Source organism: Colwellia sp. MB3u-4 (assembly GCF_014077065.1).
GTDB lineage: Bacteria > Pseudomonadota > Gammaproteobacteria > Enterobacterales > Alteromonadaceae > Cognaticolwellia.
In genome coordinates this window covers 288,358-346,028 of the sequence record NZ_JACGVE010000089.1, presented here as the reverse complement: position 1 = coordinate 346,028, position 57,671 = coordinate 288,358, and the positions used below count along the sequence as shown (strand labels likewise).

At 40.3% G+C, this 57,671-nt stretch carries 54 protein-coding genes and 1 pseudogene (2 of these 55 only partly in view); 28 read left to right on the top strand and 27 right to left on the bottom strand.

Annotation, left to right across the window (positions count from 1 at the left end; translation table 11 throughout):
• From spoT to H4J61_RS17155, 8 genes are all read left to right on the top strand, one after another.
• On the top strand, window positions 1–1,155 hold the 3' portion of the coding sequence (gene spoT / locus H4J61_RS17190; protein WP_182137135.1) for a bifunctional GTP diphosphokinase/guanosine-3',5'-bis pyrophosphate 3'-pyrophosphohydrolase. 951 nt of this gene lie to the left of the window's left edge; 1,155 of the gene's 2,106 nt are visible here — the last part of the coding sequence; its start codon lies beyond the left edge, outside the window; the stop codon is at window positions 1,153–1,155.
• Between the two features lie 17 nt (window positions 1,156–1,172).
• Window positions 1,173–1,562, top strand: a complete 390-nt coding sequence (locus tag H4J61_RS17185; RefSeq protein ID WP_182137136.1) for a RidA family protein — start codon at window positions 1,173–1,175, stop codon at window positions 1,560–1,562.
• 80 nt (window positions 1,563–1,642) lie between these two features.
• A complete protein-coding gene (trmH, locus tag H4J61_RS17180; RefSeq protein WP_182186490.1) occupies window positions 1,643–2,353 on the top strand; it encodes a tRNA (guanosine(18)-2'-O)-methyltransferase TrmH in 711 nt (236 codons plus the stop codon).
• Between the two features lie 41 nt (window positions 2,354–2,394).
• Window positions 2,395–4,482, top strand: coding sequence for an ATP-dependent DNA helicase RecG (recG, locus tag H4J61_RS17175; RefSeq protein WP_182186606.1), 2,088 nt, complete (start codon window positions 2,395–2,397; stop codon window positions 4,480–4,482).
• Between the two features lie 361 nt (window positions 4,483–4,843).
• On the top strand, window positions 4,844–5,632 hold the full coding sequence (ubiE, locus tag H4J61_RS17170) for a bifunctional demethylmenaquinone methyltransferase/2-methoxy-6-polyprenyl-1,4-benzoquinol methylase UbiE (protein WP_182186603.1): 789 nt from the start codon (window positions 4,844–4,846) through the stop codon (window positions 5,630–5,632).
• A 4-nt stretch (window positions 5,633–5,636) separates the two neighbouring features.
• Window positions 5,637–6,278, top strand: coding sequence for an SCP2 domain-containing protein (locus H4J61_RS17165; protein ID WP_182186488.1), 642 nt, complete (start codon window positions 5,637–5,639; stop codon window positions 6,276–6,278).
• A gap of 9 nt (window positions 6,279–6,287) precedes the next feature.
• A complete protein-coding gene (gene ubiB, locus H4J61_RS17160; protein ID WP_182186485.1) occupies window positions 6,288–7,853 on the top strand; it encodes a ubiquinone biosynthesis regulatory protein kinase UbiB in 1,566 nt (521 codons plus the stop codon).
• A 101-nt stretch (window positions 7,854–7,954) separates the two neighbouring features.
• Window positions 7,955–8,434 carry a DUF1456 family protein gene (locus tag H4J61_RS17155; protein WP_182137140.1) on the top strand — a complete coding sequence of 160 codons (480 nt, stop codon included), beginning with the start codon at window positions 7,955–7,957 and terminating at the stop codon, window positions 8,432–8,434.
• A gap of 35 nt (window positions 8,435–8,469) precedes the next feature.
• On the opposite strand, the gene H4J61_RS17150 is transcribed toward H4J61_RS17155, so the two are convergent.
• Together H4J61_RS17150 and rep are read right to left on the bottom strand one after the other, a co-directional pair.
• Window positions 8,470–9,456, bottom strand: coding sequence for a GGDEF domain-containing protein (locus tag H4J61_RS17150; protein ID WP_182186483.1), 987 nt, complete (start codon window positions 9,454–9,456; stop codon window positions 8,470–8,472).
• A 133-nt stretch (window positions 9,457–9,589) separates the two neighbouring features.
• On the bottom strand, window positions 9,590–11,608 hold the full coding sequence (gene rep / locus H4J61_RS17145) for a DNA helicase Rep (RefSeq protein ID WP_182137142.1): 2,019 nt from the start codon (window positions 11,606–11,608) through the stop codon (window positions 9,590–9,592).
• A 176-nt stretch (window positions 11,609–11,784) separates the two neighbouring features.
• Between rep and H4J61_RS17140 the strand changes: the two genes are divergently transcribed.
• Window positions 11,785–12,036: a ubiquinone biosynthesis accessory factor UbiK gene (locus tag H4J61_RS17140; RefSeq protein ID WP_182137143.1), complete on the top strand. Its 252-nt coding sequence runs from the start codon at window positions 11,785–11,787 to the stop codon at window positions 12,034–12,036.
• A 53-nt stretch (window positions 12,037–12,089) separates the two neighbouring features.
• Here the strand turns inward: H4J61_RS17140 and H4J61_RS18010 are convergent, their stop codons facing one another.
• The 6 genes and pseudogenes from H4J61_RS18010 to ilvG form a co-directional block, all read right to left on the bottom strand.
• Window positions 12,090–13,691: a DUF418 domain-containing protein gene (locus H4J61_RS18010; protein WP_259363423.1), complete on the bottom strand. Its 1,602-nt coding sequence runs from the start codon at window positions 13,689–13,691 to the stop codon at window positions 12,090–12,092.
• A 115-nt stretch (window positions 13,692–13,806) separates the two neighbouring features.
• The gene (gene ilvA, locus H4J61_RS17130) at window positions 13,807–15,387 is read right to left on the bottom strand and encodes a threonine ammonia-lyase, biosynthetic (protein WP_220460878.1); all 1,581 of its coding nucleotides are present in this window, start codon (window positions 15,385–15,387) and stop codon (window positions 13,807–13,809) included.
• Between the two features lie 37 nt (window positions 15,388–15,424).
• Window positions 15,425–15,793, bottom strand: a pseudogene (locus tag H4J61_RS17125) (dihydroxy-acid dehydratase); the annotation flags it as partial.
• A gap of 277 nt (window positions 15,794–16,070) precedes the next feature.
• Window positions 16,071–16,997 carry a branched-chain amino acid transaminase gene (locus H4J61_RS17120; protein ID WP_182137144.1) on the bottom strand — a complete coding sequence of 309 codons (927 nt, stop codon included), beginning with the start codon at window positions 16,995–16,997 and terminating at the stop codon, window positions 16,071–16,073.
• Between the two features lie 112 nt (window positions 16,998–17,109).
• Window positions 17,110–17,352, bottom strand: a complete 243-nt coding sequence (ilvM, locus tag H4J61_RS17115; RefSeq protein WP_182137145.1) for an acetolactate synthase 2 small subunit — start codon at window positions 17,350–17,352, stop codon at window positions 17,110–17,112.
• Window positions 17,353–19,017, bottom strand: a complete 1,665-nt coding sequence (ilvG, locus tag H4J61_RS17110; RefSeq protein ID WP_182137146.1) for an acetolactate synthase 2 catalytic subunit — start codon at window positions 19,015–19,017, stop codon at window positions 17,353–17,355. It lies immediately after the preceding gene.
• Window positions 19,018–19,546: 529 nt separating this feature from the next.
• Here ilvG and H4J61_RS17105 point away from each other — a divergent pair.
• On the top strand, window positions 19,547–21,070 hold the full coding sequence (locus tag H4J61_RS17105) for a YifB family Mg chelatase-like AAA ATPase (RefSeq protein WP_182186481.1): 1,524 nt from the start codon (window positions 19,547–19,549) through the stop codon (window positions 21,068–21,070).
• A 16-nt stretch (window positions 21,071–21,086) separates the two neighbouring features.
• On the opposite strand, the gene H4J61_RS17100 is transcribed toward H4J61_RS17105, so the two are convergent.
• Complete coding sequence (locus tag H4J61_RS17100) at window positions 21,087–21,989, bottom strand: aspartyl protease family protein (protein ID WP_182186478.1); 903 nt, start codon at window positions 21,987–21,989, stop codon at window positions 21,087–21,089.
• A gap of 82 nt (window positions 21,990–22,071) precedes the next feature.
• The gene (gene ilvY / locus H4J61_RS17095) at window positions 22,072–22,947 is read right to left on the bottom strand and encodes an HTH-type transcriptional activator IlvY (protein WP_182186476.1); all 876 of its coding nucleotides are present in this window, start codon (window positions 22,945–22,947) and stop codon (window positions 22,072–22,074) included.
• A 172-nt stretch (window positions 22,948–23,119) separates the two neighbouring features.
• On the opposite strand from ilvY, the gene ilvC reads away from it, so the two are divergent.
• Together ilvC and H4J61_RS17085 are read left to right on the top strand one after the other, a co-directional pair.
• Window positions 23,120–24,604 carry a ketol-acid reductoisomerase gene (ilvC, locus tag H4J61_RS17090; RefSeq protein ID WP_182137149.1) on the top strand — a complete coding sequence of 495 codons (1,485 nt, stop codon included), beginning with the start codon at window positions 23,120–23,122 and terminating at the stop codon, window positions 24,602–24,604.
• A 102-nt stretch (window positions 24,605–24,706) separates the two neighbouring features.
• Window positions 24,707–25,024 (top strand): pyrimidine/purine nucleoside phosphorylase, encoded by a 318-nt coding sequence (locus H4J61_RS17085; RefSeq protein WP_182137150.1) that lies wholly within the window; start codon window positions 24,707–24,709, stop codon window positions 25,022–25,024.
• Between the two features lie 76 nt (window positions 25,025–25,100).
• Here the strand turns inward: H4J61_RS17085 and proB are convergent, their stop codons facing one another.
• Window positions 25,101–26,210 carry a glutamate 5-kinase gene (gene proB / locus H4J61_RS17080; protein WP_182186474.1) on the bottom strand — a complete coding sequence of 370 codons (1,110 nt, stop codon included), beginning with the start codon at window positions 26,208–26,210 and terminating at the stop codon, window positions 25,101–25,103.
• A 434-nt stretch (window positions 26,211–26,644) separates the two neighbouring features.
• On the opposite strand from proB, the gene H4J61_RS17075 reads away from it, so the two are divergent.
• Both H4J61_RS17075 and H4J61_RS17070 read left to right on the top strand, forming a co-directional pair.
• Window positions 26,645–27,550 (top strand): acyltransferase, encoded by a 906-nt coding sequence (locus H4J61_RS17075; protein WP_182186472.1) that lies wholly within the window; start codon window positions 26,645–26,647, stop codon window positions 27,548–27,550.
• The gene (locus H4J61_RS17070; protein ID WP_182186470.1) at window positions 27,550–28,803 is read left to right on the top strand and encodes a mechanosensitive ion channel family protein; all 1,254 of its coding nucleotides are present in this window, start codon (window positions 27,550–27,552) and stop codon (window positions 28,801–28,803) included. The genes H4J61_RS17075 and H4J61_RS17070 overlap by 1 nt, the downstream gene beginning before the upstream one ends.
• 15 nt (window positions 28,804–28,818) lie before the next feature.
• Here the strand turns inward: H4J61_RS17070 and tesB are convergent, their stop codons facing one another.
• A complete protein-coding gene (tesB, locus tag H4J61_RS17065; RefSeq protein WP_182137154.1) occupies window positions 28,819–29,676 on the bottom strand; it encodes an acyl-CoA thioesterase II in 858 nt (285 codons plus the stop codon).
• Between the two features lie 283 nt (window positions 29,677–29,959).
• Between tesB and H4J61_RS17060 the strand changes: the two genes are divergently transcribed.
• A complete protein-coding gene (locus H4J61_RS17060) occupies window positions 29,960–30,247 on the top strand; it encodes a hypothetical protein (protein WP_220460879.1) in 288 nt (95 codons plus the stop codon).
• Window positions 30,248–30,385: 138 nt separating this feature from the next.
• Here H4J61_RS17060 and H4J61_RS17055 read toward each other — a convergent pair whose 3' ends face one another.
• Window positions 30,386–32,221: a tetratricopeptide repeat protein gene (locus H4J61_RS17055; protein ID WP_182186468.1), complete on the bottom strand. Its 1,836-nt coding sequence runs from the start codon at window positions 32,219–32,221 to the stop codon at window positions 30,386–30,388.
• Between the two features lie 400 nt (window positions 32,222–32,621).
• Complete coding sequence (locus H4J61_RS17050) at window positions 32,622–34,403, bottom strand: DUF885 family protein (RefSeq protein WP_182186465.1); 1,782 nt, start codon at window positions 34,401–34,403, stop codon at window positions 32,622–32,624.
• 479 nt (window positions 34,404–34,882) lie between these two features.
• On the opposite strand from H4J61_RS17050, the gene H4J61_RS17045 reads away from it, so the two are divergent.
• Window positions 34,883–35,896: a GGDEF domain-containing protein gene (locus H4J61_RS17045; RefSeq protein WP_182186463.1), complete on the top strand. Its 1,014-nt coding sequence runs from the start codon at window positions 34,883–34,885 to the stop codon at window positions 35,894–35,896.
• On the opposite strand, the gene H4J61_RS17040 is transcribed toward H4J61_RS17045, so the two are convergent.
• Entirely contained in the window at window positions 35,893–36,360 is a 468-nt protein-coding gene (locus H4J61_RS17040; protein ID WP_182186461.1) for a DUF523 domain-containing protein, read from the bottom strand. The two genes, H4J61_RS17045 and H4J61_RS17040, sit on opposite strands and share 4 nt — an antisense overlap.
• Before the next feature lie 67 nt (window positions 36,361–36,427).
• Window positions 36,428–36,742, bottom strand: coding sequence for a DUF3630 family protein (locus H4J61_RS17035; RefSeq protein WP_182137158.1), 315 nt, complete (start codon window positions 36,740–36,742; stop codon window positions 36,428–36,430).
• Window positions 36,743–36,936: 194 nt separating this feature from the next.
• Between H4J61_RS17035 and H4J61_RS17030 the strand changes: the two genes are divergently transcribed.
• Entirely contained in the window at window positions 36,937–37,236 is a 300-nt protein-coding gene (locus H4J61_RS17030) for a cytochrome c (protein ID WP_182186459.1), read from the top strand.
• A gap of 82 nt (window positions 37,237–37,318) precedes the next feature.
• Here the strand turns inward: H4J61_RS17030 and recQ are convergent, their stop codons facing one another.
• Complete coding sequence (gene recQ / locus H4J61_RS17025) at window positions 37,319–39,121, bottom strand: DNA helicase RecQ (RefSeq protein WP_404852074.1); 1,803 nt, start codon at window positions 39,119–39,121, stop codon at window positions 37,319–37,321.
• A 124-nt stretch (window positions 39,122–39,245) separates the two neighbouring features.
• Here recQ and H4J61_RS17020 point away from each other — a divergent pair, with 124 nt between their 5' ends.
• On the top strand, window positions 39,246–39,701 hold the full coding sequence (locus H4J61_RS17020) for a thioesterase family protein (protein WP_182137161.1): 456 nt from the start codon (window positions 39,246–39,248) through the stop codon (window positions 39,699–39,701).
• Window positions 39,702–39,792: 91 nt separating this feature from the next.
• Entirely contained in the window at window positions 39,793–40,704 is a 912-nt protein-coding gene (gene rarD / locus H4J61_RS17015; RefSeq protein WP_182186454.1) for an EamA family transporter RarD, read from the top strand.
• A 149-nt stretch (window positions 40,705–40,853) separates the two neighbouring features.
• Here rarD and uvrD read toward each other — a convergent pair whose 3' ends face one another.
• From uvrD to H4J61_RS16985, 6 genes are all read right to left on the bottom strand, one after another.
• Window positions 40,854–43,028 (bottom strand): DNA helicase II, encoded by a 2,175-nt coding sequence (gene uvrD / locus H4J61_RS17010; protein WP_182137163.1) that lies wholly within the window; start codon window positions 43,026–43,028, stop codon window positions 40,854–40,856.
• 182 nt (window positions 43,029–43,210) lie between these two features.
• Window positions 43,211–43,936, bottom strand: a complete 726-nt coding sequence (locus H4J61_RS17005; RefSeq protein ID WP_182186451.1) for an HAD-IA family hydrolase — start codon at window positions 43,934–43,936, stop codon at window positions 43,211–43,213.
• An 11-nt stretch (window positions 43,937–43,947) separates the two neighbouring features.
• The gene (locus H4J61_RS17000; RefSeq protein WP_259363422.1) at window positions 43,948–44,658 is read right to left on the bottom strand and encodes a DUF484 family protein; all 711 of its coding nucleotides are present in this window, start codon (window positions 44,656–44,658) and stop codon (window positions 43,948–43,950) included.
• Window positions 44,655–45,485: a diaminopimelate epimerase gene (dapF, locus tag H4J61_RS16995; RefSeq protein WP_182137165.1), complete on the bottom strand. Its 831-nt coding sequence runs from the start codon at window positions 45,483–45,485 to the stop codon at window positions 44,655–44,657. Before dapF ends, H4J61_RS17000 begins: the two co-directional genes overlap by 4 nt.
• Before the next feature lie 17 nt (window positions 45,486–45,502).
• A complete protein-coding gene (lysA, locus tag H4J61_RS16990; protein ID WP_182186449.1) occupies window positions 45,503–46,753 on the bottom strand; it encodes a diaminopimelate decarboxylase in 1,251 nt (416 codons plus the stop codon).
• 11 nt (window positions 46,754–46,764) lie between these two features.
• A complete protein-coding gene (locus tag H4J61_RS16985; RefSeq protein ID WP_182137167.1) occupies window positions 46,765–46,935 on the bottom strand; it encodes an LPS translocon maturation chaperone LptM in 171 nt (56 codons plus the stop codon).
• Window positions 46,936–47,045: 110 nt separating this feature from the next.
• Between H4J61_RS16985 and cyaY the strand changes: the two genes are divergently transcribed.
• From cyaY to H4J61_RS16960, 5 genes are all read left to right on the top strand, one after another.
• The gene (gene cyaY, locus H4J61_RS16980; protein ID WP_182137168.1) at window positions 47,046–47,366 is read left to right on the top strand and encodes an iron donor protein CyaY; all 321 of its coding nucleotides are present in this window, start codon (window positions 47,046–47,048) and stop codon (window positions 47,364–47,366) included.
• A 21-nt stretch (window positions 47,367–47,387) separates the two neighbouring features.
• On the top strand, window positions 47,388–48,320 hold the full coding sequence (hemC, locus tag H4J61_RS16975) for a hydroxymethylbilane synthase (RefSeq protein ID WP_182137169.1): 933 nt from the start codon (window positions 47,388–47,390) through the stop codon (window positions 48,318–48,320).
• Window positions 48,307–49,065 (top strand): uroporphyrinogen-III synthase, encoded by a 759-nt coding sequence (locus H4J61_RS16970; RefSeq protein ID WP_182186446.1) that lies wholly within the window; start codon window positions 48,307–48,309, stop codon window positions 49,063–49,065. Before hemC ends, H4J61_RS16970 begins: the two co-directional genes overlap by 14 nt.
• A gap of 67 nt (window positions 49,066–49,132) precedes the next feature.
• The gene (locus H4J61_RS16965; RefSeq protein ID WP_182186444.1) at window positions 49,133–50,617 is read left to right on the top strand and encodes a uroporphyrinogen-III C-methyltransferase; all 1,485 of its coding nucleotides are present in this window, start codon (window positions 49,133–49,135) and stop codon (window positions 50,615–50,617) included.
• Window positions 50,617–51,807 carry a heme biosynthesis HemY N-terminal domain-containing protein gene (locus tag H4J61_RS16960; RefSeq protein WP_182186442.1) on the top strand — a complete coding sequence of 397 codons (1,191 nt, stop codon included), beginning with the start codon at window positions 50,617–50,619 and terminating at the stop codon, window positions 51,805–51,807. The genes H4J61_RS16965 and H4J61_RS16960 overlap by 1 nt, the downstream gene beginning before the upstream one ends.
• A gap of 85 nt (window positions 51,808–51,892) precedes the next feature.
• Here the strand turns inward: H4J61_RS16960 and arfA are convergent, their stop codons facing one another.
• A complete protein-coding gene (gene arfA / locus H4J61_RS16955; protein ID WP_182137173.1) occupies window positions 51,893–52,096 on the bottom strand; it encodes an alternative ribosome rescue factor ArfA in 204 nt (67 codons plus the stop codon).
• A gap of 142 nt (window positions 52,097–52,238) precedes the next feature.
• On the opposite strand from arfA, the gene H4J61_RS16950 reads away from it, so the two are divergent.
• The 4 genes from H4J61_RS16950 (at window position 52,239) to H4J61_RS16935 (ending at window position 54,386) form a co-directional block, all read left to right on the top strand.
• Window positions 52,239–52,916, top strand: coding sequence for a DUF2982 domain-containing protein (locus H4J61_RS16950; RefSeq protein ID WP_182186439.1), 678 nt, complete (start codon window positions 52,239–52,241; stop codon window positions 52,914–52,916).
• Between the two features lie 138 nt (window positions 52,917–53,054).
• Window positions 53,055–53,279 carry a PEP-CTERM sorting domain-containing protein gene (locus tag H4J61_RS16945; protein WP_182186437.1) on the top strand — a complete coding sequence of 75 codons (225 nt, stop codon included), beginning with the start codon at window positions 53,055–53,057 and terminating at the stop codon, window positions 53,277–53,279.
• Between the two features lie 44 nt (window positions 53,280–53,323).
• Window positions 53,324–54,091, top strand: a complete 768-nt coding sequence (locus tag H4J61_RS16940; RefSeq protein WP_182186429.1) for a hypothetical protein — start codon at window positions 53,324–53,326, stop codon at window positions 54,089–54,091.
• A gap of 91 nt (window positions 54,092–54,182) precedes the next feature.
• Window positions 54,183–54,386: a hypothetical protein gene (locus H4J61_RS16935; RefSeq protein WP_182186426.1), complete on the top strand. Its 204-nt coding sequence runs from the start codon at window positions 54,183–54,185 to the stop codon at window positions 54,384–54,386.
• Between the two features lie 236 nt (window positions 54,387–54,622).
• Here the strand turns inward: H4J61_RS16935 and fre are convergent, their stop codons facing one another.
• From fre to trxA, 3 genes are all read right to left on the bottom strand, one after another.
• Complete coding sequence (gene fre, locus H4J61_RS16930; RefSeq protein WP_182137175.1) at window positions 54,623–55,318, bottom strand: NAD(P)H-flavin reductase; 696 nt, start codon at window positions 55,316–55,318, stop codon at window positions 54,623–54,625.
• A 626-nt stretch (window positions 55,319–55,944) separates the two neighbouring features.
• On the bottom strand, window positions 55,945–57,204 hold the full coding sequence (rho, locus tag H4J61_RS16925) for a transcription termination factor Rho (RefSeq protein WP_182137176.1): 1,260 nt from the start codon (window positions 57,202–57,204) through the stop codon (window positions 55,945–55,947).
• Between the two features lie 187 nt (window positions 57,205–57,391).
• Window positions 57,392–57,671, bottom strand: partial view of a thioredoxin TrxA gene (gene trxA, locus H4J61_RS16920; RefSeq protein ID WP_182186423.1) — the 3' portion only. Its footprint extends 47 nt past the window's final position; 280 of the gene's 327 nt are visible here — the last part of the coding sequence; its start codon lies off the right edge, out of view; it ends in the stop codon at window positions 57,392–57,394.

Below are 57,671 nucleotides of genomic sequence, written 5' to 3'. Positions count from 1 at the left end.
CCTGTTGAAATTCAAATTCGTACCCACGATATGGATCAAATGGCCGATAAAGGTGTTGCCGCTCACTGGTTATATAAACAAGACGGCAAAGACACCGGCACTACAGCGCAAATGAAAGCCCGTCGCTGGATGCAAAGTTTATTAGAATTACAACAAAGTGCGGGTAGCTCATTTGAGTTTATCGAAAATGTAAAATCAGATCTTTTTCCAGAAGAAATTTACGTTTTTACTCCCGACGGCCGTATTATCGAATTGCCTATGGGGGCAACAGCGGTCGATTTTGCTTATGCAGTGCATACCGACGTTGGTAACTCATGCGTGGGCGTAAAAGTTGAACGTAAACCTTATCCATTAAGCCAACCCTTAGATTCAGGCCAGACTATCGAAGTGGTGACCTCTTCTGCTGCCCGACCTAACGCGACTTGGCTTAACTTTGTCGTTACCGCAAAAGCGCGTTTGCAAATTCGTACCTACTTGCGCTCACAAGAAAAAACTGAGTCTCTTGCCTTAGGTCGACGCTTACTAAGCCACGCGCTTGGGACCACAAAACTCGCAGACATTGCCGCAGAAAAACTGTGCCAAGTGGTTAAAGACACCGGCAATAAAACTACTGAAGAATTACTGATCAATATAGGTCTTGGTAACGCATTAAGCATAGGTATCGCTAAACGTTTAAAAGACGAATTTACTGACGAGTCTGATATACAACCAAAGACTAAAAATAAAATGCCGATTAAGGGCACCGAAGGTATGATGGTCAGTTATGGTAAATGCTGTAGACCTATTCCTGGTGATTCTATTCTGGCTTATTTAAGTCCTGGTAAAGGCTTAATGGTACACCAACATGGCTGTAGAAATAATAAAGGTCATGAACAAGGTAGTTTGTTCCCGGTTCGATGGGATACAGATATTGACCGCGATTTTATTGCCAAATTACGTATCGATATTCTCAATCATAAAGGTGCTCTTGCCGCCTTAACCAGTGTGGTTGCCCGTTGTGGCTCAAATGTTCACACACTAAATTCTGGTGAGAAAGAGTCCGGACTGTACCTGATTGATATAGAAATTACCTGTCGGAACAGGGTTCACCTTGCCAAAATCATCCGAAAAATTAAAGTCATGGGCGACGTTCAACGCGTTGTGCGTAACAAATAGGAAAGCTTAGGAATACTATGAAAACAATTATTAATACAGAAAACGCGCCCAGTGCAATCGGTACCTATAGCCAAGCGGTAAAAGTCAATAATACCGTTTATCTATCAGGCCAAATTCCCTTAGTACCTGAAACTATGGAAATTATTTCTGAAGATTTTGCTGAGCAAACACAACAGGTATTTAAAAATATTGTCGCCGTATGCGAAGCGGCCGGCGGCAATATCAATGACATGGTAAAAGTGAATATATTTTTACAAGATTTAGCCAACTTCGCTACGGTTAACGAAATTATGAGCCAATATTTTCAACAACCTTACCCAGCAAGAGCCGCGGTACAGGTAGCACGTTTGCCAAAAGACGTTGCCATCGAAATTGACGGTATTATGGAATTACCCAATTACAGTTAACATTAAGCCATAACACTACTTGCCGGCAAGCAACACTGATAAAAGCTTGCCAATATTTTACTCAACGTTAGAACCAGTATATGACTCCGGATAGACTACAAAGAATTAAAAGCATGTTAGATCAACGCCAACCTGATTTAACCGTATGTATGGAAGGTGTGCACAAAACTCATAACCTAGCTGCTGTAGTTCGCACAGCAGATGCGGTTGGTGTTAGCGATGTACATGCTGTATGGAAAAATGAAACCATGCGTATCTCTGGCGGCAGTGCGGCAGGTAGTCAAAACTGGATAGAAGTGCATAATTATAACCGCACCGAAGACGCAATTACCGAGTTAAAAAAGCAAGGTATGCAGGTGCTGGTAACTAACTTGTCAGCTACAGCTGTCGACTTTCGTGAGATTGACTATACCAAGCCAACCGCTATTATTCTTGGACAAGAAAAGTTTGGCGCCTCGGCTAAAGCACTTGAAATGGCTGACCAAGACATTGTGATTCCTATGGTAGGCATGGTGCAGTCATTAAATGTTTCTGTTGCTTGTTCAGTGGTGTTATATGAAGCCCAACGCCAGCGTCAAGCGGCGGGGTTATATCAACAACCCAGAATAAGCCAACAACGCCGACAACGGATATTATTTGAAGGTGGCCATCCTATTTTTGCTACCGCCTGCCAACGTAAAGGCTTAGCCTATCCAGAGATCGATGAAGCTGGACAAATTGTGGCATCAGAGCAATGGTGGCAGCAAATGCAAATGACCCAAGCTGCTTGGCAAGATATTGATAACGAATAAATTTCAAACTGATATCAAAGGAGTCAGCGGTGCCTCGCGCAATGGAAGCCTTAACTAATTTAGCCCAAATCCCTGTCACTACCTTAAAAGGTGTCGGACCCGGTATGGCGACTAAGTTGGAAAAAATTGGTCTAGTGTCACTACAAGACTTACTTTTTCATTTACCGTTGCGTTATGAAGACCGCACACGTGTTACCGCGGTGCGTGATCTTATGCCCGGTCTCTTCACCAATATTATTGGCGAAGTTACCCAAAATGAGATAATACAAGGCAAGCGTAGAATGATGTTAGTCACCATCAATGATGGCACTGGCAGTATTAATCTACGTTTTTTTCACTTTTCAGCTAGTCAAAAAAATAGCCTAGCTGTCGGGCTCAATATCCGCTGCTATGGTGAAATTAATCGTGGCATGCGTGGCTTTGAAATAGTACACCCAGAATATAAAGCCCTAGATCAAGATCAAGCATTAACTGTCGCGGAAGAAACCCTAACACCGGTTTATTCTACCACCGACGGTTTACGACAAATTTCTTTACGCAATCTAACCGAACAAGCATTAAAGCACTTGCAGAGCGGCAAAGTAGAAGAATTATTGCCGGTTGAAATTAGTCATCAACAATATAGCTTAGCTGAAGCACTCGCCTTAATTCACCGGCCACCCCCAGAGACCTCAGTGGTTTTAATGGAAGATGGCAAACACCCAGCACAGCTTAGGCTGATCAAAGAAGAATTATTAGCCCATAACCTCAGCATGTTAAAATTACGTGCCGCCAATGATCATCACCCCGCCGTTGTTCTGGCTATAGACACTCAACTAGAGAAAAACTTTTTAGCGTCACTGCCTTTTACACCGACAGGCGCACAAGCAAAAGTGACGGCAGAAATACGTACTGACCTGTTAAAACCTATGCCCATGATGCGTTTAGTACAAGGTGACGTAGGTTCAGGCAAAACACTCGTTGCCGCATTAGCTGCATTAACCGCGATTGGCCAAGGTTTTCAGGTGGCCTTAATGGCGCCAACAGAAATATTGGCAGAGCAACATGCGATTAATTTTGAAAAATGGTTTGGGCCACTGAGTATTTCAGTTGGCTGGCTGGTAGGTAAAACCAAAGCCAAAGCAAGACGCCATGCTTTAGAGCAGATCGAAAATGGTAATATGCAAATGGTTATTGGCACGCATGCTTTGTTTCAAGAGCAAGTGATATTTAACAAACTAGCCCTGGTTATTATTGACGAACAACATAAGTTTGGCGTCCACCAGCGTTTATCTTTACGTGAAAAAGGCGCATGGCAAGGCCATTACCCCCATCAGTTAATCATGACAGCTACGCCTATTCCGCGTACTTTAGCCATGACAGCTTATGCAGATTTAGACACTTCAGTGATTGACGAATTGCCGCCGGGACGAACCCCTATTACCACAGTCGCCTTGCCGGACAGTCGCCGAGATGATGTTGTTGAACGCATTCGTCAAGGTTGCACCAAGGATAACCGTCAAGTCTATTGGGTGTGTACGCTCATTGAAGAGTCCGAGGTATTACAATGCCAAGCCGCGGAAGATACGGCGGTGTATTTGCAAGCACAATTATCCGCCTTAAAAATTGGTTTAGTGCATGGCCGAATGAAGGCGGATGAAAAACAAGCCGTGATGGAGCGTTTTAAGCTTGGCGAACTGGACGTCTTAGTAGCAACAACCGTTATTGAGGTGGGTGTGGATGTGCCAAATGCGAGCTTAATGGTGATTGAAAATCCCGAACGTTTAGGCTTAGCACAACTACATCAATTACGCGGCCGTGTTGGTCGTGGCTTAGTGGCTTCTCATTGTGTATTAATGTACAAAGCACCTTTGACTAAAACCGCCACCAAGCGCTTAAAAGTACTCAGAGAAAGTAACGATGGCTTTGTTATCGCACAAAAAGATCTCGAAATTCGCGGGCCGGGTGAATTACTTGGCACCAAACAAACCGGTTTGGCGGATCTAAAAATTGCTGACCTGCAACGCGATGCCCACTTAATACCAGAAGTACAACAAGATGCTCACCTGATATGGCAAAAATACCCAGACCAAGCCAACGCGCTCATTAATCGCTGGTTAGCCAACCGTGAAAAATATTCTAATGCCTAGACTGAGATCCGAACACTTGGGTAAATGACACTATTTACTCATGACCTTTGAACAGCAAAAAATAGCGGTAAAAATCACTTGTTGATAAGCTTCTTTGAGTCTGATTTTATCTTCTATTCATTCGGTTAACTCAGTGTTCTCTTTTTCCTGCAAAAAAAGGGCTAAATTTAAGCCATACAATTCAATCAGTCGTCATGTGACGTATCAAGTTTATAACGCTGTATTTTTTGATTTTAACCGTTAAAAATGAACAGCTAATTAATCAACTTGCTATTAATAACCGCCACCGTGATCTCAAGTGTTAATTAATCTAAAAAAATGCGGTAAACTAAGTCTAATTATAGTTAACAGCGAAATCATGATGTCTTCACACGATCAAAATCATCCGATTAATAATGACACTAGTGACGAAAACACGACCCATTTTGGCTTTCAAACGGTCGAAAAAAATGAAAAAGAGTCGAAAGTTGCCAGCGTGTTTCATTCTGTTGCTCAGCAATATGACGTGATGAATGATTTAATGTCATTTGGCATTCATCGCTTATGGAAACGTTTTACTATCGATGCCAGTGGCGTACGCCCGGGTAATAAAGTACTAGACTTAGCCGGTGGTACCGGCGATTTAACGGCAAAATTTTCTCAACTTGTTGGCCGTGAAGGTAAAGTTATCTTAGCCGATATCAATAGCTCAATGCTCAATGTTGGGCGCGATAAGTTGCGTGACCTGGGTTTAGTGCAAAATATTGAATACGTGCAAGCCAACGCGCAATATTTACCGTTTGAAGATAATACCTTTGATATTATCACGATAGCTTTTGGTTTACGCAATGTGACCGATAAAGACATGGCATTGCGCTCTATGTATCGTGTGCTCAAACCAGGTGGCCGTTTATTAGTTTTAGAGTTTTCAAAACCAGAACATGAGTTAGTTAATAAGGCCTACGATTTCTATTCTTTTAACATCTTACCTAAAATAGGTGAGTTAGTGGCAAAAGACGGTGATAGTTACCAATATTTAGCCGAGTCTATTCGCATGCACCCTGATCAAGAAACCCTGAAAACCATGATGGATACCGCTGGCTTTGAACAAACCAGTTTCAAAAATTTAACCGGTGGGGTAGTGGCACTGCATAAAGGTTATAAGTTTTAGCCTTATGCCTCAAACTATTAGTCAGCAACTCATGTTTGCTCAAGCCCTAAGTGCGATACTTGAAACCGTTATCAATCAGTTTCTGGGCTATAATTTGCACGGTATTCGGGCTTTAAAGCCTTTGTCTGAGAAAACACTCACCATTAAATTGGCAGAATTACCGTTTCCTTTAAGCTTTACCGTTAGTGATGAAAAAATTCATGTTAGCAGTAATGATGCACATAACGACTGCTGTTTAATCACCAGTATCAGCAGCTTAATTGAGTTAAAAAAAGAGCAACAACTGACGGATTTAATTAAAAAAGATAAACTCGATATTCAAGGTGATTTAAAAGTAGCTCAGCGCTTTGCTGACATTGCTCAAACACTTGATATTGATTGGCAAAGTGAGTTAGCCAAACGTATTGGTGATATTCCTGCTTACAAATTAGGCCAACTGGGTCACAAGCTATTAAAGACCTTAAACTTTGCTGGGACAAAAATTCAAGCAGATGCCAGCGAGTGGCTAATACATCAGAAGCGACTAATCATAACAGCCACTGAAATGTCTTATTTTAATCAGGATGTTGAAGATGTAGAACAACAAGTTAGTGCTTTAAGCCAACGACTTGAACAATTAACTAAACACATAAGCAAATTATCATAAGGGTCTGTGGTGAGTAGTAAACGTTTATACAAAATAGTAAAAACCTTTCTTCAGTTTGGGCTTGATGAGCTTCTACCTGAAAAGTACCTGCCATGGTATATAAAAATATTGCGCAGCTCATTGTTTTGGCTGAAAAACAAACACCAAGACAAAACTCAGGCACAGCGCTTTCGAATGGCGATAGAGTCATTGGGCCCAGTATTTGTTAAGTTTGGCCAAATGCTCTCCACCCGCCGAGATTTATTGTCAGACGACTTCGCCAATGAATTAACTTTATTGCAAGATAAAGTGGCTGCGTTTGCTGGTGAAGATGCCGAAAAAATTATTATCGCGGCCATTGGCGCAGACATTTTTGCACAACAATTTAAAGATTTTGATCTAACGCCTTTAGCATCAGCCTCTATTGCCCAAGTGCACACGGCTACCTTGTTACAACCAGAGGGCGAGCAAGAGGTGGTGTTAAAAGTATTACGACCTAATATTACAGCAACCATCATCGCTGACCTGAACGTGATGTCACTTTTTGCCAACATTGTTGCTCGTTGGTTACCCGATGGCAAACGTTTACATCCTCTAGAAGTTGTCGCTGAATATAAAAAAACCATGTTAGAAGAATTAGATTTAAACCGTGAAGCGGCTAATGCTATGCAATTAAAGCGCAATTTTAGCCAAGGACGAGATAGCGACAAGGTGCTTTATGTGCCTGAAGTCTACAGCGAATATTGTTCAAAAAATGTCATGGTAATGGAACGTATTTATGGCGTAGGTGTTGGTGACGTTGAGACCTTACTAGCAAAAAACGTTAACATGAAATTACTCGCTGAACGGGGCGTTGAAGTATTTTTCACTCAAGTATTTCGAGACAGTTTTTTTCATGCTGATATGCACCCAGGTAACGTATTTGTTGACGCAACAACCCCAGACGATCCCACTTGGATTGCCATTGATTACGGTATCGTTGGTACCTTAAACCGCGAAGATAAACGCTATTTAGCGGAAAATTTTGTGGCTTTTTTTAACCGTGACTACCGTAAAGTGGCACAATTACATGTTGATTCAGGCTGGGTACCCAGTGACACTAGTGTTGATGAATTTGAGTTTGCCATACGAACCGTATGTGAGCCTATCTTCAACAAACCTTTGTCTGAAATTTCTTTTGGTCAGGTATTAGTCAATCTTTTTAATACCGCACGTCGCTTTAATATGGAATTACAACCCCAGCTAGTTTTACTGCAAAAAACCCTACTTTATATCGAGGGCTTAGGCCGACAGCTTTACCCGGCTTTAGATCTTTGGCAAACCGCCAAGCCATTTTTAGAAAAATGGGTCAAAGAACAAATGGGCATCAAAGCGGTTATTAAGAAAGTAAAAGACAACTTACCCTTTTGGAACGAAAAACTGCCCGAGATACCTGACTTAGTCTACGATTACTTAAAAACTAATCGAACAGCACAACGTCAGCAATTAATAACATTGAAACAAATACAGTTGCAACAACAGCAACATAGCAAGCAAATAACCAAACTGGTCGTTATAGCCACGCTAGTTATTTGCTTGACCATTAGCTTTACTTAATAACCATTTGAGAGTGACTAGGTACAGGGCTAGAACCCAGTACTTTAGGTTAAGTCTTAAGTCTAAGTAATAAAAAACAAATTAATTCAACAGGATCAAACATGACTAACAACGAAGTTTTACATCACATTCGTTATATCTTTAGCTTAAACAATGAAAAAATATCCGCTATTTTTCAATTGGCCTCATGCCCACAAAGCGATGAAGAAATTAATAATTTTTTCCGCAAAAATGGTGAACAAGCCTTTGCTCGTATTGCTGATAATATCTTAGCGAGTTTTCTTGATGGCTTAATAATAGAATGTCGAGGAGCAAAAGAGGGTGCGCAAGCGCAGTTGGATCAGCCAATAAATAACAATATTGTCTTTAACAAAGTAAAAATCGCTCTGGCGTTAAAAGCTGAAGATATTATTGCCTTGCTTGACTCTGCTGAATTAACCTTAAGTAAACATGAACTCAGTGCTTTTTTCCGTAAACCTGAGCACAAACACTTCCGCGGTTGTAACGATGACACCTTATTGAAATTTTTTAATGGCTTACACTTAAAAAATCATCAAGCTATTGTAGAAATAAAAGAGTAATAGGACTTAATAACACTAGCTAGGCTATCTATGGTCTAGCTAGCCTTCTCTGCCACTATTTTCTCTACCACCACACAATTACGGCCATTATCTTTTGCTAGATATAACGCCGCATCTGCTCGACTGATCCAAGCTTCAGCGGTTTCACCCTGTCGATATTGTGCGATACCAATAGACACAGTCACGGGTATGTCATCAGAAAAAGTAGTTTTTTCGACTAAAGCCCGTAACTTTTCTGCCACTTGTTTAGCCTCGGTAACGTCAACTTTTAAGGGTAAAATAATAAACTCTTCACCACCATAACGATATAAAGCATCCATTGATCTACTATGTTTTTGAATCAAGGCGACCAACTCAACCAATACTATATCGCCATTAGCATGACCATAATCATCATTAATTTTCTTAAAATGATCTAAATCTAATAACAATAATGAGACGTTAGAAGCCGCTCTCTTTTGATCAGCAATAATATTTTCCAGTGTTTGGTCTAAGGCCCGGCGATTACCCGACGAGGTTAAGGGGTCAATACTGGCTAATAAGGCCAACTTACTATTGGTTTTATCGTAGTTATCAAATATTATATAAGAAAACACTGCGGTTAAAGATAAGGTAAGGCTGATGGTTAAAAACTCTAAGGTACCGGTAATCGGTAATAATGTAATAGCAATGACCATAATAGCGATAAAACATATTATGCTAGCTGGCCGCACGGGCAATATATAGTAAAATGAGATTATAGCGGGGTACAACCAAAATAAATGTGATTGTCCACGTATAACCACGATAGTCACAATAGCAAGAGAAAGGAAGATGGTGAATGCCAGTTTTGCAGTATTGACCTTACGGGTAAAATAAACAAATACAAAGAAAACAGCGGTCACAACCACAAGTGCGGCATCTATAGAGGCCATGACCATATCACCATCAAGCCAGCGCAAATAAACAAATGGCGAAATGGCAATAGCCGCCAACGCACTGAATGTTAGTAGCATTTTTTCTGCTGCTGAACGTTTTGTCATTTAACTTCCCTTTATTCCACTGGTTATTTTCTTGAAGATATTAACTTAGCCATGAACTTTTAAGATAAAAAAGTGATATAAATAATTCATATAGATGATGCAAATTGCTAAATAAGAGTCATAGCAGTGTATATTATTTTTTATTTTTTAACATCTCTCGTAAACCCGCTACGCCCATTTGTGCCGTAGCTTGCTTTTTTTCTATACTTTGCTTAGTTTGCGTTAACTCCCAGCTTAAATCATCTTGTGGTAATTCATGTAAAAACCGACTGGCTTCTGTACGAGAAACTTCGCCATACTGTCGCCGTTCTCGGGCATAAGTAAATATTAACTCTCGCTTGGCCCGTGTAATGCCAACATAGGCTAAACGACGTTCTTCTTCTACATTACCCTCATCCATACTGGTTTGATGAGGCAATAAACCTTCTTCCATGCCAATGAGAAAAACATAAGGAAATTCTAGGCCTTTTGAACCATGCAAGGTCATTAACTGAACTTGGTCAGTATCTTCTTCATCCTCATTGCGCTCCATCATGTCACGCAAGGTTAAGCGTGTAACTACTTGCGCTAAGGTCATGGGTTCTTCATCTTCTACACCTTCGAGCATTTGCGTTACCCAACTAAACAACTGGGTCACGTTTTTCATACGCATTTCAGCCGCTTTTGCGCTCGGTGAGCTATCGTATAACCAATCTTCATAGTTAATTTCACGCACCATTGAGCGCAACACCACAGAGGTATCGCCACGCTCGGCATGATCGGCGGTTTCGACTAACCAACGGGTAAATTTTTGCACACTGATCAGACCGCGACCACCCAGATGTTGCTCTAAGCCTAATTCGAAACTAGCGGTAAACATACTAATTTGACGCATATTAGCGTAGCTACCCAGTTTTTCTAGCGTGGTTGGGCCAATCTCTCGGCGTGGAACATTCACAATCCGTAAAAAGGCATTATCATCGTCTGGATTTACTAACAGCCTTAGAAACGCCATCATATCTTTGATTTCAGCACGAGAGAAAAACGAGGTGCCACCGTTGATTTTATAAGGTATACGGTTGGTCATTAGCGCTTTTTCAAGTAAGCGCGCCTGATGATTACCACGATATAAAATCGCATAATCTTTATATTTACTCTTATTTAAAAAGCGGTGGCCAATTAATTCACCTACCACGCGCTCAACCTCGTGGTCTTCATTTTTAGTTTGTAGCACCCGTAACGCCACGCCGTAATTGAGCTCACTAAATAGCGCTTTGTCATAAACATGCGGGTTATTAGCAATCAGCGTATTGGCACATTTTAAAATACGGCCACTGGAACGGTAGTTTTGCTCAAGCTTAATCAGCTTAAGATTGGGATAGTCTTTACCTAATAGCACTAAATTTTGCGGTTTAGCGCCACGCCATGAGTATATTGATTGGTCATCATCACCCACTACGGTCAACAAGCCTTGCTCACCAGTGATCTGCTTGATTAATTCATATTGACTGGCATTAGTATCTTGATATTCGTCCACTAACATATATTGAATTTTTTGCTGCCAACGCGTTCGTACTTCTGGGTAATTTCGCATTAACAGTGTTGGAATTAAGATCAAGTCATCAAAGTCTAGCGCGTTATAGGCTTTCATATGCTTTTGATACAGGGCATAAAATTCGGCAAAAAGTTGGGCATCAGCATCACTAGCATGTTTCATCGCGGCGTCTGGCAGTAACAATTCATTTTTCCAATGGGAAATCATTGTCTGCAATTTATTTAATAAATCTTTATCGCCCTCAAGTTGCTCTTGGGTAAGCTCCTTTAATAATGCCAGGCTGTCTTGATCATCAAACAAGGTAAAGCCGGGCTTGTAACCTAAGGTTTTTAATTCTTTACGAATAATGTCTAAGCCCAATGAGTGGAAGGTAGAAACAGTTAAGCCACGGGTTAGTGACTTATCCATCATCTTAACCACCCGCTCTTTCATTTCACGCGCCGCTTTATTGGTAAAGGTTACCGCCGCAATATGTTTAGCTTTATAACCGCAATTTTGAATTAAGTACGCAATTTTCTGACAAATAACCCCAGTTTTACCACTGCCTGCGCCCGCTAATACTAAGCATGGACCTTCAACATATTTTTTTGCTTCATTTTGACCTGGGTTTAATTTCATTGCTGGGCTTTAACTCAATTGATGAATAAGATAGTCGCCGTCGATTTTACCTGTTTTTATAACAAGACAACATCAACTTTCTTTCTAGTTAGGTAATTTTTTAGCAGCTTTAATGCAGATATTATGATGAAAAGCGCTTACAATAACTTTACTATTTACCAAAAAAGAACTTTCTCATGATTAGTGCTAAAAAAATAGAAGAACTCGCCAAACAAGTCACTGATTCAATGCCTGACGGATTAAAAGATTTTGCCAATGATATGGAAGATCGCACTAAAATGGTTTTGCAGCGTAAATTGTCACAACTTGATGTAGTAACCCGTGAAGAATTCGATGTGCAAACCCAAGTGTTAATTAAAACCCGCGCTAAATTGACCGATCTTGAAGCAAAAGTTACGGCCTTAGAAGTAAAGTTAGCCGAAAAATAGCCCTGTGTTTACCGCCTTAAAGTAATAACAGGCCTAACAAAATAGTGCATTTATTATAGGCGCATAGTTTGTATTTTTTTATAAGATAAACAGCGCCACAGCCATTCTAATGGCCCAAAGGCGTAGTGAGTTAACCACCAGCGTGACAACCGCAGTTGCAGCACAATAATAGCGAAAGCAATTAACATTTGTGGTGCCCGTGATATCTCACCAAAATAGCCGCCTGCGTAACCATAAAATATTGTCGTTAAAATCACTGAATGCATAATGTAATTGGTTAATGCCATTCTGCCCATAGGAATGAATGCGGCTAAACGCTTGCGCCATTTCTGAGTAGTTAATAAAGCCATGATTAAGCCAAAATAGCCCGCCGTCATGACAAACTGGCCAATAAAAAATAATGTTTCACCGACCACTTGTAATAACATCACTTGCTTTGCCACCGGATGTTGTGCGACTAACAAGCCACCGACTTCCAATACAGTGCCTAACCCAAGGCCGAGATAGGCCATAATTTTGAAAGCGAGCGCGTGCTCTTGATAGTGTTTCATTATCGAGCTAGACACTAACCAATAACCTAAAATAAATATTGGCAGTAGCATGGTAAAAGCAAAGGGTAGGGTAAACGTCAGCATAAATAAGGCGAAATTAAGACGAAACTCTGTCGCCTGCCAATAGTTACCTTCAGTAAAAACCTTATTTTCTTCTAGCACCGCGGCTTGCATTTCGGCTTGCTGAGCGACTATGGCTTGCGCCTGCAGTTCTATTGATGCTTGAGGAAAAAGTTCCAGTGCAGTTTCAACGCTGTCAGTGATAGCGGTTGTCGGTTTTACTGGCGCTGAGGTTGTAGCTAGGGCTGGGCTTGAGCTTGGATCTGAAGCTAAGCTTGATGACTCAATATCTCCCTTGATATCAGGTATTGTGCTTGCTGCTATTAATGCTTGCGTTGTTGTTAGCGCTTCACTGTTTTGTTGAGCGGATGTTGTCTGGGCTAAATTTATCGCTTCAACACGTTCAGCTACTTTTATTTGTTCATGCCATTGGGCGGTCAAATCTTCAGTACTATGGCTTAACCCAAAGCCAATACCGCTGATTACAGAAAGTAAAATAGGCACCGACAGCCACACCAGGGCTAATTTTAAAAATGATGTTGGATTATCATAGGGCTTAAATAGCGGCTTTTTAAGTAAGGTCACCCAAGCCAATAGTAACAAGCCGGTAAAACCGTAATCATGAAGAATATCACCCCCCCATAAAAACACCATATGTAGAAAACCAAAGACCATTAACACTAGCATACGGCGCGAAAACCAAGCGCCAAAGGGTCGCTTAGCGGCTTTCGCTCTAATCAACATCACCGCAAACCCCATGCCGAATAATAAAGCAAATAAGGTATAAAACTTACCTTCAACAAAACAACGAATGAGCCAGCCAATGGCATGATCTAGACCGGTTAAACTGGTGTCTTGGCTGCCTAAACTACTAATGGCACGGTTAAACCACTCAATGTTCATTAACAGAATGCCAATCAGCGCCAAGCCCCTAAGAATGTCCATGGCATCAATACGTTCGCTGATGGTAATCGGTGTTAAGTTTTCAATTCTTGGACTTAAAGAGGCACTCGACTCAGGCACATTGGCTTGAATGTTTGACATAAAATTTCCTTTTTTATTAAGATTTTTAGCTTTAAATTTGTCTAAATAATATAAAAAACTTTAAAAAAAAGCAGCTTTACGCTGCTTTTTTTACAAAAATAACATCAACAAAAAATCAGGTAAGAAAGGCTTGATAAGCCTGGTTGTCAGTTTCTTCTTGCCACTCATAATCGAGCGCTTTTAAGTGCGCAAAAAAATCAGTTTCCTGGGTTTTTTGTACTTCAAAGCCGGCTAACACTTGGCCAAAAGCTGCACCGTGGTTACGATAATGGAACAAGGTAATGTTGTAATGCTCACCCAAAGTATCGAGAAACTTCTCTAACGCGCCCGGATATTCAGGAAATTGAAAGCGAAAAATACGTTCTTGCGCTGACAATTCATTTTTACCGCCAATCATGTATCTGACATGCAGTTTAGCTAATTCATTTTCCGTAAAGTCAGCTAATTCATAATCTTGTTGCTGCAAGCTTTGTATTAAATTTTTTCGGTCAGTAGCTTCACCACTTAGGCGCACACCAACAAAAATATTGGCACGTTGCGCTTGGTTTGTTAGCTCAGCGTTGTCGGCATAACGGTAATTAAATTCAGTGATCACTCGTCCAGCAAGTGCCTTACAAAAGTTTCTAAAACTGCCTTTTTCTTCTGGTATTTTGACCGCAAACACCGCTTCTTTTTGCTCACTTAATTCACAACGTTCTGAGATATAGCGCAAGGTATGAAAGTTCATATTGGCGCCAGAAAGAATCGCTACCAAAGACTCGTTACCTTGACTAGTGTGACAATATTTTTGTAATCCTGCTAAGGATAATGCGCCAGCGGGTTCTGCAATAACTCGCGTTTGTTCAAAAATATCTTTTATCGACGCACAAATTTCATCGGTCGTCACTGTTATGACATCGTCACAGTAATGCTTAATTAAATCAAAGGTATGCTCACCAATACGCTTAACGGCAACCCCATCAGCAAATAAGCCAACTTGGTCCAAATCAACCGGTTTGCCGGCGGCAAATGCTGCTTTTAAACAGGCAGAATCTTCGGCCTCAACACCAATAACTTTAATATGGGGTTGTAATTGTTTTAGGTAAACTGACATACCTGCTAATAAACCACCACCACCGACAGGAATAAACACCGCATCTGTGTGAGGGTGTTGTTGTAATAACTCTTTTGCCACCGTACCTTGACCAGCAATAATGTCAACATCATCAAACGGCGGTACTACAGTTTTATTTTCAGCTTGGGCATAGGCTATAGCGGCTTGTTGTGCCTCATTAAAGTTCTTACCCACTAAGCGCACATCGGCACCAAAACGCCGTACATTATCCACCTTGATATCAGGTGTGGTAATGGGCATGACAATGGTGGCTTTAACACCTAATTTATTCGCCGCTAATGCTAAGCCTTGTGCGTGATTACCTGCAGATGCAGCAATAACGCCGTCTAAGCATTGCTGCTCAGACAAGTTGACTAATTTGTTATAAGCACCACGTAATTTAAAAGAATGTACCGGTTGTTGATCTTCTCGTTTAAGAAAAATTTCATTACCTAAACGTGCTGATAATTTAGTTAATGGCGTTAGCGGTGATTCAATCGCTACATCATAAACTGGCGCAAGCAATATCTTGCGTAAATAGTCTAAACCTTGCCCTTGTATAGCCTGGGCTTTTACTAATTCTACTTGTTCTGCATCAGTCATTGTTGTCACCATTAAAATTGCCATCCAGTAATTCACGATTACGCACTGCGCCTTGGATCATGGCGTCAACTAAATCCAGTTTGATAATTTGATCAGAGAGCTTAGTTTTACCCGCTTCCATTGGGTCACAGTTTGAAATACAGACCATGGCATCAGCACAGTGAGCGCTGATCATGTAGTCCACTGAATCGGCAATTAAATCGCGTGATGGCAAGCTATAAAGCATGCCGCTATGACCCATATCTTTCAAATGCACATGGCCGGGTACCAATTGGGTAAAAGAGTTCACGACCGCAATAATAGGTTTACCAAAATCACCATCTGTCATCCCCGTAGCGCGCCAAAGCGCCCGAGCTCCGGCCATATTTCGGCCTTGAGTAGAAGTTGCTGATCTTAATCTTGGCATGACCTTAGTTCCTGTATATATATGGCTATTAATAAGCGCGATAAATGTTAAAAATTATGTTAAAAATTCACTCGATAATGCGCTTTTAACATAACTATTATTTTTTGGATTTGTTCAGCGTTCATCAATCGAAAAACGCTGAACATTTAAGTGACTTACATCAAGTTAATATCGGCATATCGCCAAACTAACTAAAGCCCCGAACAGAGATGTTACGGGGGCGAAATCAGCGAGCACTAAATATAGATTGAGTCTATTTAGCGTTGAAAACTGAGCTTTACTCTACCTTGTCTAACCAGCCTTCAGGCACTTTGGTACTGCCATCAAAAATACCAAAAAATGCTTCTTGTAGTGCTTTAGTGATAGGGCCACGCGAACCATTACCCACAGGCAAACCGTCGACTGACTTTACAGGAACCACTTCAGTTGCGGTGCCACACATGAAAAATTCATCGGCGAGGTATAAAGATTCACGAGAAATTGATTCTTCACGCACTTCGTAGCCTAATTGCTTGGCAAGGACGAATACGGTGTCACGGGTCAAACCTTGTAAAATCGACGCGGTACCTGGCGGGGTATAAATAATTCCTTTGCGAATTAAAAATAAATTTTGCCCTGCGCCTTCACTGACCATGTTATTAACATCTAAAGCCACGCCCTCGGCATAGCCATGGCGAGCGGCTTCAGTAGAAATTAACTGTGAAGACAAATAGTTACCACCGGCTTTTGCTGCGGTTGGCATAGTATTAGGAGCAAGTCTGTTCCAACTGGACACCCCCACTTCAACACCATTTTCAATGGCATCAGCGCCTAAGTAGGCTTCCCAGCTAAAGGCGGCAATCATAACATCCGCTACGGCGTCAATCGGTGGACGAAGACCCATACCAATATCACCTAAAAAGGCTAAGGGTCTTAAGTAGGCTGATTTCAAATTATTTTTTACGACGGCATCTTTACACGCTTGAATGATTTCTGCTTTCGTGAAAGGGATGTTCATGCGATAAATTTTTGCTGAATCAAATAAACGGTCGATATGCTCTTCTAAGCGAAAAATACAAGTGCCTTTATGGGTATTATAAGCACGAATACCTTCAAATACTGATGAGCCGTAATGTAAAGCATGGCTCATGACATGCACCGTAGCATTTTGCCACGGCATAAGTTCTCCATTAAACCAAATTAATTCTGCGTTAACTTTTGCCATTTTTATTCCTAAATTTTATGCGTATTGATCAGCCAACCACTAATAAAGCTTAACTGATTAAGCTGTATTAGTGGTTGTGATTAGTTTTAATCTAGCGATGTGCGTTGCACTGCTATGATGCGCTATTGTCTACCTTGACTTCTTTGATGTCGATTAGTTTATTAATTTGATCAACCAAAAGTTCAATCGGACGTTCGCTTCTGACCAATAATTCAATAGTGCCTATGTTAGTACCCGTGTTAACTTTTGCGTTTATACCACTGATTAAAAAACCGCGATAGCGAGTCACTTGTAAAATGCGTTCAAGTACCACTTGCTTATCATCCGCTGTGATCATTAATTGATAGTTATTCATTTAGGTACTCTCCATCATTTTATCGTTAGCGGTGTTCGGCGGTACAAGCGGCCAGACATTTTCTTGTGCATCAATTTTAACTTGTAAAAGGTAAGGTCCGTCATGCTCAAGCATTTCTTCGATGGCGGCGCTTACTTCTGACTTTTTGGTGATCATTTTTGCTTTAATATCAAAGGCATTGGCTAGCATAATAAAGTCAGGGTTATCGGCTAAATCAGTTTCACTTAATCGGCCATTGAAAAATAGGTCTTGCCATTGGCGCACCATGCCTAACTTGGCATTATCAATAAGTACGATTTTAACGGGCAATTGAAAACGCTTAATCGTTGACAGCTCTTGCACATTCATCATAAAAGAGCCATCACCGGAAACGGCAATAATACAGTCTGTTGGCCGACTCACTTGTGCACCCACTGCTGCGGGTATACCAAAGCCCATAGTGCCCATGCCGGCACTGGTTAAAAAGTTACTGGGGTCATCAAACACCATGTGTTGTGCTGCCCACATTTGATGCTGTCCAACATCTGTGGTTACGCAGCTATTTTCTGGCATTTTATCGCTAATTTCTTTTAACACAGCAGGCGCAAAAATTGACTCCCCTGGATGGTTATAATCCCAAGCAAAGTTGTTATTCATTTCATGACAGACGGCTTGCCAAGGTTTGATGGCTAATGGAATAGCGAGTGCAGGTAAATTAACCTTTAAGTCGCCTAATATTGAGGCATCGGCAATTCTGCGTTTATTAATTTCTGAGGTATCAATATCAAAATGAATCACTTTCGCATGTGGCGCAAATTCATTTAACTTACCGGTAACGCGATCATCAAAACGTGCTCCTACGGCAATCAACAAATCACATTCTTGTACCGCGATATTCGCCGCCTTAGTACCATGCATACCCAACATGCCAAGGTAATTTTCATCTTCAGGGTCAATGGCGCCTAAACCTTTGAGGGTGGAAACGCTCGGCAAACCTGTTATTTTAGCAAAATCGCGTAACTCGTCGATAGCATTGGCCATACCAACACCACCGCCAACATAGAGAATAGGTTGCTTGGCTTGATTTAATAAGGCGATAGCACTACCCACATTCGCGGGCGGTAATTTCACTTTGTTTTCTAAGTTGACTAATTCATCTAAAGAGCGGTTAACTTCTGTGATTTGAATATCTTTAGGAATATCAACTAATACCGGTCCTTGTCTGCCTTCTAACGCAATAGCAAAGGCTTGGTGTAGCACTTTTGCTAAATCATTAATATCGGTAACTTGAAAAGAGTGCTTGGTACAGGCAAGTGATAAACCAAAAATATCAATTTCTTGAAAGGCATCAGAGCCCATAGCAGCCGTGGCTACCTGCCCAGTAATGGCAACAACAGGAATTGAATCTGCCAAGGCATCAGCCAGGCCGGTGATCAAGTTAGTCGCGCCCGGACCTGATGTGGCAAAACAGACACCCACTTTACCGGAGGCTCTGGCATAACCTACGGCAGAAAATGCCGCACCTTGCTCATGTCGACATAAAAAGTGCTCCACTTTACTATCGTAAAGCGCATCGTAGATTGGCATTATTGCGCCACCAGGATAGCCAAAAACATGCTCAACGCCATGCTGCTCTAGCACATTAAATAATAAGCCTGCGCCGGTTAATTTTTTTTCAGTTGTCATGTCTTTGTTTTACTATGCGATCACATTTTATGCACGGGTGATATATTATTCATAATACCCTGTAACTATGTTGTGATGTACAAGTATGCTCCCAAAAGTTAATAATGCTTGTGCGCTACGCGCGGTTTAATAACGACAAACCCCCCGGTCCTTGCGGAGCGGGGGGTTTGTTATTTTAAGATTTTTTATTTTCTTTAGCTCAACAATTACCCCCGCAGCGATTTAAGAATCACCACGATGAGGACGTTAATAATCATTGAGTTATAATGTTTCATGTTAATCTGTATTTTCTTCAGTTAATCAATTTCAAGGCTAGTAATGTCTAGCCTATTTAAATTAGTACCATAGCTCTAATAACAAGCGCAAGTATTTTTGTTAGAGCTTTTTAGTTAAAACTATCTTCTTAGTTATAACTGTCATTTTTTCTCTGCGTTATTAGTAGTTTTATTTAGTAGTTTTATTTTTAGCGAAAACGATATTATTTAGCTACACTTGCGAAAAGCAATCGTTAAAATAAAAATGGATTTTTATGGCTTTAGCCTGTGTTTTCAGTCGAGCTCGTGTTGGACTTGAGTCGCCCTTAGTCACGGTAGAAGTGCATTTAGCCAATGGCTTGCCAGCCTTTAATATTGTTGGCTTACCTGAAACCTCGGTCAGAGAAGCCAAAGACCGCGTGCGTAGCGCCATTCTTAATTGCGGTTATGAATTTCCCGCTAAGCGTATTACGGTAAATTTAGCGCCGGCTGATTTACCCAAAGAGGGCGGTCGCTTCGATCTGCCCATTGCCATAGGTATTCTTGCCGCCGCTGCCCAGCTTCCTGAAGCAGATTTAAACCAATATGAATTTGCTGGCGAATTAGCCTTGTCGGGTGAGCTTCGCGCTATTATTGGTGAAATACCTATGGCAATGGCTTGCAAAGAAAGTGGCCGAACACTGGTAATACCGACGGTAAACGCCGAACAAGCGAGTTGGGTACAACAAGTAAAAATATTAAGCCTGTCACATTTAAAGCAACTCTTTCCACATTTTCTAAAACAACAAAGCTTGCCACTGGTGCAAACAAGAGTGCTACAAACCTATATAACCAAGAGTGTGCACGATATTGCCGACGTTGTTGGTCAACCATTGGCTAAGCGAGCGCTAGAAATTGCCGCTAGTGGCCGTCATAACCTACTATTTATTGGGCCTCCTGGTACAGGGAAAACTATGCTCGCCAGTCGTTTGCCTGGCATTTTACCTCCTATGACCGAGCAGGAGGCGTTATCCAGTGCCGCTATTCAATCGATTTGCCATGAAAATATAAGTCCTGAGTCATGGTTAACACGGCCGTTTCGCGCGCCGCATCATACGGCATCTTCAGCTGCCCTCGTTGGTGGCGGCAGTTATCCGCAGCCAGGTGAAATTTCATTAGCCCATAACGGCGTACTCTTTCTCGACGAATTACCTGAATTTGAGCGCAAAGTACTCGACGTGTTACGCGAACCGATGGAATCTGGCGAAGTCACCATTTCACGTGCATTGGTTAAACAAACTTTCCCCGCACAGTTTCAACTAGTCGCCGCTATGAACCCAAGCCCAACCGGATTTTACAATGACAAGCGTAGTACACCAGAGCAGGTTTTACGTTACCTTAATCGACTTTCTGGGCCATTTTTAGATCGTATTGATATTCAAATTGAAGTCACTAGGTTACCGCGAGGCATGTGGGCGAACGATGATGGCAAAGGTGAGTCGAGTAGCACTATTCAAAAACGGGTCAGCATTTGTCACCAAAAACAAATTTTACGCCAAGGCAAAGCAAACGCACAACTCAGTAGTGCTGAAGTTAGAAGCTTCTGCCAACTGGTTCCTGATGATAATGAATTTTTAGAATTAGCGATTGAAAAACTCAATCTATCGACCAGAGCACATCATAAAATACTAAAAATTGCTAGAACACTGGCCGATATGGAAGCGCTCGAGCTTATCGAACGCAAACACTTAATCGAAGCCTTGTCGTATCGCGCTATGGATAGAATATTACGCCATTTAACCGACGCTATTGCGCTATAGCAGGGCATTTTAATCTTTAAGGTGCAACGATGTGCATATGGCCACCTTTGTAATCAAGGGTAACAATGAAATGTTTAAGTACATCATAACCCAGTAATCCTTTAATGCTTTTCCCTTTTATACGGCTGCCAAGCTGACTACCTTGAGAAGAAAGGTTAGCGGATTGGTTTTTACCGGGCACACTAGTGAGTACATTTTCTAATTCATAGGGGCCAATTTTGATGACTGGCAGGCGAAATACTTGATGAATACCTGCAGCATTGATGCCATTAGAGATGCCACTCTTTATCTCAAACTTACTCAACCAATCAAAATGCTCGGCTGTTGATCTTTTTAACATTAGCCCTCCAGAATTACCGGTATCTAGTACTAACCAGACAGACTTCTCATTATTAAGTCGCACATTGACAATAGGTTGTCGTGAATATTTGTCAAATTTCATTTTCACGTTGGCGAGTTTTTGCATGTCTATTGCGTCACGGGTAATTAGCCGTATTTTTTTCTTGGGGTAATCAAGTTGCACAACAAAGTTGTTGAAAAAGCCAGCGCCGAGCAGTAACTGATTACTATGATGACCGATAAAACTCTCAACGACATTATCCAACGAAAAATCTGCGCCCAGTAAATTAACCGGCACGTTATTATAAGTTTTTCTGGTTTCAGTGTCATAAACCCCCTGCACTTTAATTTTTGTTCCTGTGCTAAATTCAAGGCCATTTTTTTGCATAAAGGCACTATTAATACTATTAATTTGTGCTCCGGTGTCAAGTATGGCGTAACCGTCAATACCTGATACCACGACTGGAATTTTGACATGGCCATCAACTAACTTAAAATCGATCCATTCGGTGACCCCAGAGAAAGACAGAGGTGAAAAAAAACATAAAAAACCTAGCCATAAAAACCTCAACTTGAACATTGTTATTATTTCCTTATAAAATTTGTCTCACGAGATCAAAAACCAATAATACAATCACTGAATTTATTTTTATATGATGATGTTATTTTATCGCATCAAAAAATGCCTGAATCAGCGGTTTTTCCTTGCTCTGGTTTAAACAGCAAATACCTAGGTCAAAGGGCTCAATTTCACCGACATCGGCTAAATATTGCACTCGGTCTTTCACCGGACTATTTTCTACTACCACTCTTGGCACAATACCGACACCACACCCTAAAGCCACCATACTGACCAAGGCTTCATGACCAGAAACCGTGGCGTAAATATAGGCTTTACCTTGTTGTTTCTTACGAAACCAATATTCAAAACGTTTTCGTGCTGGGCCGTGCTCGGGCAAAATAATCGGTATGTCAGACCAAACAAAGTCGTGCTGAATTTGCTGCTGAACTTGACACACCATAGTGGGCGCAATTACTGATAAGGGTATTTTTGCCAGATGGTGAAAAGTAAAAATGCGCGACAGCTGCTCAGGTTTAGCGGCAATGGCAAAATCAACCGCTTGCTTTTCAACTTGCTCTAATGCGTCGGCGGCGTCACCCGTTGTTAGCATAATTTCAACCAGCGGGTGCTGTTGTCGAAAACGTTCAAGTAATGGTGGCAAGTGACTATAGGCGGCGGTTACAGAACAATAAATATGCAACTTGCCTTGTAATTCTGCTTGTTTTTGATTCAGTGAAAGCTGTAGTAACTGCCACTGCTCAAGTTGTTGCTCAGCAAATTGTAAAAACTGTTTCCCTGCCTCACTTAACACCACAGTGCGGTTATCTCGGTGTAATAATGCACTGCCGAGTTCAAGCTCTAAGCGCTGGACTACTCGGCTTAATGTTGAAGGGCTGACGTGATGAAGTTCAGCGGTTTTGCCAAAATGTAATGATTTCGCTAAATCAACAAACATCCGCAATGACTTTAATTCCACAAAAATCCTTAAAGGTAAATAGCGTTGAGAAACTGTATTGCAAATATTGCAACACTGCAATGCAAATATATCATTTTAAGCAACGATATATTTTCGCTATGATAGCGCTAAGGTCAACAAATTGACCACTTAACTAATTTTCTTGGTCAATAACCAAGTACAGGAGAGCAAAATGGCTAACTATTTCAATACATTGAGTTTACGCGAAAAACTAGCACAGTTAGGTAAATGTCGCTTCATGAATCGTGAAGAGTTTAGTGATGGTTGTAATTTCATTAAAGATTGGAATATTGTTATTGTTGGTTGTGGCGCTCAAGGCCTTAACCAAGGCCTGAATATGCGCGACTCCGGTTTAAACATCTCTTATGCCTTACGTGATGCTGCCATTGCAGAAAAACGTCAATCTTATCAGTGGGCAAGCGACAATGGTTTTACTGTAGGCACTTATCAAGAATTAATTCCACAAGCCGATTTAGTGTTAAATCTTACACCAGATAAGCAACATACGTCAGCGGTTAGTGCCGTTATGCCACTGATGAAAGAAGGTTCTTCTTTAGCTTACTCTCACGGTTTCAACATTGTTGAAGAAGGCATGCAGATTCGCTCTGACATTACTGTGGTGATGGTTGCCCCTAAATGTCCTGGTACTGAAGTGCGTGAAGAATACAAACGTGGTTTTGGTGTGCCAACACTTATCGCTGTTCATCCTGAGAACGATCCTCAAGGTAATGGTTGGGCTATCGCAAAAGCCTATGCTTCAGCAACGGGTGGCGATCGCGCTGGTGTTTTAGCCTCTTCATTCATCGCAGAAGTTAAGTCAGACTTAATGGGCGAGCAAACCATCCTATGTGGTATGTTGCAAACAGCCGCTATTTTAGGTCACAAGCAATTGTTGGCTCAGGGTGTTGAAGCAGGTTATGCACGTAAATTATTACAATACGGCATCGAAGGGGTTACTGAAGGCTTAAAGTATGGCGGCATTACTAACATGATGGACCGTTTATCTAACCCAGCTAAAATTAAAGCCTTTGATATGTCGTTAGAATTAAAAGAGATTTTACGTCCTTTATTCCAAAAGCATATGGATGACATCATCGAAGGTCGTTTCTCTGCCGGTATGATGGCAGACTGGGACAACGGTGATGCTAACCTATTAAAATGGCGTGAAGAGACCGCTGAAACGTCTTTCGAAAAAGCACCAACATGTGATACCGAAATTTCTGAGCAAGAATATTACGACAAAGGTATTTTCGTTGTCGCTATGGTAAAAGCGGGTGTTGAATTAGCCTTTGATGCTATGGTTGACTCAGGCATTATCAATGCTTCTGCATACTACGAGTCGCTACATGAAACGCCGTTAATTGCTAACACTATCGCCCGCAACATGTTATACGAAATGAACGTGGTGATTTCTGATACAGCAGAGTACGGTAACTACCTATTCTCGCACGCTGCTGTACCTTTATTGGAAGGCTTTGCGAGCAAATTAACCTTAGAAGAATTAGGTGAAGGTTTAAAATCTAGCTCTAATGGTGTTGATAACGCGCGTTTAATCGAAGTTAACGACGCTATTCGCAGCCATGGTGTAGAAGCTATTGGTAAAGAATTACGCGGCTACATGACTGATATGAAGCGAATAGTTGAAGCGAATAGTTAATAGTTAACGTATTTATTACCAGCGGTGTTGGCACAATTGGCAACACCGCTTTTTTTATCCAGCGCGAACGTGCTGTTTTAGTAAGAATAAAAGGGAAGATTAATGACACAATTCAATAACGTCAGTATTTCATCAGTGGCCAGTATTTATTTTGATGGCCAAGTGACGAGCAGAAAAGTCACTTTTGCAGATGGCTCGACTAAAACCTTAGGCATTATGATGCCGGGTGAATATACTTTTGCCACTGCAGAAAAAGAATTAATGGAAATTCAACAAGGTACGCTTAGTGTACTATTGCCAGGCAGTGATACGTGGCAAACCATTACCGCCAATCAAGCCTTTAATGTGCCTGCCAATGCATCCTTTGATGTTAAAGTAAGTGAATTAACCGACTATTGCTGTTCGTATATTGCTGAGTAATATGCATTAGCAGTTAAAAGCGAATAACGATTAAATAAGGGTCTTTGACCCTTATTTTGATCTCACCTAAAATATCCTATTGTTCTGCGCTTAACACCACCATATCGTCACGGTGAATAACCACCTTACTGGGACAACAACCAAGCAAAGCCGCAATATTGTCACTTTTACTGCCTTTAATTCGCTGTAAATCTCGCGCATTATATTGGCTGATACCTTTGGCGATCTGTTGAGCATTTTTAGCATCATAAATATCAATACAGTCGCCGGCTTGAAAATCGCCGCTAACCTCAGCCACCCCGGATGGTAACAAAGACGCTCCTTGCTTGGTTAACGCACTGACAGCGCCAGCGTCTAATAACACCTTGCCATTACTTTTTAAGGTGTGCTTTAACCAATGTTTACGGGCCCGTGTTGCACCTTGTTGAGCGATAAAGTGCGTACCTGGGTTATCACCACGTAAAATTTGTTCAAATACTTCGCCTCGACTGCCATTTAAGATATAAGTGTCAATACCATTTTCTACCGCTTTTTCCGCCGCTTGAATTTTTGTTTTCATGCCGCCGGTAGCCAAAGGATTGTTGGTGGCGCCAGCCATGGCATAAACTGCTTCGTCGATTTTGGCGATAACAGGAATTAATTTAGCTTGTGGATTTAAGCGGGGATCTGCTTCAAAAACGCCATCAACATCACTTAAAATAAATAAACTGTCTGCTTCACTGACCAAGGCAACTAATGCCGCTAAGTTATCATTATCACCGACTTTTAACTCTTCTGTGGCCACGGTATCGTTTTCGTTAACAATAGGAATAATGCCATTGGCTAGTAATATTCTTAAGGTGTTTTTAATATTAATATAACGTTGGCGATCTTTTAAATCGCCATGAGTTATCAAGAGCTGACTGCATGGCACATCAAAAAAACGTTGCCAATTCGCCATCATTTTCATTTGTCCAACAGCAGCCATTGCCTGTTTAGTAGGAATTGAGGGGTTGGGAGAGCCGTGCACAATCAAACTTCTGCCCGCGGCAACACTGCCAGATGAAACCAAAATAACTTCTTTACCTGCTTGCTGGCATTGAGTAATAAAGCGAGCAATACCAAGGATATATTTACCGCTACAGCCATTGGCATCTGGAGCCACTAAAGCACTGCCAACCTTTATCACCACACGTTTAAACTTCATGATAACCCCCTATTTTGTATTTGCTTAGCTTGCCTTGAAAAGTAGTTGATATGCAATTAATTTATATCTATATCTGCTATTTTCTCATGCTTTATAGCATTAGCTCTCTTAAACCATTATTTTGCTATGTTAAAATTGTAATTTACTCGGCAAAAACCCGTAGTAATAAATTTATGATGCGTTTTTAGCCAACTAGCTTGTTCTATGCTAACACCAAGGAGTATTGAAGCTAGTGTCAACCTTACGTTGAAAAACTAATGACAAATATCATTTTTTTAGCTTTCATTACCATTTCAAGCTGCACGACAAATAAAGCCAACCTAAGTTTTTTGTCGCCTATCACATAAGTTTTTAACGATTTTTACTGAAAATAAGACTAAAACCCATTAAGATTATAAGCAGTAATTATCATCTTGAAAGTTTTGGTTTTTTATATGTTACATTTTTTACCTGGCCCAGTTATTGGTTGTATCTCTGTTATTTTGTATATTGCCAACACTATACTCTGGCTTATACCCATACTTATATGCTCGCTACTAAAGGCATTAGTGCCCTTGAGTCAATGGCAAAAATTCTTCAGTTATTTACTGGATCAGTTGGCGAGCAATTGGGTGCTCTGCAATACCTTTATTCAAAAAGTATTCACCAAAACACAAATAAATGTCACGGGTTTAGAAAAGTTAAAAATGAAAGACTGGTACCTGGTGATTAGTAATCATCAGAGCTGGATTGATATCCTAGTATTACAACGCGTTTTACACGGTAAAATACCCTTCTTAAAGTTTTTTTTAAAGAAAGAGTTAATTTATGTCCCTTTGCTGGGCTTGGCTTGGTGGGCGCTCGATTTTCCTTTTATGAAACGTTATAGCCAACATTTTTTAAAGAAAAACCCGCACCTAATCGGTAAGGATATCGACACGACAAAAAAGGCTTGTGAAAAATTTAAACACAAACCCGTGAGTGTGATGAATTTTATAGAAGGTACACGCTTTACAGCAGAAAAACATCAACAACAGCACTCGCCTTTTCAACGACTATTAAAACCAAAAGCGGGTGGTATTGGTTTTGTCCTGCAAGCAATGAAAGGTAATCTAAGTAAAGTGGTTAACGTCACTATTTACTATCCTGATGGCACACCAAAATTGTTTGATTTTTTGTCAGGAAAAATTAAACAGATAAATATTGCCATTGAAACTCAAGATATTGATGAGTCACTCAAGGGGGATTATGTTAATGATCGGGCTTATAAAATTCAGTTTCAAAAGTGGGTTAACCAACTTTGGCTTGATAAAGATAAAAAAATGCTCCAACTTGAAGCACAAGCTAAGAAGGATATGTAATGCAGGTTATAATCACCTCATGGTTAACTGAACAAGGTATTCAGGCGCCATACATAACCTTAAGTAGTGTTGTTATTGGTTGTTTGTTAATTTTACTATTCTGCAGTGTTAGTTTTTATATTGCGAAAAACTATGTACTTGCGGTTATTCATAAATTAATTAGCACATCAAAAAATACCTGGGATGATCACTTATTTGATCATCAAGTATTTTCACGTATCTCCTTGCTGGTGCCTTTTGTCTTATTGTTATTACTGACGCCATTTTTCTTAGAGGCAGAGTCTTTGCTTGCCGTTGTTCTCATGGTATTTGCAAAAGTTGGCATTTGCTTTCAGGTTGCGCGCAGCATTAGTGCATTACTCAATGTGATCAATAGTCTTTATCAACAAAAAGCTAGCGAACGCTATTTACCATTAAACTCAACCTTGCAAGTGATTAAACTTGTGGTGTATTTAGTGGCAACAATACTGGCAACTTCGCTACTATTAGACCGTTCACCACTCTACTTACTCAGTGGTTTAGGTGCGTTAACTGCGGTGTTAATTTTAGTATTTCAAGATACGATTAAAGGTTTAGTGGCGAGTATTCAAATTTCAGCTAACAAAATGGTCGCCCCGGGCGATTGGATTGAGTTACCCAAATATGGCGCTGATGGCGATGTTATTGAGATAGGGTTAAACACGGTAAAAGTGAAGAATTTTGATAATACCGTCACAACAGTGCCTACTTATGCATTAACTAGCGACTCATTTAAAAACTGGCGCGGTATGCTAAATTCAGGCGGTAGAAGAATTAAACGCGCTATTGTTATTGATCTTAGCAGTATTAAATTTTATAACTCAGAACAGCTTGAAACGTTAAAGTCAGTGCAACTAATTGCGGGCTACCTTGCTGACAAGCAAACTGAAATTCGCCAACAAGCGGCACAAGAAGTCACAGGTAATGCCAATACTGCCGCCATAATAAACACTCGACAGTTAACCAATATTGGCACCTTTCGAGCTTATATCAGCGCCTATTTAAAACAACATCCAAAGGTGCATCATGAGATGACCTGTATGGTCAGGCAACTACAGGCAACAGAGGTTGGCTTGCCGCTGGAGTTATACTTTTTCAGTAGTGACCAAGATTGGGTTAACTATGAAGCGATACAAGCAGATATATTCGACCATCTATATGCTGCCGCGCCACTTTTTGATTTAAGAGTGTTTCAACACCCCAGTGGCTACGACTGGCAAAATGCTAACGCATAACGCATAACGCCAAGGCTAACGCTGACGCATAACGCCTTCTTGCATAGTAGAGGCAACTAATAAACCTGCACGGTTAAATATTTGTCCTCTTACTAGGCCACGGCCACTACTCGCTGACGGGCTATCAATACAGTAAAGTAGCCATTCATCGATACGAAATGGGCGATGAAACCACATGGAGTGATCTATCGTGGCCAGTTGAAAATTTGGCTGCCAGTAGCTTACACCATGTGGAAATAAAGCCGTTGGTAAAAAAGAAAAGTCCGAAGAATAAGCTAATAAATAGGTATGGATACGAAGATCATCAGGTAAGTTACCATTAGACTTTATCCACATATGACACTTAGCGTCCGTTCTTTCTGGTTTTAGCCAGTTATACTGCTCGACTGGTCTTGTTTCGATCGGTTTTTCAGATAAAAATTTACCACGGATTTCTTCTGGAATAGACGCTTGATGGTCGAAAATAAAATCTGTATATGACTTTAACTCTTCAGGACCCGGCACCAGTGGCATAACATCTTGGTGATCAAAACCCTGCTCATGCTGTTGAAATGAGGCGGTCATGTAAAAAATAGCCTGACCATTTTGAATAGCGTTGACACGTCGAGTGCTAAAGCTGCGGCCATCACGAATATTTTCTACTTGGTAAACCACAGGTTTAGTGGCATCGCCCGGTCTTAAAAAATAGGAATGGAATGAGTGCACATTATGAGTTACTGCCACAGTCTCTTGTGCTGCTGACAATGCTTGCCCCATCACTTGGCCACCAAATAAGGCTTTAAAGCCTAAATCTTGGCTTTCACCGCGATAAATACCTTGCTCTATTACTTCTAGTTTCAACAACGTAGAAAGATCTTTTAATACCTGACTCATAAAAATATAACTCTAATTAATCGTGACCAATTAAAAGCATTATAACCTGCTATAGCTTTAAACATAACGTACTAAATTTTTAAACCCGCACTTTTGAAACAATATTAGTAATAAATCATCTCAGGCCATTAACAAAATGGTTAGCAAGTAGTAACAACTTAACTATTGATATTGACAAAAATCTCAGCTATGTTGTTATCATCTAAGCTATGTTTTTATCAATAGATACATGATATTTATAATATTATGTCGTAGTAATGTATCGTAAGAATGTATCGCAGCAATGTATCGTAACAATGTAAAAAAAGAGGCTATTGTGCACGCAGTTTTTGAACGAGAAGCATTACTAGAAAGACGTCAATATACGCCGCAGCAATCAAACTTGTGGGATAAATTGTCGCTGGCACAAAAATTTGCCACCAATAGTCTGGCACAATTTGGCTATGACCTATCTTTTATTCGTCATAGTAAATCTGGCAATATCGCCATTTTGTTATGTGATAATAATGCCGCAACGATTGCTGATGATGGTGAAATTAGTACCTTGCCCAGTATTGTCATTAGAGCCTAGTTCAAACCGTTATCCAAATATCCAATAGCGGCTCTTAAAAGTGGTTTTTTTGTTGGGATTAAAAATAAATGCGTAATGATCTGCTAATAGCATTTATTAAATTAACTTCCACCGCCAGCAAGTATTATTCCTACCCTGCTATTTTTCAATATCAGCACACTCACTCAATCGAGAAAGAAAAACATAGGGATCAATATCCTGAATACTGGGTGCTGCAATTGAAAAAATAACGTTAACGGAATAATCGCCTAAGTTAGCAAAAAACCGGGTTTTTATTGCCTGCTTTATACGGGTAAATTTAATCAGTACTTGCTCCGGCGTTTGATGTGGACACAAAAACAAGTATTCCCCATCACTAATAACACCCGCATAGTCTTCTGCATCAAGATTTTCGTTAATAATAGTGGCCAGTACCTGGCTAACATCAGCTAACACTTTACGGTTAAAGCGAAAACTGAGCTCTTGCCAGTTTTCAACCTTTAAATAGGCAACTGAAATATTATATTGATACTTTCTTGCCATTTTATATTGCTGTTGATACCAACGTTTAGTTTGCACCGCTTGGGTTAAATGAGTTTGGGGCAACTCTATTTCATCGTAATTATGATTAAGCTGTTTACGATGCGCTTGAAAAAAGCAATAAATGATAAAAAGTAAGCTACAACTTAGCATGCTAGCAAGCAATATAATCCATAGCTGTTGGCGATGATACTTCTCACTAAACGCTAAACTCAGTTGGCTTTGTTCCGCTAAATTCAAGGCTAATTTTTTGGCTTTATTACTGGCCGATGTAGCGATGGCCGCTAATGAATTTTTTACACTGACATTTGGATACAATGCTTGATACAGGGTGAGATAATGCTTTTGTGCCTCGATTGCCTGCTCAAATAGCTTTTGTTCGCTGTAGTAGTCTGTGAGCAATAAAAACAAGTCTATTTGTTGCGGCGACAAGACGACATTTTCGGCTAAAGACTGAGCAGAGAGCAGCATAGTATCAGCTTCTGTAGGCTTATCTAAAGCATACAGCACTCTTACTAAAGCAATTTTCGCCGATAAATTAAACCGTACTAAGTTATGCTGATTAAAAACTGCGTGGGCATTTAACAAGCGCACTTCTGCCAACGTAAACTGCTGCTGTTGATACAGCACTTGCCCTAAACCAAGTTCTGCATAGGCGGCGCGAATAGGTAAATTATACTGCTTGGCAAATTGTAGCGACTGCCAAAAAGCATTATAAGCGTCATCATATTGCTGTAATTGGTAATAGGCATTCGCCACTAAATGATAGCTGCGGGCAATACCTGCTGTTCTTGACATAGTTGTACGTAATTGTAATACGTGATTAAGCAATTCTACCGCATTATTATATTCTGATAAATAAAAATGCGCTTCAGCAATAATTTCTAAGAGGGTGATCTGGTCAACACTTTGCTGATTCTGGTTCAGTATACTTTCCACTTTAGTTAACGCTTTTACTGCCAAAGCGTAGTCATCATTTAAGGCATAAGCCACCACTGAATAAGCCAGTGCCTGCAAATGATAATTCATATTACTGGCTTGATCAGCCAACCATGCCGCTGTTTGTGAGGTTTCTCTTAACTGAATATATTTACCTTGAGCATAATAACCACGGGCAATTTTCAATAATAAGTCTAATTGTAAATCGACATCAGTCGGCTCTGTTTCGCTACCATATTGGGCAAATTGCAATGCTACTGACAAGTCACCGCGATTAAAGGCAACATCTGACAACAAAGAAAATGCCTTGGCAACCCTATCATGACTGTATTGATCAGGGTTGTTTGCCACGGCTTGTGCAACGTCAGCCACATCTTGACTAATCAATACCTCTTTATCTTGCAGATAATAAGCATCAAGCAATTGCCGATAGTTTTTATCGCTGCTTATTGAGTCGGCTTGAGCCGTAAGCAAAAGGCAAAAATTTATTAAAATACCCAACAGCATTCGTTTCATTGAACCTTGACTTCCTATTCTGGGTGAGAGACTGTTTATCTTTCAAGGTTAAAATTTATACCATGTCATAGTTCAAATGCAAGCCTAGCTTTGTGGCAATTTTGTGCTCGGCTTGTCGCTTTATTCGCTTGGCTAATCACTTAATAAAATGGGCATAATACTGGCGCCTATAAAAACCTTCCTAGCTTGTCTGAATATCAAATAAAGTAGCTTACCTATAATCGCACTTGACGTTATAAAGCTCAAAATAAGCACAAAGCCAGTAAAAATCGAGACGAGAAATGACGAATAAAAGCGCCGAAACGGCCCAATGTAGATACAAGCATAGCTTATCTTAAGTTATCACTTCGTCATCACAATCTCTAGAAACTGTGTCTGATATGCTATCTTTTGTTGCGGATTAATTTATGCTTGATAGCTCTTCCTGTTTAGCCTTTTTGTTTGCAACATATTCCATCATTACATTTTCCAACATGGATAAGGGCATCGAGCCATTTTTCAAGATTTGATCATGAAACTCTCTCAAATCAAAGTCTTGACCTAAGGTTTGCTCAGCCATTTTACGCAGTTTTTTAATGGTTAATTCGCCCATTTTATAAGACAAGGCTTGGCCCGGCCAAGAAATATAGCGGTCAATTTCAGTTTTAACGTTGTGCAGCGATAATGCCGTGTTATTCGCTAAATAGTTCATCGCTCGCTCGCGGCTCCAACCCTTAGCATGCATGCCCGTATCAACCACCAGTCGACAAGCACGCCACATTTCATAAGTTAATCGGCCAAAGTTACTATAAGGACTTTTATAAAAGCCCACTTCTAGGCCCAAATACTCAGAATAAAGTCCCCAACCTTCGCCAAACGCTGAGATATAAGTATTATTTCTAAATTTAGGCACATTTTGCATTTCTCGGGCAATGGAGCCTTGTAGATGATGACCGGGCACCGCTTCATGTAAGGTTAACGCCTCTAAAACATATAAGGGTCGACGGTCTAAGCGATAAGTGTTGACCCAATAGTTACCGGCCTGATCATCTCGTGATGGTCCAGAGTATCGTCCTGTGGTGTATTTAGGGGCAATGTTAGCGGGCACCTCAATAACGCCGTAAGGTGTGCGCGGTAAGGTTTTAAATAATTTAGGTAATTGAGCATCCATTTTTTTCGCTATAAATGAAGCTTCTTTTAACAAGCCTTCTGGGCTTGTGGCATAAAATTGTTTATCGGTACGCAAAAAATGGACAAAATCAGCAAAGCTGCCGGTAAAGTTTAATTGCTGAATAATATTGTCCATCTCGCCTCTGATCCGCTTCACCTCGGCTAAACCTGTGTTATGCACTTCATCAACGGAAAGCGGCAAAGTAGTGTAATGCTGTAACCGATTTAGATAATAATTTTCGCCATTAGGTAAAGAGCTAGCGGCAATATTGCTTCTCGCATTGGGTTGGTAATGTTGCACCATATAATCATAGTATTTTTGATAGCTTGGCATAACACTGCCTAAAATAATGTCGGCGGCCTGTGCTTGCAGTTCCAATTTAAGTGCTGGGGGGAAATACGCCGGCAGGGTTAAAAATGGCTGATAATAGCTACTTAATGTCGCATCTGTTTTTATAAAAGCTTGAATCGATTCTTCAAAACCTTGTAAGACTATTTTAGGTTGGGTGATACCCGCTTCAATGCCTTTATCCATCCAGTACATTTGCTGAGAAAAATATTTTGCTAAAGCGCCTAGTCGAGCGAGGTAGTCACGATAATCTTGTGCAGTTTTAAAACTTACTTGGCTTTTTATACGGCTGATCCAAACATGAAAGCCAGACTCCGCCGTTAGCGGCATGTAATGCTCTTTGTTGGTATAACTATCCAATTGATTTTTAATGGTATAGGACAACACCGCATGATTAATGACCTCATCTTGCTGAAGACCTTGAACGGCAACCTGCGCCAAACGTTGATCAATAGCAAGTAACGCTTGATGCTGCTGCTTAAGGGTGTCGGGTGATAAATCAGGTAATTGGCGGTTAGTTTCGCCAGCAATATCTTGATTAAATGGGCTTTGCAAATCATTAAAGCGCTGATAGTCTTTAATGATCTCTGCAAGATCATGGTTCACTAAGCTCACTTGAAGCTTGGGTGACTGACACGCCATAACAAAAAGAAATACAAATAGGGTGATTGAAAATACTTTCATGACAAGATCTCAAAAATTAATTTACACAGGAAACTCAATAACTAAATACCATAACAAAAGATAAGTATTTATAAAGAAAAGTTTTCTCTGACAGGATAATTTTCCCGTTGTGCTTATATACAAAACTTCACGGCTAGCGACAACATCTCAAAATAGCCGTTTGTGTCAGTTGACAAAGGCTGAGTTGCACAGATTATTGTTGCTGATTAAACACATCTGTGTAGGCAATACTAGATTAAAAACAACACGATAGATGGCTAAGATAGAACAAAGACAAGGCTAGCGCTTTATTACCAAAAGAGTTAAGTTATAGATAAGGCTTTAATAGCTTACCTGCTGCGAGTTAAGTGAACAATAAACCAGTATAATTAGCTTTATTGTTGTTTTTAATACTTTTTATTGTGGTATTTTCACTAAAATTATTACAGAATAGCTTTCCAGCTATTATTAGCGAATGCCGTAGATCAAAGGTTGGAATAATGAAGTACCATGATTCTATAGTAACAGCCGAAAAAAAAATGCACGCCGCCATCAAGCAATTGCAGCTATGGCATATAGCAGCGACGCCAATTAATTACGCGGTGAGTTACGGCTACCTCAATAAACATTCAAAAGCACTTAATGCCGCCATTGAAAAACAATTAGCCGCGGTTAAAAAGCTTGATAACTTCTTTTTAGAACAAATATATAGCCAATATATTTTAGTGCAAAGTGCCTTTCGAGGTGAGTTAATTGACGATCTTGATGAAGTATTAATCGATTTACAAGCCAATAGTCAACAGTCTTCCTCTTGCACAAAACGATTAGTGACTCAATTAGATGATAATATGGTGCGTTTAAACTCGACGGATAAAGACGAAATATTTATTGCGATTAAAAAAATCCGCCAAACAACTCAAGAGTTCAAACTTACACAAGAAAAAATTGTTGAGCAATTACTGGTCTCAAAACAGTCAACTGAGGCATTGCGCTCAGAATTAGAAGATGTAAAAAAAGAAATTTATTTAGACCCTTTAACTAGATTATATAATCGTAAAGCTATGGCAAAGCATTTAGAGCTTTGGTGCTCTGCTGATCCTGATCAGCAGGTGGCGGCGATAGTCATTAATATCGATCAATTTTCTCAGATGAATGAAAGTTTGGGGCCACTGATCAGTGACGTGTTATTAACAAAAATAGCTAATAAAATTAGCAGTTACGTCGATGAAAGTGGCTTACCGATAAGATCGGCTGGCGATGAGTTTTTGATCCTACTGCCGGATGTTGAACGCAGCATGGCGGGCGAAATTGCTGAAAAAATTCGACAAAGTGTAGAGAAGCTAAGATTTATCAGCAGTAAATCAGGTACTCGTTTGCCACAAATAACCCTCAGTATGGGGGTCAGTGATTATAATGTCGCCACGAGTGCTCATAACATCATTAACCAGACCCGTGCACTGATTAACCAGCAGGCTAATCGCCGAACTAATTTCGTTAGTATCGCCAATAGTTAACTCAGTGTTAGCTCGCTAATGAGTTCGGCGAGGTTTTTCTCTGAAAATACTTTTATGCCGTTTGCTCTTAAGATAGTAGTGGTAACACCTTGCCCCGGTATCTTCTGTTGATTGAACTGGCCATTGTAAATACTGGAACTGCCACATGACGGACTAGATTCTTTTAATAGTGCATAACGAATATTATGTTTTTGGCAGAGCAATAACGCCTGATTAGCACCTTGTTCAAAAGCATGGGTAACATCATGACCCATAATAGTTTTCACGATTATTTTTTCGCCAATAATGCGAATCTCAGCGGGCGCTCTTGGTGTAGTTAATCCGCCAGCTAACTCCGGACAAATAACCACCAAGCGTTGCTCTTTTTTCCAAGCTGTCAGCGTGGTGTGAGTTAATAAATTATCTCCACCATCATATCTGACTTTATTGCCTAAAAAGCAGCTACTGATGAGGATTTTTTCCATTAATTTTTAACCCTATATTTTTAAATTACTATCATGCTGTGATTAAATAACATTGACTGAAAGTCTACTAAGATCCTGATGACAACAGCAGCTTAATTTCCTGCAGTCCAGTGCGGTCTTGCGCGGTAATACACTCGAGCCAACATGCATGACTGTACTCTTCAAAGTTGAGTAAAAACTCATAGTTACTATATTTTATTCTTAAACAATACAGGTCTGCACCTTGTAAAACCTCCAACACTGTTGCCGATACGCTGAGTAAAATATGATCAATAACGGCTGTTTTATCATCCATTGTCCATTCAACATTAAAACTAAGCTGTAAAGTGCTCGGATTTATTTCCTCAACATTGATGATTTCTATATTATTTTTTATCTGCATACCATTTTCTTCTTAGTTTAAGTTTAGTTAAGTTAACCGTAATCAGTTGCTTAAAACTTGTCTTAGCGTCACAAAATATTAGATAAACTTTCATCCTGATACGATCGTAAAAAAAGCCACGACAACAGTATACTTTTTACATATAATCAACTGAGGATCCTTTAAAAATTATTGACCAAAGAGAGATAATATTTATGAAAAAATTTATTTTAGCCATTGCTGCTACTGTTATGATGGCTTCACCTGCATTCGCTGGTGACGCAGCTGCGGGCAAAGCAAAAACTGCCATGTGTTCAGCTTGTCATGGTGCTGCGGGTATTTCCGCTATTCCAATGTATCCGAACCTTGCCGGCCAAAAAGAAGCTTACCTAGCTCAGCAATTAAAAAACTTTAGATCAGGCCAACGTAAAAACGCAGTAATGGGCCCTATGGCGATGGCATTATCTGACGACGATATTGCTAACATTTCAGCATACTACTCAAGCCTTAAATAAGCTTAATTTTTGAGGTTAAAAAAGCGCTATTAGGCGCTTTTTTTGTGTCTGCCTTTTCTCGTCGCTTGTTCTCGCTTAGGTTTTAGTTTTGGTGCTGTTTAATCAAAGAGAGAAACGGTTCACCATAGCGTGCAAGCTTAGTGTCACCTATACCACTGACATTAAGCATTTGTCTTGACGTTAAAGGTTTTACTCTGGCCAATTCAGCTAATGTGGCATCGTTAAAGACAATAAACGGCGCTATGTCTTCAAGACTCGCTATTTCTTTACGCAATGATCTTAGCTTAGCAAATAAGGCTCTATCGTAGACTTTATCGCGTTTATTGCCTTGCCAATAGCTCGCTTTTTGTAAACGAGGCGTGGCCAACATCAGCGGCTGTTGTCCTTTTAAAACCCCACCGGATGCTTGTGTTAGACATAAGTTCGACTGAGCAGCGATATCTTGTTGTAAATAGCCTAAATGAATCAATTGCCGTACGATTGAAAACCAATAGCTGGGCGTTTTGTCGCTGCCAATACCAAAAGTGGATACTTTGTCATGACCCAAGGCAATAATTTTATCATTAAGTTCAGCCCGTAAAACTGCCACCACATGCTCAATATCACCATTGCCTTCAATTCTATAGACACAAGAAAGCACCATTTGTGCCGCTTTTGTCGCGTCAAATTGACTCGGAGGATCCAAGCAAATATCACAGTTACCGCAACTTTTTTCAGTAAACTCGGCAAAGTAGTTTAATACCACTCTACGCCGACAGGTTTGCGCATCAATAAAACCTCGCATGGCTTGAAAACGCTGTAACTCAACGTTAACGCGTTGTTCATTTTCACCTTCTGCAATACGTTTGCTAATACGTTCAACGTCTTTTTCATCATAAAGAAAAAGCGCCTCTGCGGGTAAGCCATCACGCCCTGCACGACCTATTTCTTGATAGTATGACTCTACTGTTCTTGGGGGCTCAAAGTGAATAACAAAACGCACGTTGGATTTATTAATGCCAAGCCCAAAAGCTACTGTTGCTACCACTATCTGAATATCATCTTTGGCGAATTTATCTTGAATAATATTACGAATGTCAGACTCTAATCCGGCATGGTAAGCCGCACAATTAATGCCCGTTTGTGCTAAATTTTTCGCTAGTTTTTCAACTTGCCAACGGCTATTACAATAAATGATGCCACATTCGTCTTTACGCTTGTTGATATAACCCATAACTTGTTGCTCACCTTGATATTTATCTGCCAAGGTAAAACGAATATTAGGTCGGTCAAAACTATCAAGGTGAATGTAGGGATCATGCAAAGCCAATTGTTGTAAAATATCTCGGCGTGTTGTCACATCCGCTGTTGCGGTTAACGCCATCACAGGCACATGCGGAAAATTTTGCTTTAGCAGATGCAATTGTGTGTACGCGGGGCGAAAATCATGTCCCCATTGCGATATACAATGAGCTTCATCAATCGCAAATAAACTGATGTTGAGTTGTGATAAACCTTGAATAAAATAATAATTTTTTAGCCGTTCAGGGGCAACATAAAGTAGCTTTATTTCACCTTGACCTAAACGTCGAAATATAGCGTTAATGGTCTCAGTGTCAAGTGAGGAATTTACATAAGCCGCTGATATCCCTTGATTAACTAGGCCATCAACTTGATCTTTCATTAATGCAATTAAGGGGGAAACAACAATAGTGATACCCGGCATTAAGGTTGCTGGCAGCTGATAGCACATTGATTTGCCGCCACCGGTGGGCATTAATACTAAGCTGTCACGGCCCTGAAGTGCATAATTAATAATGTCTTCTTGGCCGGCACGGAAGCTCTGATAACCAAAATGATGTTTAAGAGCTTCAGTTAATCTTGTAGGGGAAGTGGCTTGCAACAGACAGTCTTCATTGGGTGAAATCGACCGACATTTTAACGTAGTAACAGCTTTGTGCGGAGATTTATTTTCAATATCAGCATAATTATTGTTATTCTTTTATCTCATCGGACCAAAAGGAAACTTTATGACACATGAAGAGACGTTTATGCAGCTTGCTCAATATTGGAACCAAGCCATGCCATTTAACAAGCTATTGGGCTTAGAAATCACCCAATTTAATAGCCAAGAGTCAGTTGTTAGTATTGTCTGGGACGACAAGCTAATTGGTAATCCGGAACAAAAAATACTGCATGGCGGCGTTACGGCTTCAGCGCTTGATCTGGCCGGTAGCGTTGTTGCTGCCGCCAATATCCTCACTCAGTTAGCTGAATTATCACCCGAAATAATAACACAAAGCTTAAGTCGTTTGAGCACTATTGATTTACGGACCGATTTTTTAAGACCCGGACGGGGAGAAAAATTTATTGCGACAGCAAAAATCATTCGTAGTGGTAGTAAGGTGGCAGTTGCCCGCATGGAGATGCATAACGAGAAAGGTGACCATATTGCCTTTGGCACGGGCACTTATATGGTGGGATAAAAGCAGCCATCATGAGTATTAACATGGGTTGTTTAGCCCAATAATGCTATTATGGTCATTATCTCACCAACCTTAACTCATAACTTACTCCATGCCAATATCTGAAAAAACCGCCTTACGTGGCGGTATTATTAGTGCCGTTAGTGCCTATACTATGTGGGGTATCGCGCCACTATATTTTAAACTAATAGACCATATTAACGCCGATGAAATTTTAGTACATCGCGTGGTTTGGTCAACTGTTTTATTAATCTTAGTCGTGCTGCTGACCAAAAGATCGCGCAATTTTATTGCCACTATTACTCAGCCCAAAATAGTTATGCGATTAACCATTTCAGCGACACTGCTTGCCATGAATTGGTTTATGTTTATTTGGGCGGTTAATAATGGCCATTTACTTGATGCCAGCCTAGGCTATTACATCAATCCACTTTTCAGTGTGGCGTTAGGGGTTATATTTCTAGGTGAACGCTTGCGACCTTGGCAGCTATTTGCCGTTGGACTCGCCTTTATAGGTGTGATGATTCAACTCTTTATGGTTGGGTCACTACCGATGATTTCATTAGCATTGGCCGCCACTTTTGGTACTTATGGCTTATTACGTAAAACCATGCCGTTAGACTCATTTGTCGGCTTACTGATCGAGTCTCTGATGATGTTACCAATAGCCTTGATTTATTGGTTAGTGTTTTTAAAAACAAGTACAACCAATATGTTAGACAATGATATGTCATTAAATATGCTCTTGGTTTGTACCGGCATTGTTACTACTGCGCCCTTGTTATGCTTTTCTGCTGCAACAAAACGTATGACCTTAACGGCTTTAGGATTTTTTCAATACATTGGCCCAAGCATCATGTTTATTTTGGCAACGTTTTATTACCAAGAGCCATTATATTTTGCTAAATTAATTACTTTCGCCTGCATCTGGACCGCATTAGCGATATTTAGTTTTGATTCAGTAAAAGCGAGAAGACGGGCGATAAAAACAGCCACAACATAGCGAGAAGAAATAGTGCAAAAGTGTGACAGATGAGAAATTTTTATCTGCCAGAGGTGTTTAAAGCAGGGTTAATCGCCGGGCTAGCGTTAGGCCGTTACAACAGATGTTAAACCCGTTGCAACGGTTAGCCAGTGTACTGTCTTGGGAATTTACAGTGTTTCTAAGTTCGCATAAGCAACAACAAGCCACTTGCAACCCACGTCAGCAAAGTTAACTTGAATACGACTTTGCGGACCACTACCTTCGTAGTTTAATACCACACCATCACCAAACTTTTTATGACGAACATTTTGGCCGAGTTTAAAGCCGGAATTGCCAAATGTTTCTAAGGTCAGGGCCGATGAAAATTTCCCTGTTGTGACAGGTTTCTTCACTTGATTTTGCAGACGAATTGCCTCTGTACAATCGTCAGGTAGTTCTCTCAAAAATCGACTCGGCTTGTGATTTTTTTCCTGACCATACAATCGACGGCTTTCTGCATGGCATAAATATAACTTTTTCATTGCCCGAGTCATACCGACATAGCACAAACGTCGCTCTTCTTCTAAACGACCATGGTCTTCAACCGACTGCTGCGAAGGAAACATGCCTTCTTCTAAACCGGCAATAAAAACCAATGGAAACTCTAAGCCTTTAGCCGAGTGCATGGTCATTAACTGTACCGCAGGTTCATGATCATCAGCTTGTGACTGACCAGATTCTAGCGCTGCATGGGTTAAAAAAGCGGTAAGTGGGCTTTGCTCTTCTTCAAGCTCTGGGTCAACCTCAAAAGTTTGACAAGCGTTCACTAGCTCATTTAAGTTTTCAATACGAGCTTCAGCACGCTCACCTTTTTCGGCTTGATACATTGCCTTTAAGCCTGAGTGTTGAATAACATAGTTGGCTTGCTGATCAAGATTTAACTTGCTTGAGTCGTCTTCTAGCTGATCAATAACATTGATAAACTGTTGAATAACCTTGGCACTTCGGCCTTTGAGTTCTTTGTTTTGCACCATATGTTGGCAGGCTTGCCATAAGGTACATTCTAAATTTCTTGCGCCATCACGCACTAAACTTAAGGTTTGATTACCAATGCCACGGGTTGGGGTATTAATGACCCGTTCAAAGGCTGCATCGTCATCACGATTATTTAATAAGCGTAAGTAAGCCAGCGCATCTTTAATTTCTTGACGTTCAAAAAATCGTAAACCACCATATATGCGGTAAGGTAATTTCGCTTGAATTAAGGCTTCTTCCATTAAACGTGACTGCGCATTACTGCGATATAAAATCGCCACGTCATCAAGTGAACCATCATCTTTTTGCCAATCAGCAATGCGTCCGGCAATAAAACGTGCTTCATCTATCTCATTGAATGCAGTATAAATAGATATTTTTTCACCAGCATCATCTTCGGTCCATAAATCTTTGCCTAGACGATTATTATTGTTGTCAATCAGCTGATTAGCGGCCTTGAGAATATTGGCAGATGAACGGTAATTTTGCTCAAGTTTAATCGTTTTTGCGCCATCAAAGTCTTGCAAAAAACGTTGGATATTTTCAATTTTTGCGCCACGCCAGCCATAAATAGATTGGTCGTCGTCACCAACAATCATGACCTTGCCACTTTTTTGGCCTAACAAGGTTAACCAAGCATATTGAATCGCGTTAGTGTCTTGAAACTCATCAACTAAGACATGAGCAAAGCGCTGTTGATAATGCTGTAATAGCTCTGGATTATTTAACCAAAGCTCATGGGCGCGAAGTAATAATTCGGCGAAGTCGACTAAGCCTGCACGGTCACAAGTGTCTTGATAAACCCGATAAACTTTAACAAAAAGCTCTTCTGTTACGTCATGTTGGGCATCAATATGTTGCGGGCGTAAGCCTTCATCTTTTTTACCATTGATATACCAAAGAAATTGTTTGGGAGGCCAGCGTTTTTCATCAAGTTCTAACGAGCGCACAATGCGTTTAATCATGCGTAGCTGATCGTCTGAGTCAAGCACTTGAAAACTTTGTGGTAATTTCGCTTCTTGAAAATGCATACGCAATAAACGATGCGCTAAGCCATGAAAAGTACCAACCCACATGCCTTGTACATTACCATCAACGGTTTGTTCAACACGGGCTCGCATTTCAGCTGCCGCTTTATTGGTAAAAGTAACCGCTAATATACTATGAGGAGATGCGTGTTCAACCTTCATTAACCAAGCAATACGTTGCACTAAAACCCGGGTTTTACCGCTACCGGCACCGGCAAGCACCAGCATATTTTGTAGTGGTGCAGCAACAACATCTCGTTGTTTATCGTTCAACGACTCAAGTAATTCAGAAACATCCATAGCGAGGTAAAATCAAAAAGCGAAAATATAACCCTATCATAGCAAGTTCAGCACTATTTTGATAACGCTATCCTTAGCCAAGCTAACTAATAAAGTGATCAACTTGGCATTAATTTGTCTTCAGGCTAGCTTTTGACTGTATTGTTTGAAATTTATTAGTTAAAAGTAATAAATACAATAATTTATGTCAATATTTTGGCGAGCTGCTCAATGTTGTCAAGCGCAAGCGTCGGGAGAACTTTTAGGGGTTTACCGACTTTATATGGGTTTAACCAGGCGGTTTGACAGCCAGCATTAATAGCACCAAAAACATCATTTTTACCACAATCGCCAACATGTAGTAGTTGGTCAGGGCGAATTTGCAAAGCCGTACAGGTTTTATCAAACATATCGCGGTCAGGTTTTAATTTATTGTCAATCGAGGCATGAAAGTGTTCAGTAAAGTACTTGGCGATACCTATTTTTTGGGTATCAACATTACCGTTAGAAATCGCCACTAGTGGCATCTTGCGCTGAAGAAAGCTCAGAAAATCATGGGTCTGTTGCGGTAAAGTAAAGTTACTACGTTGTTCAACAAAATAAGCTAAAGCGGTAGCGGCAAAAATATTGGCCTCTATACTGGTTAAGCCAAGTGACAGTGCGCCTAGGTAATAAGTTTTTTCTCGCAATAAGCCCACGTCATGCTGTAGTTCTGGTGATTGTGCGATAACCTGCTGGCGAAAAGGCCACCAAAAGCTAAAATCAAAACGATATAAGTGGCTATCAATGCCATAGTCACTCAAGCTTTTGTGTAAATAAGCGACCATCTTTTTATCGGTCGCCACCATAATCGGTTGATTGCTGTATAGGGTATCGTCTAAATCAAAGCTAATCGCATGAAAGGGGTGTAATCGGCGATAAAATCTCACAATGTTTCTACCTAATAGAGATGTTGATGTAAAAGTTTTGCCACCAATTTTTTAAATTGGTTTAGCAATAAGGTATCCATACGCGGATCAAAATGCTCAGCATCTCGGCTACTAATGGCTAAAAAACCGATATCTTCTTGGTTGTGCGTCAGTCGTACTAAAACCACTGATCCAGTGCTTGCTTGAGCAAAAATTAATGCTTGTTCACTTTGTTGTAAGCGGCCAAAATAGTATTGATCTTTACTTAATCGGCTGGCCATTATTTCTGCGCAATCATCAGTAATTAAAGCACTGTGATTGACCGCGACCGGCTTTATTAACCATACTTTAAAGGCGTCAAACGATAACAACTCAGTGGTCGCCTGATGCAAACAATCCAGTAATTCTGCTGCAGTTGTGCAATCGAGTAAACGTAAATAAAGATCGCTGTATAAGGCAAATAATTGTTCATTTTGGCTTGCGATCACCATGAGTTGGGTGATTTCTTCTTCCAAATTATGAATTTTTTCGCGTTGTTGTAACAATTGACGCTCAACTAAAGAAATAGCGCCACGTTGATGATCTGGCAACCTTAAGCCGGTAACAAACTCGGCTTGACGATTAAAAAATTCAGGATGCTGTTGCAGATAGCTGACAATTAATTCATCGGTTAACTGTATTTCATCAGCTGATTTTAGGGTCTGTTCACTTGCTTGCATCACTTTATTTTTATCTTTATTCATAGATTTATTTGCCCATCGAAGACATGCACAGCGGGACCTGTCATTTTGACCGAATTACCTGGGCCTTTCCAAAAAATCTTCAATTGCCCCCCAGGTAAATCAACCAAGACTTGTCGATTAAGTTTCTTTTGCATCTGGCCAACAACAACAGCAGCACATGCGCCACTACCACAAGCGAGTGTTTCAGCAGCACCACGTTCATAAACCCGCAGTTTAATATATTCAGCTGACACCACTTCCATAAAGCTAATATTTGCTTGTTGAGGAAAACGTTCATGCAATGACAAAGCTCTACCCAATTGCTCTACGGGTGCTTCTTTGACATTATCTACCGTTAAAACGCAGTGCGGGTTGCCCATTGACACAACACCACAAAGCACGGTTTCGTCATCGCTACGCAGAATATAAGTGCCTTCTGCTTTTTGTGCAGTAAAGGGAATTTTTGCTGGTTCAAATTGTGGTACCGGCATATTGACCGAGACATTGCCGTCACGCTCAATAAACAAGGTCATTTTGCCTGATTGCGTTGACACTTTTATTTTATGTTTATTCGTTAAACCTTTTAAGCGGACAAATTTCGCAAAACAACGTGCGCCATTGCCACATTGCCCAACTTCACTGCCATCAGCATTAAAAATTCGATAATGAAAATCTAAATCTGGATCATATGGAGGTTCAACAATGAGCACTTGATCAAAACCAATACCAAAATTTCGATCGGCCAGCTGTTTAATCTGCTCATTCGATAAAAAAACATTTTGGGTGACATTATCGATGACGATAAAATCGTTACCTAAACCGTGCATTTTAGAAAAATTGATTAACATTTACATCCAATCTCACACTATAAAGGTAATAAGCTTTCACCTAGCCACAATTGGCTTAAGGTTTCACGTTTTCTGACTAAATAACTTGCGTTGTCGTCCACCATCACTTCAGCAGCACGTGGCCGACTATTGTAATTGGAACTCATGGTAAAACCATAGGCACCGGCACTGCGTATGGCGAGTAAGTCGCCTGCACTTATCGCGAGGGCTCGATCCTTACCCAGAAAATCACCGGTTTCACATATTGGGCCAACCACATCGTATTGCGCACTGGTCACATCATCACGTTGTTCAACCGGAATAATCGCCTGCCATGCTTGATATAATGCCGGTCTGATCAAATCATTCATTGCCGCATCAACAATCGCAAAGTTACGCTCTTCACTGACTTTGATATATTCTACTTCGGTCACTAAAATACCGGCATTGGCCATAATGGCTCGGCCCGGTTCATAAATAAGAGTGAGATCACGACCCGTTAACTTTTGTGCAATCGCTTGGGCATATTCTTTAGGGTGAGGCGGCTGCTCGTCGTCGTAACAAACACCTAAACCGCCACCGACATCAATATGCGATAATGTAATACCTTGTTCGGCTAAGGTGTCAACTAACTTTAATACTCGATCGAGTGCGTCTAAAAATGGGGCAATTTCGGTCAGCTGTGAACCAATATGGCAATCAACCCCTTGAATATTAATATGAGACAAGGTGGCGGCGTATTGATACAACTTAGGCGCTTGCTCAATACTAATACCAAACTTATTCTCTTTTAAACCCGTTGAAATATAAGGGTGTGTGCCGGCATCAACATCAGGATTAACCCGTAATGAAATGGGCGCCATTTTGTTTAACCCTAGCGCGACAGCTTGGATACGGTCTAACTCTGCCGCTGATTCAACATTAAAACAGTAAATACCCAAATTTAGCGCGTAAGCTATTTCTTCAGAGGTTTTTCCGACACCTGAAAATACGACCTTTTTTGCATCGCCACCGGCTTCAATCACCCGCATCAGCTCGCCTTTTGAAACGATATCAAAGCCTGACCCTAAACGCGCCATGACATTTAACACCGCAAGATTACTATTGGCTTTAACGGCATAACAAACCAGATGTGGGCGCTCTCCAGCCGCTTGGTCAAAAGCATGCCAATGGCGCTCAATAGTCGCTCGAGAATAGATATAAAGTGGTGTTCCGTATTGCTTTGCTAACTCAGCAACCGAACAGTGCTCAGCGTATAATGAATGTTCTTTACGATTAAAAAAGTCCAATGCCGTTATTCCTATGGTTCTAAATTGCTTTTATCACTGCTTTTATCAGTTTCTGGGCTTGTTTTTGGTAAGTTCTCTTGCTGTTGCTCAGGAGTTTGATATAAAGGGCCTTTAATGCCGCAGCCTGTTATGGTGACTAAACTAAGCAAACAAAAGAAAGTAATTGTAATTTCTTTACGCATAATTGATTTATTCGATTTTTTTCCCATGATAGACGTTTTATAATGCCATGACCAACAAATACCAAGCAAAGATTAAACAATCTTAAGGCGCAGGTAAAAAGGAACAGTTAATGAATGATAGTCAGTACAACTTAGCCGCTGAGAACATCTTACTAGCGATAGAAGAAGCCATCGAAAATTGTGGTTGTGATATCGATTATGAAGGTGTTGGCGGGATGTTAACCCTCACCTTTAAAAATGCCAGTAAAATCATCATCAACAAACAAGCACCCTTACATGAAATTTGGGTAGCAACGAAATTTAATGGCCACCATTTTCACTTTGAAAATGATCAGTGGTTTGATAAGCGTGGCGGCGGAGAGCTATGGCAGTTTCTGTCTACTGCGGTCAGCAAACAAGCAGAAGAAACTATTGTCATTGCTGAACAATAAATATTGAATAAGGTAACTGAAATGACCCAAAAAACCGTACGTATTGCAACGCGTAAAAGCGCGCTGGCGTTATGGCAAGCAGAATATGTTAAGGCAAAACTTGAGCATTTTCATCCGGGTATCCAGGTTGAATTAGTGCCCATGACCACCAAAGGTGACATTATTCTTGATACGCCACTCGCCAAGGTTGGCGGAAAAGGCTTATTTGTTAAAGAACTTGAAGTGGCTATATTAGAAGATCGTGCTGATATTGCCGTGCATTCAATGAAAGATGTACCGGTTGAGTTTCCAGAAGGCTTAGGGTTAGATATTATTTGTCCGCGCGAAGACCCGCGAGACGCTTTTGTTTCTAACACTATTGATAGCTTGGCTGACTTACCCCAAGGTGCGATTGTTGGTACCTCAAGTTTACGTCGTCAATGTCAAATTAAAGCCCTGCGACCCGACTTAACTATTCGCGACCTACGTGGTAACGTCAATACTCGGCTTAAAAAGCTCGACAATGGTGAATATGACGCCATTATTTTAGCTGCAGCTGGGCTTATTCGTTTGGAAATGCCAGAACGTATTCGAGAATATATTGCGCCAGAGGTAATGTTACCGGCGAATGGCCAAGGTGCAGTGGGTATCGAATGTCGCATTGACGATGTCACCATTAAAGCACTGTTAGCGCCACTAAGCTGTGAAGAAACTCGTCTTCGCGTATTGGCAGAACGTGCGATGAATCGCGCGCTTGAAGGCGGTTGTCAGGTACCCATTGGCAGTTATGCCGTACTTAATAATCAAGAGATATATTTACGCGGTTTAGTTGGCTCGGTTGATGGCAGTGAAATATTAACCAGTGAAATTCGTGGCCACATTAACCAAGCTGCGCAATTAGGTAACCAGCTAGCTGAGCAATTATTGGCTAAAGGTGCTGGCAAAATTCTTCGTCAGGTGTATGACCAAGCATAAGCTTAAAATATTAATCACGCGCCCTGAAAAAGCTGGGCGCGATCTACAAGATTGCCTGCAACAACAGGGCTATGAAAGTTATTGTCAGCCGTGCTTTGATTATCAAGACGGTGCCAGCCTTGAGCAATTACAAGCATTACAAAGTCAACTGACGCGTCCACTGGTCATATTTATTAGCGTCGCAGCAGTAGAGTTTGCTAATAAACTGATGCCAATATCCTTATGGTCGACCAAAGAGGTTATTGCGGTTGGGGCTGCTACTGAGCAAGCATTAAAAACCTTAGGCATCAGCGCCTTAGTCCCTGCAAAACATGATAGCGAGGGGCTGTTGGTGTTGCAGCCATTACAAAACGTACAGGCAAAAGACGTACTCATTGTCCGTGGTGATGGTGGCCGAGAACTTATTGCAGAAGATTTGCGACAGCGTGGCGCCTCGGTACATTATTTTGAAAGTTATCGGCGTGTTTGGCGAAATTGCTCGCCAGAAGTTATCAAAACATGGCATCAACAGCAGATAAATTGTATCTTAATCACTAGTAACGCTTTGCTAGAATTCATAGTAAACTTAATTGATAACTCAGACAATTACTGGCAAGAGCAATGTTTGTGGATTGTGGCAAGTAATAGAATTGCGCTCAAAGCCAAAGCAATGGGGATTAGCCGAATAATAAATGCCAATGGTGCCAATACCACTGCTATTATTAATGCGCTAGCCTATGAGCAGAAATTAAGTTATATCAAGTAGTATAAACAGCATATTAGCCTAATATATTTAATGTGCGTAGCGCCAACATGTAAGATGGGATCAGTTCATGAGCGATAAAAAACCACCCGAGCAAACCAAAGCCGATAATAATACTTCAGCGGTTGACAGCCAGGTTGAACATCAAGCCGACTTATCTGCGTCTTCGAATAAACCTGCAACGGCTGATAATCCAGAAAAATCTCCAGATAAAGCTGATAATATAACTGAAGCTAAAACAAAGGCCACTGCTGCACAAAGCAGCAGGGAGACTCAGCCATCATCAAATAAAAACCATGATAAGAGCACCGCATCTGTGAAAAACACCGCATCTAGCACATCAAGTAAGTCGACAACTGCCGGTACGGCAACGCTGGCAGAAAAAAGCACAGCAAGCCATGCTAAGCAAAGTACGCAGAAAACTTCAAAAACGGCAGTGGTAGCATTAATTATTGCATTATTGGCTATTGCCGCCAGTGCGGGTCACTATTATTGGAGTGAACAACAAAAAGCTCAATATAGCTTGCAACTTAATGAGCTTGTAAAGCGCCAATTAGTCGAAAATCAGCAGCAAATTTCCCAACAACTGTTAGAAAACAAACAGCGTATTGCTCAGCAATTCTCACAAAGTAAACAAGCAAGTACTGCTGAGCTAAACGCGCTGCGTAAAAACCTTGAACAAGGTGATAATCTGACAAAAAGTCACAGTGAAACGCTGGCACAATTACAGCAGCAAGTGGCAAGTTTAGGTAACAATCAACCTAGTGATTGGTTGTTACAAGAAGCGGAATACCTTATTCGAGTAGCGTCAAGAAGCTTGTGGTTAGAAAAAGAAACCAGTGCCGCTATTAGTTTACTTAATGACGCCGACTTACGTATTAAACAATTAAATGACCCCCAGTTTTTCGCCTTGCGTCAAATTATTCAGCAGGATATCGCCAAACTAGCATTACTACCGACACTAACCACAGATAACGCTATTTTAAAACTGATGACACTGGCTCAACAAACTCAGCAATTAGCGTTAATAAAGACTCATACTTCAGCAAATAATGACCAAGAAATCGATGATGAATTAAGCGGAAATGCGAGTGATTGGCGGGAAAATCTGGCTAAAACATGGCACAGTATCACGGCTAAATTTCTTACTATTAGTAAAAAATCAGCAGATTCGAAGCCATTAATGTCTCCCGATTTTACACAAAACTTACGTGAAAATTTAAACTTGAAGTTACAAACTGCCATATGGGCGGCCAGTAAAATGAATCAAGAAATTTATCAACAAGCGCTAATTGAAATTAATCATTGGCTCAAAGATTATTTTGATATGAGCGATATTGGTAACCAAAATTTCTCAAATACTATTCTAAAGTTACAAAACGAAGTTATTAGCGCTGAATACCCGAATAGATTAGATTCTCTAGCAGCCGTTAGACAGTTATTATCTAATAAAAAGCAGCTTGTGATACCTTCGAAAGCAAAGCCTAGTGCGGCTGAAGTATCAACAGAAACCGTCACTGAGCCGGTTGCTGTTGATCAGGAAGAGGGCGCGTAATGCTAAAAATAATTATACTGATCGTGTTCATCATCGCATTAGTCGCGGTTGCTCCAACACTTATTAGTGACCCTGGTTATATGCAAATATCCTTTGGTGGCACTGTGATAGAATCGACTGTGGTTGCTGGCGTTATCATGTTAACGCTGATTTTTATTACCTTACTGCTTAGCCTTAAATTCTTCCGTGGCGGGCTAAATTTTAGCTTCGCCGCTTGGAATAAAATTGCTTTTGCTAGTCGTCGACGTGCGCTGAAAGATTTTAACCAAGGCATTGCAGCCTATGTGTTAGGTGACTATAAACAAGCAGAGCACTTATTAGCTAAATCATCAGCTAAGGCATCATCTTTTGAGCAAATTGCTTACCTTGTTGCCGCAGATGCTGCGCAAAAACAAGCGTTAAAACCAAACACCGACCACTATTTATCCTTGCTAGAACAAACCACTAGCAGCTTAAAAGACCCAGGGTTAGAAACGGTATTAATTAAAATTAAATTACTGATCGGTCAGCATAATTACCCACAAGCACGTACTGTGATCGATCAATACCATAAGCATATCGGGCATGACGCAAGGCTGTTATCGTTAGAAATAGAGTTAAGCTTAATTGAACAGCGTTTTGACTATGTTATTAAGCAGTTAAACACAGCGGAAAAACAAAAGTCGATTAGTGCAAAAACTATCACGCAATGGCAACAGCAAGCTTTTTACGGCGCTTTTAATAGCCAAATTAAACAACATGATAATAATGCTTTGATGGATTATTATCAGCAACTGCCGAAGAAAGTGAAGCAATCAGAAACAGTCGTGCTTGCTTATTGTCAGGTCTTAGCAGAAAACCAAGTTAATGCACCTTTAGCCAAATTATTATTACCCATAATAAAGAAAGGGGCGGCAATTAACCTGTTAAGAGCGGTCAGAACATTACCTATTACCCAAGCTGATGAGCTAATGGCGGCAGCACAGAAACACTTACACAGTGCGCCACAAAATGCTCTTTGGTTGTCATTGGTTGCCCACTTTGCCAAGGTTTCACAGCAATGGCTGTTAGCAGAAAAGGCATTTAATAGCTTAGTCAACTTGGAAGAGAAGCATTATGATAAAGTCGATTTACTGGCTTTTTCACAAGTTCTTGAACACCAAGGACAACTTGAAAAGGCGAATCAAGTCCTGAGAAAAATTCACGCATAATCACTCGCGCCTAACACACTGATCAGCAGTAGGTAAATGTATAAAGCTTAAAAGCCCTATTTAATAATGGTTACAATCTAAGGGCTTAAACCGCTATTAAATAGGACTCTTGTCCTTTATGTTTTTGTGTTCTTTGATAAGCACCCTTACCTTTTTTAGCGGTAACTATTTGCTGTTTATACAATCTGGACGTAACAACAGCGGCTAAAAAATTATCTTTAATAACCCCACGGCCTAATTCACAACCACCTTGATTTTCTTGGTGTTTTTTTACTTTAGTCTTTGTCATATTCGTTTACCTTTTACTTCGTTTATTAAGTTAAATTACTACAAAATTATTGCTTCGCAGCCAAAACGCGCAGAGTATATACGAATCAAAAAATTATGCAAAAATTTTAAATAAGATTAATTAATTACCATCATAAAAACTTATGAAAAATAATAATGTAATAAAAATTAAAGCCGTCGCCCGTCATCATGGTTTATTTATCACCTTAACTGGGTTTATAGCTTTACTTATTATGGCTTGGCTATGCAGCTATTATTGGCAGCAAGCCCGCTTTCCTTTGATGTTTATGGTCCTCGCTTGCTTAGTGACGATATTTATCGGTTTACTAAAGTTAGCTGAACCAGCACACAGCTTGATCCTGACAGCTGAAACCTTAACTTTTCATCATCGTCATGGTCGTTGGCAATTTAATTGGCAACAGATCCGCAACCTACATTGCGTGACCAATACGGTCGGCCTCAGCCGTGAAGAATTAAATTACGTTGGCATAAAACTAAGTTCGATAGATAGCATAGCAAACAATATCTCGTTGCGTTTAGCCAACCGAATGATCCACGAACAAAAGCCCCTAATTCACTATTGTATTAAGCATCAATTGCTAACCTTTGAGCAAGGTATTTTAAATTTTGAACCTTACGTTTTAAAGGATGGTAGCATCATTAAAGGGCCATTAGCCGCTTTTATGCATCATAGTGAGGTATTACATCATGCACTTGGCGCGCACCTGTTTATTGCCGCAAGTAATTTAAATGGCTCAATTGACGACTTTGTATTTTTGGCAAATACATACTTAGCTAATGCGAAAGAAGCCTATAGTTAATATCAGCGTTGTTTCAGTTCCAACTGGCTGGGACTCTATTGTATTTCAACCAGATCTGTTTGTTCCTACGATGGACTCGTTGATTGCTCGCCCTAGGGATTTACTTAGCCTTAAGACACCTTATCTGGGTTAAGTGTCATGTTTGAATGGCTAGGAAGTACCACAAGAGCAGACGCTATTAAGTTTGAAATTATTGATGTGGCGACTTTTGAAGTACTCCACTCTGGAAATACCACACTTGGCATAATTGCTGTACCAGAGCCATCGACAATTGTGCTGTTTCTTTTTAGCTTGTTGCTAATAACAAGATCTAAAACTACTCAAATAAAGGGGGAAGCAACATGTTTAAAAACATCAGATTGACGGTGTTTTTTGCCGCAATAATGGTAAGTATATTAGCGATTTCCATGCCAATTGACACCATTGAAGTGGTAAAAGTAGAACGGGTAGCGAAAACAAGGGTAACTAGAACAATATTTGAGTTGGAATATAAAGTGATAATTAAAAATAATGGTCAGGCACTTACTGACGTAGAAGGCATTTATTCTAGCGGGGCAGCAGCAACCACAATATCAGACGCTCAACTTATTATCGGTGACATAGGTGCCAATGAAACACTCACACCATTAGATACAGCGAAATTCCAGCATGATAGAAGAAGCCCTTTTAATCCAGACGATTTGTCATGGAGTTTTACAGGAGAGATCACTAATCTACCACCAGATCCAGGCGCGGCAGGAAAAATATCGATTGCCGGCATAGATTCTGATAATTACGGTATAAGAGATGATATCCAACGTTTTATTTTTCTCAACTACTTAAATGCAGAAATAACACAAAACGCGTTAATTGATGTCGCAATCATTTTGCAAAATAGCCTGACTTCTACAACCAAAAACCAAGCAATACAAACTGCTGAGTTACTCGATAGAGCTACAGAATGCCTGATTTATGCCACTAGCATGCGTGTGGGTGAGAACCAAATCAGTCTCGAAAACATAGAAGATGCTCAAGACATTCACAATGCATTACTGTCTCAAGTGGTTAATACAGAAGACAGACTAAACGCCTACTTAAATCATCAAGAATTTTTAGGTGGAGAAACATTTTCATCAGCAGCAATGACACAAAAGTCGCTTAAAGAATCTTGTACGTTCAATGTCAATCAAGGATGATCATGATGAAAAAGGTTATATGATTACTAACACTTATGACAAGTGGGCTAGTGTTATTGTCCATAACTGCTCAAGCGCAAAAAACTAACACTTGTCGTGTTGGTGGCACTGTATTGTATTTGGTAATGGCATTAATACGAGTAAACCTGATGCAAAGTTCGCGCTGGCTATGCTTGAAACCCAAATAAGATTATCAGGTATCCTCACTGACGAAGAAGTAAATAGCGAATACATTTTTGACTTGTCTTATAACCCCACCGATGGTTTTGCGGGTGACTTATGGGAGTCAACGTAACAAGATCTTGCTGGCGACGTAAGTCAGTTTTTACGATACCTTTCAGGTCTTGATATTATGCGGACTGGTTCGCACAAAAGTATGCTGATAGCGCGGCAGATCTAGACGACATATTGCCTATTAACACACCCGCGCCGCAAGCCCACGCTGATAAATACAAAGACTATATTCAACAAGGTAGGCGGGTTATCCCGGTTGTACACTCACAAGGCAACTTTTATTTAATGAAATTGTTATTAAATAAAAGCAAAGGCATCAGCATACATATGTTCAATTAATGCGCCTTTTTTAACAAAGTCTTCACGCACGGCAGCGACCATTTCAAAACGGCCAGCTAAGTAAATGTCATAATCGACTAAGTTGTTAACTTCTGCCATCACCACTTTATGTACCATGCCTGTGCGACCTTGCCAATCATCATTCGGCGCTTCAATTACAGGGGTAAATTTACCATTGGGTAACTTATTAATGATGGCCGCTGTTTGCTCTAGCTCATAACACGCACTTGGGTCACGTAAGCCCCAGTAAACGATAACTTCACGTTCAGAATGCTGTAATGCTAAATATTCAAACATAGATTTTATGTATGAGAATCCTGTACCACCGGCAATAAGTAATAATGGGCGTGTACTTTCTTCGCGTAATTGCGCATTACCTAACGGCATTTCGATGGTAACTTCAGTGTTGGCTTTAATGTGCTCAATAACTTGCATTGGATAACTGTCTGAGCCAAAAGCACCAATTTGTAATTCAATTAATTGTGCACCTGGGGCACTAGCAATTGAAAAAGGGCGTTTATCATCGTCACTCATTACAAAATTTAAATATTGTCCGGCAGAAAAATCAACAGGCTGACTTGGCTTTAAAAGCGCCTTATAAACATGCTCTGTTAATGGTGTTAACGACGCTACCTGACATGTAATCACTTTCATTTATTTTGTACCTTATTACTGCCTGCTGGTTATTTTGCTACAGTATTATTAGTGTATGAGTTACAGCAATTAGACGAACTAAATACTGTTTTTAAATGGTCTGACTAAGAGATTTTAATTCTGCTAATTTCTCTAATGGATTGATGAAATCTTTTAAACTACTCTATTAGAATTGAACCAAAAATTTGTCGGTATTATAACGGTTGAAAGATAAAATCCCTAATTGATAGTAATATGATGTAAATTATTTTTTGACTCTGATCGTTATTGCAATACTAAAGCTGCTTTATACCCGCTCGATTGATGCTGAGATGTTCGTTCCTAGCGACCTCGGTAATGACTCCCATACAACTCGACTAATTTACAGCCATCTAAGAACATCACTTCTCGACATGAATAAATCCTCATACTTGGAGGTAGAATCACCAAAGAAACAAAGCAGGAGCATATTATTGAGCAATAGCGGGCAAGCGTGATTGAAAGTAAAATGGATATCAAATGTTTAGGTGAACTTAGCAGCAGCCATTATTTTTCAATTACTTTTCAATTATATAAGCAGATAATTTTATTGCTGATATAAAAATGCCAGCATTTGCTGGCATTTTTAAACAATGTTTATCTCGGTATTACTGGCGTTTCATCGAATCAAAAAACTCATTATTAGTTTTTGTCATCGCCAGTTTATCAATCATGAATTCCATCGCGTCAATTTCACCCATTTCATGGACGATTTTACGTAATATCCACATTTTTTGTAATTCATCAGGCTTAGTTAATAGCTCTTCGCGACGTGTGCCACTGCGGTTGAAATGAATGGCTGGGAAAACACGTTTTTCCGCAATTTTGCGTGATAAGTGTAGTTCCATATTACCTGTGCCTTTAAACTCTTCGTAGATAACTTCATCCATTTTAGAGCCAGTATCAACAAGGGCTGTTGCTATGATGGTTAAGCTACCGCCTTCTTCAATATTACGCGCTGCACCGAAAAAGCGTTTTGGACGATGTAAGGCATTGGCATCAACACCACCGGTTAATATTTTACCTGATGATGGAATAACCGTATTGTACGCACGTGCTAGTCGAGTAATTGAATCTAATAAAATAACTACATCTTTTTTATGTTCAACTAAACGTTTTGCCTTTTCAATAACCATTTCTGCTACTTGAACATGACGACTCGCTGGCTCATCAAAGGTAGAAGCAATAACTTCACCTTTAACTAAGCGCTGCATTTCTGTTACTTCTTCCGGACGCTCATCAATAAGTAATACCATTAATTCAGCATCGGGATGATTATGGGCAATGCTTTGGGCAATATTTTGTAGTAATAAAGTTTTACCCGCTTTTGGTGGCGCAACGATCAAACCACGTTGTCCTTTACCAATCGGTGAAGCTAAATCTAACACACGTGCGGTAATATCTTCAGTCGAACCGTTACCGCGTTCCATCGTCATACGGTTGGTTGGGTGAATAGGTGTTAGGTTTTCAAAAAGAATTTTATTACGAGAATTTTCAGGTCGATCAAAGTTAACTTCATTAACTTTTAATAGTGCAAAATAACGTTCGCCATCTTTTGGTGGGCGAATTTTACCGTTAATAGTATCGCCGGTACGCATGCTAAATCGGCGTATTTGGCTTGGTGATACATAAATATCATCAGGACCGGCTAAATAAGAAGAATCTGCTGATCGCAAAAAGCCAAAGCCATCTTGTAGAATTTCTAAAACACCACTACCAAAAATATCTTCACCACTTTTAGCATGGGCTTTTAAAATGGCAAAAATAATGTCTTGCTTGCGATTACGAGCCAAATGCTCCAATTTCATTGATTCTGCGAGCTGAATTAGTTCGCTGATCGACTTTTCTTTAAGTTCATTAAGATTCATAGTGGTGGGTTCTTAGACTATTTAGGTTGTTATGCTGCGCCGTTTGGCGATTTAGGATGTTTGAGTATGGTGTTGAGATGTTCTTTTGTTCGAAATCTAAATTTAGCATTAAAAAGCAAAGCCGTAAAGGATCACTTAGTTGATCTTTAGCTAAAAAACAAAAAGGCCCGATCATTCGGGCCTTTTTTTATAAATTCTTATCAATAAACTCTTTTAATTGAGTTTTTGATAACGCACCAACTTTAGTGTCAGCGACAACGCCATCTTTAAATAGTAACAGCGTAGGAATACCACGAATGCCATATTTAGGTGGAGTGTTAGAATTTTGATCAATGTTTAATTTACCGATAGTTAATTTACCAGCATATTCTTCAGCAACGTCATTTAACAACGGCGCGATCATTTTACATGGACCACACCATTCAGCCCAAAAATCAACTAGGACTAAACCAGATGCATTGATTACA

Coding starts and splice junctions, on each gene's coding strand:
- H4J61_RS17155 (WP_182137140.1), top strand. CDS start 7,955: ATGACTAACAACGAAGTTTTACATCACATTCGTTATATCTTTAGCTTA.
- ilvM (WP_182137145.1), bottom strand. CDS start 17,352: ATGAATAACTATCAATTAATGATCACAGCGGATGATAAGCAAGTGGTA.
- cyaY (WP_182137168.1), top strand. CDS start 47,046: ATGAATGATAGTCAGTACAACTTAGCCGCTGAGAACATCTTACTAGCG.
- H4J61_RS17150 (WP_182186483.1), bottom strand. CDS start 9,456: ATGACAAAACGTTCAGCAGCAGAAAAAATGCTACTAACATTCAGTGCG.
- dapF (WP_182137165.1), bottom strand. CDS start 45,485: ATGTTAATCAATTTTTCTAAAATGCACGGTTTAGGTAACGATTTTATC.
- hemC (WP_182137169.1), top strand. CDS start 47,388: ATGACCCAAAAAACCGTACGTATTGCAACGCGTAAAAGCGCGCTGGCG.
- fre (WP_182137175.1), bottom strand. CDS start 55,318: ATGAAAGTGATTACATGTCAGGTAGCGTCGTTAACACCATTAACAGAG.
- H4J61_RS17085 (WP_182137150.1), top strand. CDS start 24,707: ATGACACAATTCAATAACGTCAGTATTTCATCAGTGGCCAGTATTTAT.
- H4J61_RS17140 (WP_182137143.1), top strand. CDS start 11,785: ATGATTAGTGCTAAAAAAATAGAAGAACTCGCCAAACAAGTCACTGAT.
- H4J61_RS17030 (WP_182186459.1), top strand. CDS start 36,937: ATGAAAAAATTTATTTTAGCCATTGCTGCTACTGTTATGATGGCTTCA.
- trmH (WP_182186490.1), top strand. CDS start 1,643: ATGACTCCGGATAGACTACAAAGAATTAAAAGCATGTTAGATCAACGC.
- rho (WP_182137176.1), bottom strand. CDS start 57,204: ATGAATCTTAATGAACTTAAAGAAAAGTCGATCAGCGAACTAATTCAG.
- tesB (WP_182137154.1), bottom strand. CDS start 29,676: ATGAGTCAGGTATTAAAAGATCTTTCTACGTTGTTGAAACTAGAAGTA.
- H4J61_RS17075 (WP_182186472.1), top strand. CDS start 26,645: ATGTTACATTTTTTACCTGGCCCAGTTATTGGTTGTATCTCTGTTATT.
- H4J61_RS16965 (WP_182186444.1), top strand. CDS start 49,133: ATGAGCGATAAAAAACCACCCGAGCAAACCAAAGCCGATAATAATACT.
- H4J61_RS16970 (WP_182186446.1), top strand. CDS start 48,307: ATGACCAAGCATAAGCTTAAAATATTAATCACGCGCCCTGAAAAAGCT.
- H4J61_RS18010 (WP_259363423.1), bottom strand. CDS start 13,691: ATGTCAAACATTCAAGCCAATGTGCCTGAGTCGAGTGCCTCTTTAAGT.
- recG (WP_182186606.1), top strand. CDS start 2,395: ATGGAAGCCTTAACTAATTTAGCCCAAATCCCTGTCACTACCTTAAAA.
- ilvG (WP_182137146.1), bottom strand. CDS start 19,017: ATGACAACTGAAAAAAAATTAACCGGCGCAGGCTTATTATTTAATGTG.
- H4J61_RS17020 (WP_182137161.1), top strand. CDS start 39,246: ATGACACATGAAGAGACGTTTATGCAGCTTGCTCAATATTGGAACCAA.
- H4J61_RS17050 (WP_182186465.1), bottom strand. CDS start 34,403: ATGAAAGTATTTTCAATCACCCTATTTGTATTTCTTTTTGTTATGGCG.
- H4J61_RS16985 (WP_182137167.1), bottom strand. CDS start 46,935: ATGCGTAAAGAAATTACAATTACTTTCTTTTGTTTGCTTAGTTTAGTC.
- H4J61_RS17055 (WP_182186468.1), bottom strand. CDS start 32,221: ATGAAACGAATGCTGTTGGGTATTTTAATAAATTTTTGCCTTTTGCTT.
- uvrD (WP_182137163.1), bottom strand. CDS start 43,028: ATGGATGTTTCTGAATTACTTGAGTCGTTGAACGATAAACAACGAGAT.
- arfA (WP_182137173.1), bottom strand. CDS start 52,096: ATGACAAAGACTAAAGTAAAAAAACACCAAGAAAATCAAGGTGGTTGT.
- H4J61_RS16950 (WP_182186439.1), top strand. CDS start 52,239: ATGAAAAATAATAATGTAATAAAAATTAAAGCCGTCGCCCGTCATCAT.
- ubiE (WP_182186603.1), top strand. CDS start 4,844: ATGTCTTCACACGATCAAAATCATCCGATTAATAATGACACTAGTGAC.
- ilvA (WP_220460878.1), bottom strand. CDS start 15,387: ATGACTGATGCAGAACAAGTAGAATTAGTAAAAGCCCAGGCTATACAA.
- H4J61_RS17165 (WP_182186488.1), top strand. CDS start 5,637: ATGCCTCAAACTATTAGTCAGCAACTCATGTTTGCTCAAGCCCTAAGT.
- ilvC (WP_182137149.1), top strand. CDS start 23,120: ATGGCTAACTATTTCAATACATTGAGTTTACGCGAAAAACTAGCACAG.
- H4J61_RS16945 (WP_182186437.1), top strand. CDS start 53,055: ATGTTTGAATGGCTAGGAAGTACCACAAGAGCAGACGCTATTAAGTTT.
- rep (WP_182137142.1), bottom strand. CDS start 11,608: ATGAAATTAAACCCAGGTCAAAATGAAGCAAAAAAATATGTTGAAGGT.
- H4J61_RS17045 (WP_182186463.1), top strand. CDS start 34,883: ATGAAGTACCATGATTCTATAGTAACAGCCGAAAAAAAAATGCACGCC.
- H4J61_RS16960 (WP_182186442.1), top strand. CDS start 50,617: ATGCTAAAAATAATTATACTGATCGTGTTCATCATCGCATTAGTCGCG.
- H4J61_RS17040 (WP_182186461.1), bottom strand. CDS start 36,360: ATGGAAAAAATCCTCATCAGTAGCTGCTTTTTAGGCAATAAAGTCAGA.
- H4J61_RS17100 (WP_182186478.1), bottom strand. CDS start 21,989: ATGTTCAAGTTGAGGTTTTTATGGCTAGGTTTTTTATGTTTTTTTTCA.
- proB (WP_182186474.1), bottom strand. CDS start 26,210: ATGAAGTTTAAACGTGTGGTGATAAAGGTTGGCAGTGCTTTAGTGGCT.
- H4J61_RS17035 (WP_182137158.1), bottom strand. CDS start 36,742: ATGCAGATAAAAAATAATATAGAAATCATCAATGTTGAGGAAATAAAT.
- H4J61_RS17120 (WP_182137144.1), bottom strand. CDS start 16,997: ATGGCAAAAGTTAACGCAGAATTAATTTGGTTTAATGGAGAACTTATG.
- H4J61_RS17070 (WP_182186470.1), top strand. CDS start 27,550: ATGCAGGTTATAATCACCTCATGGTTAACTGAACAAGGTATTCAGGCG.
- H4J61_RS17185 (WP_182137136.1), top strand. CDS start 1,173: ATGAAAACAATTATTAATACAGAAAACGCGCCCAGTGCAATCGGTACC.
- rarD (WP_182186454.1), top strand. CDS start 39,793: ATGCCAATATCTGAAAAAACCGCCTTACGTGGCGGTATTATTAGTGCC.
- H4J61_RS17000 (WP_259363422.1), bottom strand. CDS start 44,658: ATGAATAAAGATAAAAATAAAGTGATGCAAGCAAGTGAACAGACCCTA.
- H4J61_RS16940 (WP_182186429.1), top strand. CDS start 53,324: ATGCCAATTGACACCATTGAAGTGGTAAAAGTAGAACGGGTAGCGAAA.
- H4J61_RS17105 (WP_182186481.1), top strand. CDS start 19,547: ATGGCTTTAGCCTGTGTTTTCAGTCGAGCTCGTGTTGGACTTGAGTCG.
- H4J61_RS17060 (WP_220460879.1), top strand. CDS start 29,960: ATGTATCGTAACAATGTAAAAAAAGAGGCTATTGTGCACGCAGTTTTT.